This window comes from Micromonospora sp. NBRC 101691 (assembly GCF_030269285.1).
Taxonomy (GTDB): Bacteria; Actinomycetota; Actinomycetes; order Mycobacteriales; family Micromonosporaceae; genus Micromonospora; species Micromonospora echinospora.
Window position 1 is genome coordinate 56750 of record NZ_BSTB01000004.1, and the last position, 55768, is coordinate 112517.

At 73.2% G+C, this 55768-nt stretch carries 55 protein-coding genes and 1 riboswitch (2 of these 56 cut by a window edge); of the genes, 27 read left to right on the forward strand and 28 right to left on the reverse strand.

The genetic code is table 11. The features are described 5' to 3' along the window. On the reverse strand, positions 1-522 hold the 5' portion of the coding sequence (locus QSK20_RS09030) for an aldo/keto reductase (protein WP_285788124.1). It extends 318 nt beyond the left edge of the window; only the first 522 of its 840 coding nucleotides appear in the window; its start codon is at positions 520-522; the stop codon falls past the left edge of the window. Positions 523-691: 169 nt separating this feature from the next. On the opposite strand from QSK20_RS09030, the gene QSK20_RS09035 reads away from it, so the two are divergent. The 7 genes from QSK20_RS09035 to QSK20_RS09065 all read left to right on the forward strand — a co-directional run bounded on the left by QSK20_RS09035 (position 692) and on the right by QSK20_RS09065 (position 6256). Next, positions 692-1093, forward strand: coding sequence for an ArsR/SmtB family transcription factor (locus QSK20_RS09035; RefSeq protein WP_285788125.1), 402 nt, complete (start codon positions 692-694; stop codon positions 1091-1093). Beyond that, positions 1090-1734, forward strand: coding sequence for an SRPBCC domain-containing protein (locus QSK20_RS09040; protein ID WP_285788126.1), 645 nt, complete (start codon positions 1090-1092; stop codon positions 1732-1734). Before QSK20_RS09035 ends, QSK20_RS09040 begins: the two co-directional genes overlap by 4 nt. Positions 1735-1813: 79 nt before the next feature. Next, entirely contained in the window at positions 1814-2305 is a 492-nt protein-coding gene (locus QSK20_RS09045; protein ID WP_285788127.1) for an SRPBCC family protein, read from the forward strand. Positions 2306-2369: 64 nt separating this feature from the next. Then, positions 2370-2492: a hypothetical protein gene (locus QSK20_RS09050; RefSeq protein WP_285788128.1), complete on the forward strand. Its 123-nt coding sequence runs from the start codon at positions 2370-2372 to the stop codon at positions 2490-2492. Then, positions 2489-4132 (forward strand): hypothetical protein, encoded by a 1644-nt coding sequence (locus QSK20_RS09055; RefSeq protein WP_285788129.1) that lies wholly within the window; start codon positions 2489-2491, stop codon positions 4130-4132. The genes QSK20_RS09050 and QSK20_RS09055 overlap by 4 nt, the downstream gene beginning before the upstream one ends. 251 nt (positions 4133-4383) lie before the next feature. Further along, the gene (locus QSK20_RS09060) at positions 4384-4965 is read left to right on the forward strand and encodes a TetR/AcrR family transcriptional regulator (RefSeq protein ID WP_285788130.1); all 582 of its coding nucleotides are present in this window, start codon (positions 4384-4386) and stop codon (positions 4963-4965) included. A 49-nt stretch (positions 4966-5014) separates the two neighbouring features. Next, complete coding sequence (locus QSK20_RS09065) at positions 5015-6256, forward strand: MFS transporter (RefSeq protein ID WP_285788131.1); 1242 nt, start codon at positions 5015-5017, stop codon at positions 6254-6256. 94 nt (positions 6257-6350) lie between these two features. Here the strand turns inward: QSK20_RS09065 and QSK20_RS09070 are convergent, their stop codons facing one another. The 7 genes from QSK20_RS09070 to QSK20_RS09100 all read right to left on the reverse strand — a co-directional run bounded on the left by QSK20_RS09070 (position 6351) and on the right by QSK20_RS09100 (position 12973). Then, entirely contained in the window at positions 6351-6938 is a 588-nt protein-coding gene (locus QSK20_RS09070) for a TMEM165/GDT1 family protein (protein WP_285788132.1), read from the reverse strand. Positions 6939-7164: 226 nt separating this feature from the next. Beyond that, complete coding sequence (egtD, locus tag QSK20_RS09075) at positions 7165-8130, reverse strand: L-histidine N(alpha)-methyltransferase (RefSeq protein ID WP_285788133.1); 966 nt, start codon at positions 8128-8130, stop codon at positions 7165-7167. A 40-nt stretch (positions 8131-8170) separates the two neighbouring features. Then, entirely contained in the window at positions 8171-8917 is a 747-nt protein-coding gene (egtC, locus tag QSK20_RS09080) for an ergothioneine biosynthesis protein EgtC (protein ID WP_285788134.1), read from the reverse strand. Between the two features lie 40 nt (positions 8918-8957). Beyond that, positions 8958-10280 (reverse strand): ergothioneine biosynthesis protein EgtB, encoded by a 1323-nt coding sequence (gene egtB, locus QSK20_RS09085; protein WP_285788135.1) that lies wholly within the window; start codon positions 10278-10280, stop codon positions 8958-8960. Beyond that, on the reverse strand, positions 10277-11512 hold the full coding sequence (egtA, locus tag QSK20_RS09090) for an ergothioneine biosynthesis glutamate--cysteine ligase EgtA (RefSeq protein ID WP_285788136.1): 1236 nt from the start codon (positions 11510-11512) through the stop codon (positions 10277-10279). The genes egtB and egtA overlap by 4 nt, the downstream gene beginning before the upstream one ends. A gap of 119 nt (positions 11513-11631) precedes the next feature. Further along, complete coding sequence (locus QSK20_RS09095; RefSeq protein ID WP_285788137.1) at positions 11632-12336, reverse strand: hypothetical protein; 705 nt, start codon at positions 12334-12336, stop codon at positions 11632-11634. A gap of 16 nt (positions 12337-12352) precedes the next feature. Then, positions 12353-12973 (reverse strand): RNA polymerase sigma factor, encoded by a 621-nt coding sequence (locus QSK20_RS09100; protein WP_285788138.1) that lies wholly within the window; start codon positions 12971-12973, stop codon positions 12353-12355. A 528-nt stretch (positions 12974-13501) separates the two neighbouring features. On the opposite strand from QSK20_RS09100, the gene QSK20_RS09105 reads away from it, so the two are divergent. Then, positions 13502-14884, forward strand: a complete 1383-nt coding sequence (locus tag QSK20_RS09105) for a serine/threonine-protein kinase (RefSeq protein ID WP_285788139.1) — start codon at positions 13502-13504, stop codon at positions 14882-14884. Between the two features lie 33 nt (positions 14885-14917). Here QSK20_RS09105 and QSK20_RS09110 read toward each other — a convergent pair whose 3' ends face one another. After that, positions 14918-15607, reverse strand: a complete 690-nt coding sequence (locus QSK20_RS09110) for a DUF305 domain-containing protein (protein ID WP_285788140.1) — start codon at positions 15605-15607, stop codon at positions 14918-14920. A 128-nt stretch (positions 15608-15735) separates the two neighbouring features. Between QSK20_RS09110 and QSK20_RS09115 the strand changes: the two genes are divergently transcribed. Continuing rightward, entirely contained in the window at positions 15736-17187 is a 1452-nt protein-coding gene (locus tag QSK20_RS09115) for an LVIVD repeat-containing protein (RefSeq protein ID WP_285788141.1), read from the forward strand. 57 nt (positions 17188-17244) lie between these two features. Here the strand turns inward: QSK20_RS09115 and QSK20_RS09120 are convergent, their stop codons facing one another. Beyond that, complete coding sequence (locus tag QSK20_RS09120) at positions 17245-18249, reverse strand: linear amide C-N hydrolase (RefSeq protein ID WP_285788142.1); 1005 nt, start codon at positions 18247-18249, stop codon at positions 17245-17247. A gap of 110 nt (positions 18250-18359) precedes the next feature. Here QSK20_RS09120 and QSK20_RS09125 point away from each other — a divergent pair, with 110 nt between their 5' ends. Next, a complete protein-coding gene (locus tag QSK20_RS09125; RefSeq protein ID WP_157749024.1) occupies positions 18360-18581 on the forward strand; it encodes a DUF2188 domain-containing protein in 222 nt (73 codons plus the stop codon). Between the two features lie 146 nt (positions 18582-18727). On the opposite strand, the gene QSK20_RS09130 is transcribed toward QSK20_RS09125, so the two are convergent. Beyond that, positions 18728-19222 carry a GNAT family N-acetyltransferase gene (locus tag QSK20_RS09130; RefSeq protein WP_285788143.1) on the reverse strand — a complete coding sequence of 165 codons (495 nt, stop codon included), beginning with the start codon at positions 19220-19222 and terminating at the stop codon, positions 18728-18730. A gap of 101 nt (positions 19223-19323) precedes the next feature. Here QSK20_RS09130 and QSK20_RS09135 point away from each other — a divergent pair, with 101 nt between their 5' ends. Beyond that, positions 19324-19494 carry a DUF7003 family protein gene (locus tag QSK20_RS09135; protein WP_285788144.1) on the forward strand — a complete coding sequence of 57 codons (171 nt, stop codon included), beginning with the start codon at positions 19324-19326 and terminating at the stop codon, positions 19492-19494. Positions 19495-19711: 217 nt separating this feature from the next. Here the strand turns inward: QSK20_RS09135 and QSK20_RS09140 are convergent, their stop codons facing one another. After that, a complete protein-coding gene (locus QSK20_RS09140) occupies positions 19712-20044 on the reverse strand; it encodes a glyoxalase superfamily protein (RefSeq protein WP_285788145.1) in 333 nt (110 codons plus the stop codon). A gap of 170 nt (positions 20045-20214) precedes the next feature. Here QSK20_RS09140 and QSK20_RS09145 point away from each other — a divergent pair, with 170 nt between their 5' ends. After that, positions 20215-20343: a hypothetical protein gene (locus QSK20_RS09145; RefSeq protein WP_285788146.1), complete on the forward strand. Its 129-nt coding sequence runs from the start codon at positions 20215-20217 to the stop codon at positions 20341-20343. 112 nt (positions 20344-20455) lie between these two features. On the opposite strand, the gene QSK20_RS09150 is transcribed toward QSK20_RS09145, so the two are convergent. Next, positions 20456-21427 carry a PfkB family carbohydrate kinase gene (locus QSK20_RS09150; RefSeq protein WP_285788147.1) on the reverse strand — a complete coding sequence of 324 codons (972 nt, stop codon included), beginning with the start codon at positions 21425-21427 and terminating at the stop codon, positions 20456-20458. Positions 21428-21611: 184 nt separating this feature from the next. Between QSK20_RS09150 and QSK20_RS09155 the strand changes: the two genes are divergently transcribed. Next, complete coding sequence (locus tag QSK20_RS09155; RefSeq protein ID WP_285788148.1) at positions 21612-24596, forward strand: carbohydrate binding domain-containing protein; 2985 nt, start codon at positions 21612-21614, stop codon at positions 24594-24596. A 112-nt stretch (positions 24597-24708) separates the two neighbouring features. Here QSK20_RS09155 and QSK20_RS09160 read toward each other — a convergent pair whose 3' ends face one another. Continuing rightward, positions 24709-25656, reverse strand: coding sequence for a DUF5715 family protein (locus QSK20_RS09160; protein WP_285788149.1), 948 nt, complete (start codon positions 25654-25656; stop codon positions 24709-24711). A 320-nt stretch (positions 25657-25976) separates the two neighbouring features. Here QSK20_RS09160 and QSK20_RS09165 point away from each other — a divergent pair, with 320 nt between their 5' ends. After that, positions 25977-28202 carry a glycoside hydrolase family 43 protein gene (locus tag QSK20_RS09165; protein ID WP_285788150.1) on the forward strand — a complete coding sequence of 742 codons (2226 nt, stop codon included), beginning with the start codon at positions 25977-25979 and terminating at the stop codon, positions 28200-28202. A gap of 97 nt (positions 28203-28299) precedes the next feature. Here the strand turns inward: QSK20_RS09165 and QSK20_RS09170 are convergent, their stop codons facing one another. The 3 genes from QSK20_RS09170 to QSK20_RS09180 all read right to left on the reverse strand — a co-directional run bounded on the left by QSK20_RS09170 (position 28300) and on the right by QSK20_RS09180 (position 30833). Beyond that, positions 28300-28872, reverse strand: a complete 573-nt coding sequence (locus QSK20_RS09170) for a 2'-5' RNA ligase family protein (RefSeq protein ID WP_285788151.1) — start codon at positions 28870-28872, stop codon at positions 28300-28302. Between the two features lie 183 nt (positions 28873-29055). Then, positions 29056-29661 carry a response regulator transcription factor gene (locus QSK20_RS09175; RefSeq protein WP_285788152.1) on the reverse strand — a complete coding sequence of 202 codons (606 nt, stop codon included), beginning with the start codon at positions 29659-29661 and terminating at the stop codon, positions 29056-29058. Further along, entirely contained in the window at positions 29658-30833 is a 1176-nt protein-coding gene (locus QSK20_RS09180; RefSeq protein ID WP_285788153.1) for a sensor histidine kinase, read from the reverse strand. Before QSK20_RS09180 ends, QSK20_RS09175 begins: the two co-directional genes overlap by 4 nt. A 131-nt stretch (positions 30834-30964) precedes the next feature. On the opposite strand from QSK20_RS09180, the gene QSK20_RS09185 reads away from it, so the two are divergent. Then, on the forward strand, positions 30965-31837 hold the full coding sequence (locus QSK20_RS09185) for a hypothetical protein (protein ID WP_285788154.1): 873 nt from the start codon (positions 30965-30967) through the stop codon (positions 31835-31837). A gap of 215 nt (positions 31838-32052) precedes the next feature. Further along, positions 32053-33771: a DEAD/DEAH box helicase gene (locus QSK20_RS09190; protein ID WP_285788155.1), complete on the forward strand. Its 1719-nt coding sequence runs from the start codon at positions 32053-32055 to the stop codon at positions 33769-33771. Positions 33772-33889: 118 nt separating this feature from the next. On the opposite strand, the gene lon is transcribed toward QSK20_RS09190, so the two are convergent. Further along, positions 33890-36226, reverse strand: coding sequence for an endopeptidase La (lon, locus tag QSK20_RS09195; RefSeq protein ID WP_285788156.1), 2337 nt, complete (start codon positions 36224-36226; stop codon positions 33890-33892). 493 nt (positions 36227-36719) lie between these two features. Here lon and QSK20_RS09200 point away from each other — a divergent pair, with 493 nt between their 5' ends. Further along, positions 36720-37067 carry a histone-like nucleoid-structuring protein Lsr2 gene (locus QSK20_RS09200; RefSeq protein ID WP_088984189.1) on the forward strand — a complete coding sequence of 116 codons (348 nt, stop codon included), beginning with the start codon at positions 36720-36722 and terminating at the stop codon, positions 37065-37067. 495 nt (positions 37068-37562) lie between these two features. Here the strand turns inward: QSK20_RS09200 and QSK20_RS09205 are convergent, their stop codons facing one another. Next, positions 37563-38432: a hypothetical protein gene (locus tag QSK20_RS09205; protein WP_285788157.1), complete on the reverse strand. Its 870-nt coding sequence runs from the start codon at positions 38430-38432 to the stop codon at positions 37563-37565. A gap of 234 nt (positions 38433-38666) precedes the next feature. Between QSK20_RS09205 and QSK20_RS09210 the strand changes: the two genes are divergently transcribed. After that, positions 38667-39395: a helical backbone metal receptor gene (locus QSK20_RS09210; RefSeq protein WP_285788158.1), complete on the forward strand. Its 729-nt coding sequence runs from the start codon at positions 38667-38669 to the stop codon at positions 39393-39395. Positions 39396-39407: 12 nt separating this feature from the next. Here the strand turns inward: QSK20_RS09210 and QSK20_RS09215 are convergent, their stop codons facing one another. Continuing rightward, positions 39408-40103, reverse strand: coding sequence for a CBS domain-containing protein (locus tag QSK20_RS09215; protein ID WP_285788159.1), 696 nt, complete (start codon positions 40101-40103; stop codon positions 39408-39410). Positions 40104-40329: 226 nt separating this feature from the next. On the opposite strand from QSK20_RS09215, the gene QSK20_RS09220 reads away from it, so the two are divergent. Then, entirely contained in the window at positions 40330-40923 is a 594-nt protein-coding gene (locus tag QSK20_RS09220; protein WP_502888876.1) for a hypothetical protein, read from the forward strand. Between the two features lie 179 nt (positions 40924-41102). Continuing rightward, positions 41103-41471 carry an FKBP-type peptidyl-prolyl cis-trans isomerase gene (locus QSK20_RS09225; protein ID WP_285788161.1) on the forward strand — a complete coding sequence of 123 codons (369 nt, stop codon included), beginning with the start codon at positions 41103-41105 and terminating at the stop codon, positions 41469-41471. A gap of 55 nt (positions 41472-41526) precedes the next feature. Here the strand turns inward: QSK20_RS09225 and QSK20_RS09230 are convergent, their stop codons facing one another. The 6 genes from QSK20_RS09230 to pdhA all read right to left on the reverse strand — a co-directional run bounded on the left by QSK20_RS09230 (position 41527) and on the right by pdhA (position 48011). Beyond that, positions 41527-42093, reverse strand: coding sequence for an STAS domain-containing protein (locus QSK20_RS09230; RefSeq protein WP_285788162.1), 567 nt, complete (start codon positions 42091-42093; stop codon positions 41527-41529). Between the two features lie 180 nt (positions 42094-42273). Then, a complete protein-coding gene (locus QSK20_RS09235; protein ID WP_285788163.1) occupies positions 42274-42672 on the reverse strand; it encodes a DUF3224 domain-containing protein in 399 nt (132 codons plus the stop codon). A 167-nt stretch (positions 42673-42839) separates the two neighbouring features. Next, positions 42840-44102: a L,D-transpeptidase gene (locus QSK20_RS09240; protein WP_285788164.1), complete on the reverse strand. Its 1263-nt coding sequence runs from the start codon at positions 44100-44102 to the stop codon at positions 42840-42842. A gap of 350 nt (positions 44103-44452) precedes the next feature. After that, on the reverse strand, positions 44453-45832 hold the full coding sequence (locus QSK20_RS09245) for a dihydrolipoamide acetyltransferase family protein (RefSeq protein WP_285788165.1): 1380 nt from the start codon (positions 45830-45832) through the stop codon (positions 44453-44455). Then, positions 45829-46851: an alpha-ketoacid dehydrogenase subunit beta gene (locus QSK20_RS09250; RefSeq protein WP_145832599.1), complete on the reverse strand. Its 1023-nt coding sequence runs from the start codon at positions 46849-46851 to the stop codon at positions 45829-45831. The genes QSK20_RS09245 and QSK20_RS09250 overlap by 4 nt, the downstream gene beginning before the upstream one ends. Continuing rightward, complete coding sequence (pdhA, locus tag QSK20_RS09255; RefSeq protein WP_285788166.1) at positions 46851-48011, reverse strand: pyruvate dehydrogenase (acetyl-transferring) E1 component subunit alpha; 1161 nt, start codon at positions 48009-48011, stop codon at positions 46851-46853. The genes QSK20_RS09250 and pdhA overlap by 1 nt, the downstream gene beginning before the upstream one ends. Before the next feature lie 176 nt (positions 48012-48187). On the opposite strand from pdhA, the gene QSK20_RS09260 reads away from it, so the two are divergent. Beyond that, complete coding sequence (locus QSK20_RS09260) at positions 48188-48622, forward strand: Lrp/AsnC family transcriptional regulator (protein ID WP_285788404.1); 435 nt, start codon at positions 48188-48190, stop codon at positions 48620-48622. A 32-nt stretch (positions 48623-48654) separates the two neighbouring features. Continuing rightward, positions 48655-48942 (forward strand): DUF1905 domain-containing protein, encoded by a 288-nt coding sequence (locus QSK20_RS09265; protein ID WP_285788167.1) that lies wholly within the window; start codon positions 48655-48657, stop codon positions 48940-48942. A gap of 90 nt (positions 48943-49032) precedes the next feature. Here the strand turns inward: QSK20_RS09265 and QSK20_RS09270 are convergent, their stop codons facing one another. Beyond that, positions 49033-49263, reverse strand: coding sequence for a hypothetical protein (locus tag QSK20_RS09270; RefSeq protein WP_285788168.1), 231 nt, complete (start codon positions 49261-49263; stop codon positions 49033-49035). 162 nt (positions 49264-49425) lie between these two features. On the opposite strand from QSK20_RS09270, the gene QSK20_RS09275 reads away from it, so the two are divergent. The 4 genes from QSK20_RS09275 to QSK20_RS09290 all read left to right on the forward strand — a co-directional run bounded on the left by QSK20_RS09275 (position 49426) and on the right by QSK20_RS09290 (position 53253). Next, complete coding sequence (locus tag QSK20_RS09275) at positions 49426-50157, forward strand: histidine phosphatase family protein (protein ID WP_285788169.1); 732 nt, start codon at positions 49426-49428, stop codon at positions 50155-50157. Continuing rightward, complete coding sequence (locus tag QSK20_RS09280; protein WP_285788170.1) at positions 50141-51010, forward strand: NAD(P)H-hydrate dehydratase; 870 nt, start codon at positions 50141-50143, stop codon at positions 51008-51010. Before QSK20_RS09275 ends, QSK20_RS09280 begins: the two co-directional genes overlap by 17 nt. Before the next feature lie 145 nt (positions 51011-51155). Next, positions 51156-52625: a S8 family peptidase gene (locus QSK20_RS09285; RefSeq protein WP_285788171.1), complete on the forward strand. Its 1470-nt coding sequence runs from the start codon at positions 51156-51158 to the stop codon at positions 52623-52625. Between the two features lie 127 nt (positions 52626-52752). Further along, the gene (locus QSK20_RS09290) at positions 52753-53253 is read left to right on the forward strand and encodes a hemerythrin domain-containing protein (RefSeq protein WP_285788172.1); all 501 of its coding nucleotides are present in this window, start codon (positions 52753-52755) and stop codon (positions 53251-53253) included. An 18-nt stretch (positions 53254-53271) separates the two neighbouring features. Here the strand turns inward: QSK20_RS09290 and QSK20_RS09295 are convergent, their stop codons facing one another. After that, positions 53272-54147, reverse strand: coding sequence for a metallophosphoesterase family protein (locus tag QSK20_RS09295; protein ID WP_285788173.1), 876 nt, complete (start codon positions 54145-54147; stop codon positions 53272-53274). Positions 54148-54277: 130 nt separating this feature from the next. Next, a riboswitch (ZMP/ZTP riboswitch) is annotated at positions 54278-54367 on the forward strand. 17 nt (positions 54368-54384) lie between these two features. Between QSK20_RS09295 and QSK20_RS09300 the strand changes: the two genes are divergently transcribed. Next, a protein-coding gene (locus QSK20_RS09300; RefSeq protein WP_285788174.1) for a glycine hydroxymethyltransferase crosses the window boundary here: on the forward strand, positions 54385-55768 show its 5' portion. It continues 59 nt past the right edge of the window; 1384 of the gene's 1443 nt are visible here — the first part of the coding sequence; the start codon lies at positions 54385-54387; its stop codon lies beyond the right edge, outside the window.

A 55768-nucleotide genomic window follows, 5' to 3' on the forward strand; every position in this document is an offset into this window, starting at 1 on the left:
CTGCACGCTTGCCACATCGACGAACTGGCGCGCCTGGTCGAGTTCGGAGACCGTGACCTCTGACAGGCCGATCCGGCCGACCTTGCCTTCGACCCTCAGGTCCCGCAGCGTGCCGAGCTGGTCGGCGAGCGGCGTCTCCGGATCGATCCGATGCAGTTGAAGCAGCTCGATCCGCTCGACACGCAGTCGGTGCAGCGCATGCTCGACCTGCGCGCGGAGGACGGCCGGCCGCCCGTCCACTTTCCACTCGCGCCGAGGGCCCGACGGCGCGACGCCGACCTTGGTCGTGATGACCAGCCCATCCGGATAGGGATACAGAGCCTCGGCGAGGAGTTCCTCGTTGGCTCCCCCGCCGTACAGGTGAGCGGTGTCGATCAGCGTGACACCCAGTTCGACGGCTCGCCGGGCCACCGTCAGAGCGGACTCGCGGGCCGGGCCGACCTCGGTCGGCAGGTGCATGGCACCGAAGCCGAGCCGCCGTACCTCCAGGTCTCCTCCGATACGGAACACGGTCGACGTCATTCTGGTCGTTCCTCCCCGCTGAAGCGGTCGACGCCAACAGCCGGGCCTCCACCCACGGTCCGACATCCTGTCACCGCAGCGTCCGCGCACGAAGTCGAGTTCCGAGCCGAGCGTGGCGCCAGCGCATCAGGCTTGCCTTATATAAGTGAGAACCGGTATCTTCCGGTTCGTGCACGCGTTCGACATCCTCGGCGACCCGGTACGTCGGCGCATTCTGGAGCTGCTCGCCGACGGCGAGCAGACCTCTGGCGTGATCACGGACGTGATCAGGGCCGAGTTCGGACTCTCCCAGCCGGGCGTCTCCCAGCATCTTCGCGTGCTGCGTGACAGCGGGTTCGCGTCGGTGCGGGCTGAGGGCGCTCGCCGGTTCTACGCCGTCGAGCCCGCGCCGCTGAGCGAGGTTGACGCATGGTTGGACCGGTTTCGCCGGTTCTGGGATCAACGCCTCGACGCTCTGGGCACCGAGCTTGCCCGGGGTAGGCGTGCAGCTCGGACTCCGGCTGTTGGGAAGTCCACCCGACCGTCCGGCTCCGGGCAAGACAGATCCATCAGCGAAGGGAATGTGACATGAAGGACGTCCTGGATGAACTGGCCGCTGCGCACCGGGCGATGGGTAGGGGCAGCGTGCCCGCCGGCGAGGCGTACACCATCGAGTTGCGGCGTCGATACGAGGCGCCGATCGACGATGTCTGGGACGCGATCACCAGCCCCGAGCGGTTGGGTCGCTGGTTGAGGCCGGTCACCGGGGATCTGCGGCTTGGTGGGAAGTTCGAGTTCGACGGTGGTGAGCACGGCGAGATCCTCCGGTGCGAGCCGCCGCGTCTGCTGAAGGTGTCCTGGCTCTACGGGGCGGACGCCGACGCTTGGCCCGGCACGAGCGAGGTGGAAGTGCGTCTGGTGTCGGCCCCGACCGGCGACACCGAATTCGAGCTGATCCACTCAGCGGTCGTCGAGGAGCCCCTCTTCCCGACCTACGGCCCCGGTGCGGGTGGCGTTGGCTGGGACCTGGCTCTTCTCGCCCTGGCCCGGCTGTTGACCGGTGGCGGGACCGGTGACCAGGAGGCGGTCCAGAAGTCGCCCGAAGGGCGCGAGTTCATCCGGCGCAGCGCCGCGGCCTGGGGCGAGGCTCACCTGGCCGCCGGTGGCGAACCGGAGCACGTCGCGGCCGCAGTCGAGGCCACCACCACGTTCTACGCACCCGACCCGACCTGACGTCCCCGCTGCGACGGGCGGACCGAGCAGGACCAGCAGCCCTGGGGCATGGTGTCCCACACGGGAAGGAATGCACGCCATGAAGTACACCAACTCGATCGAGATCGCACTGCCCCGGGAGAAGGTGGCCCAACTGCTCGCCGATCCGGCACACATACCGAAGTGGCTGCGGGGCCTGGTGCTGCACGAGCCGGTGAACGGAATACACGGGCAGCTCGGCACCACGTCGCGGGTCGTGCTGCAGTCGGGGCAGCGGAAGTTCGAGTTGACCGAAACGATCATCCGCCGGGATCCGGCAGACCTGCACGGGATCCCGAAGGAGAGCGTCGTTCACTTCGACCGCGAAACCGTCGGCCCGGGCATCTGGAGCGTCGTGCGCGATCGGCTGACCGAAGCCAATCCGGACACGACGTTCTGGGAGAGCGAGAGCGAATACCGGTTCAGCAGCCTGCCGATGCGGCTGGTGGGGCTTCTCATGCCAGGCTCGTTCCACAGGCAGTCGCAGCAGCACATGCAGGACTTCAAGGCGTTCGCCGAGCAGGGGAAGGACGTCCGCGAAGGAAAGGACTGACGGGATCCGCGCAGATCTGCCTGCACGGGCCACGCCTGTCACCGACCCGGCTGAACGTCAGGCCGTGCTGGCGGAGATCGTCGCGGATCTCAACCAGCCCCACGACCCCGGCACCATCCGGCCGACTCGGCTCGAAGACTGGGCTGACAGTCGGCTGATGCGCATCAGCTTCCGCCATCGGCCGTGATCGCGGATCCCTCGACAGAGCACGACCCGAAAACCCGCCGCCTCCCATTGCTCGACAAGTTTAAGATCATCGCATCTTCCCGTACGTTGCTTGGAGGCTTCATGTCGATTCGGCACCGGGGCTCGGCGCGCCAGGCGGCCATAACGGCCGGCGCTCTCCTACTGGCCACGGGCAGCCTGGTGGCCGCGACCGGGCAACCGGCGGCAGCCGTGATCGACTACGTCACCCCGACCAGCGTGACGTGGACCGACTCCCGGCAGCCGTCCGGTTCCTTCTCCCCCTCGGAGGGCACCGTCCCTGTGGGCACGTGGGAAGTCGACGGGGACAAGCACACTGCCCGGGCATACTTCACCTTCGACCTGACGCCCTACCGGGGGCAGCGGATCGTCTCGGCCCGCGCCATCACCGGGGAGACGACGGTCAACGACTGCGACCGGCCCCGCGAGATCGAGCTGTGGCGGACCGACCCGCCCGTAAGCGCCCCGACCTGGAACACTGCCCCGGCAGTACGGGAGAAGGTCGCAGACGTCGCCTTTCCCAACCTGCCCTGTGGCAGCAGCTTCATCGGCGTGATGATCAGTGAAGCGGTCCGCCAAGCGGTGGCTGACGGGCAGGACCAGCTCACCCTGATGGCCCGGATCGCCGGCGACCACGAGGAGAACAAGCACTACGGCCGATGGATCAAGAACGTCGGCATCTCGCTTGACCACAACACGCCACCGAATGTTCCGGACCAGCTCACCGTCGAAGGCGCGGCGTGCGGCACGTCGCTGATGATCCGTAGCACCGGGCCAACACTCCGGGCCAGAGTCTCCGACCCGGACGTCAACGAGACCGGAGGCCACGACGCTGTGGCGGCGACCTTCGCTTTCTGGCCGATCGACCGGCCGGCTGAGCGAACGGAGGCGACCCTCAACGGTCAGTCCAGCGGGAGCCAGTACGTCTACCGGCTCCCGCAGGGCAGGCTCGCCCACGGCACCACCTACGCCTTCTCGGTACGGGCGTCTGACCAGTACGACAGCTCGAACTGGTCACCGGAGTGCCGATTCACCATCGACACGGCGGCACCGGCTGCCCCGGCCGTCTCCTCCGTCGACTACCCGGCCGGCTGGGACGGTCCGGCCACCGGCGGACCCGGCATCCCGGGTAGCTTCACCTTCACCGCCGACTCCGACGACCTGGCCGGCTTCAGCTACGGCGAACATGGCTTGAGTTCGCGCTTCGTCCCGGTCGACGCATCGGGCCGGTCGGCTACCGTCAGCTACGCGCCGGTACTGGCCGGGCCGCGCACGCTTTCCGTGTACAGCGTCGACCGGGCCGGGAACTTCTCCGAGGCAACCAGCTACCGGTTCTCCGTCCGCCACACCGCGCCGGCGATCACCGACTCCGACCCCGAGGCGCCAGCCGGTGCGCCACGTCGGTTCACCTTCGCTCCGAACATGGAGAACGTCGTCGAGTACACCTACCGACTCAACTACGGCGAGGAGATCACCGTCGCCGCCGACGCGGTCGGTACCGCACAGGTGACCATCACGCCGGAGGTCTCCGACGTGTACGTCCTGTCCGTCCGCAGCAGGACCGTGGACGGATTGACCTCGGACGAGGCCTCGATCTTGTTCTGGGTGCCGGAAGCGAGTTGACGACGGAGAAGGGGCGCGCCGGACAGTGGAGTCCGGCGCGCCCCTTCGGCCTGCGCGCACCTGGTTCGGGCACCGACAGCCGGGCCGTTCGCAAGCCCTCGCTCGCCACGACGTTGCCGGGCGGACCTCGACGCACTATGTACGCTCGTACACATCATGTGTACGGTCGTACCCATGACGGTTGGCGGTGATGGGCTCGTCACGATGGGCGGTCCGGCCGGCGTGGTACGCGCCATCGGGGCCGGTGCCGCATGAGCGGGACTTCCCCGACCAGTGGGGCGTCGACACCACGCCGACCCCGCCGGCACGACCCGAACCGCCGGGACCGGCTGATCGACGCGGCGCTGACCGTGATCGCCGAGCGTGGCGTGGTCGGCACCACGCACCGGGAGATCGCCCGCGTCGCGGACGTGCCGTTGGGGTCGATGACCTACCACTTCGCCAGCCTCGAGGAGATCCTCGTGGCGGCGTTCACCCGACATGCCACCGCAGCTGCCGCCGTGTTCGACCAGCGGATGGCGTCCGCCGCCGACCGGGACGCCGCGATCGAGGCGGTGGTCGCGTTGGTGTGCGACGACCTGATCGGCGGACCCCAGGACGACCTCGTGCTGGCCGTGGAGCTGTACACGGCGGCGGCGCGTAACCAGGCGCTGCGCACCGTCACGCAGGCCTGGATGCAGCGCAGCCGCCAGGCCCTGGAGCGTCACTTCGACCCGACCACCGCCCGGGAGCTCGACGCCCTGATCGAAGGCCTGACCCTGCACAGCGCGCTGTCGACCGACCCCATGACGCCGGCGCAGGTCCGCCACGCCATCGAGCGGTACCTGCGCTGACCCGTCGGCGCAGGCCCCGTCCCATCGCCGCACCCACCGGGAGACCACCTTGTCCGCCTCCACCCTGGCCCCGCCGACCCGCCAGGTGCGCCGGGCCCGCGCCGCCGTCGCCGCGCTGTTCCTCACCAACGGCGCCGTGTTCTTCAACGTCGTGCCGCGTTATCCGCAGATCAAGGCCGACCTCGGGCTGAGCAACGCCGTGCTCGGCACCGCCCTGGCCGGCTACTCGATCGGCGCGCTGCTGGCCGGGCTGCTCGCCGGCGCCGCCATCCGCCGCTTCCGCTCCGCCCGGCTGGCGGCGTTCGGAATCGTCGTCACCACCGTCGCGACGCTTGCCATCCCCGCCGCGCCGAACTGGTTCGCGCTCGGCGCCGTGCTGTTCGTCGTCGGCGCCCTCGACTCGGTCGTCGACGTGGCGCAGAACGCCCACGGGCTGCGCGTGCAGCGCCGCTACCGGCGTTCGATCCTCAACTCGCTGCACGGGGTGTGGAGCATCGGCGCGGTGCTCGGCGGCCTGATGGGCTCGGCCGCCGCCGGTCTCGACGTTCCGCTCACCGTCCACCTGGGGATCTCGGCCGTGACGTTCAGCCTCGTCGCCCTGGTCGCCTACCGGTTCCTGCTGCCCGGACCGGAGGACGCCGAGCGGGCCACCGAGGCGGCGGACCTCGCCGCCGCCGACGGACATCCCGGCGCGCCGCCCACGCCCCATCACCCGGTCCGGCGGCGCGTGTTCGCCGGCCCCGCCGTGCGGATGCTCGCCGCGCTGAGCGCGCTGGCCGCCTGCGGGGCCCTGGTGGAGGACGCCGGCGCGTCCTGGGGCGCCATCTACCTGAGCGACGACCTGCACACCGGGGCCGCCGTCGCCGGTCTGGCGGTCGTGGTGTTCCAGGGGGCCATGACCGTCGGACGCCTGGCCGGCGACCGCGTCGTGGACCGCTTCGGCCAGCGCGCGGTCGCCCAGGCCGGCGCGGCGCTCGCCGCCGTCGGTATGGGCGCCGCCCTGGCCGTGCCCACCGTTGGCACCACGTTGGGTGGGTTCGCCTTCGCCGGGCTGGGCTTCGCCACCCTCGTGCCCGCCGCCATGCACACCGCCGACGAGCTGCCCGGCCTGTCGCCGGGCACCGGCCTGACCATCGTGAGCTGGCTGCTGCGCGCCGGTTTCCTGCTGTCCCCGCCGCTGGTCGGCTTCGTCGCCGACCTGACCAGCCTGCGCGTCGGCCTGCTCACCGTCGTCGGGGCCGGTGTCGTCACGCTGGTCCTCGCCCGGGTGCTCGGCCGGAGGACCGCCTGAGCCCGCCGCCGCCCTCACCGGGAGGGCCACCTCCCGGTAGCGGGAGGTGGCCCTCGCGCCGGACGCAGCGAGCCGGCAGAACGCCCCGGGCCGGTCAGGTGAGCTGGTTGACCCCGTCGAGGATCAGCCAGAGGCCGCAGATCGCGAAGAGGATCGCGGCGCCGTACTTGATGGTCTTCTCCGGCAGCTTACGGCCGAGCATCCGGCCGACCACGATGGCGAGGGCGTCGGCCGCCACCATGCCGACGGTCGAGCCGATCCAGGTGCCGAACCAGCCGTACTGGGTGGCCAGGGTGATGGTGGCGAGCATGGTCTTGTCGCCCAGCTCGGCGAGGAAGAACGCGACGCCCACGGCGAAGACCGCCGACTTGGTGCTCCGTTCGGCCTTGCGCTTCTCCTCCTCGGTGAGGCTGTCCCCGCGCAGCGTCCACGCGCCGAACCCGAGGAAGGCCAGACCGGCGATCAGGGCGATCCACCCGGTCGGCAGGGTCGCGCCGAGTCCGTAACCGATGGCGACCGAGACCAGGTGGACCACGGCGGTGGCGATGGTGATGCCGATCAGCACCGGGACCGTTCTGAACCGCGTGGCGAAGGTCAACGCCATGAGCTGGGACTTGTCCCCCAGCTCGGCGACGAAGATCACGCCGAAACTCACCGCCAGCGCGACGAGAAAGCCCTCCATGGGCATCCTTCCGGATCAGGCCGGGAGGAGGAACAGGGGCGCCCTCGACCCGGCTGTCAACAGCCTGAGTCGAAGGTCTCGCCCGCCCCGGTGCGGGGCCGCGTGGCCGGATGCGGAACGCATCAGTGTGTCGACCACGACATTGGGGGCTACTCCCCTTCGCGGTCCCCACCCTACCCGAACCCGGGCCGCCGCCCTCGGTGGGGGCGGCCCGGGCAGCGGAAACTCAGATCGCCCGGGCGAGGGTCAGCCCGAACAGGCCGTCCGGGTCGGTCCACAGCTCCTCGGCGGTGAAGCCGGCGGCGGCCAGCTCGGTGGCGACCCCCTCGGGGCGGAACTTCGCCGACACCTCGGTCCTCAGCTCCTCCCCCTCGGCGAAGTCGACGGTGAGGTCGAGCACCCGGACCCGCATCGGCCGCTGCGCCCGTAGCCGCATCTCGATCCATTCCCGTTCGGCGTCCCAGACGGCCACGTGCCGGAAGTCGTCGGGCACGAAGTCGGCGCCCAGCTCCCGGTTGATCACCCGGAGCACGTTGCGGTTGAACTCGGCGGTCACCCCGGCGGCGTCGTCGTAGGCGGGCACGATGATCGCCGGGTCCTTCACGAGGTCGGTGCCGAGCAGCAGCCAGTCCCCGGTCTCCAGGGCGGCCCGCGTCGCGGCCAGGAAGGTGGCCCGCTCCGCCGGGAGCAGGTTGCCGATGGTGCCGCCGAGGAAGGCCACCAGTCGCCGCCCACCGGCCGGCAGCCGGTCCAGATGGCGGGTGAAGTCTCCGACGATGCCCCGTACCCGCAGGTGGGGATAGTCGGCGGCGATGGCGGCGGTGGACTGGCGCAGCGCGCTCACCGACACGTCCAGCGGGACGAAGGTGCCCAGGGTGCCCTGGCCGCTGAGCGCGTCGAGCAGCAGCCGGGTCTTCTCCGACGAGCCGGAGCCCAGCTCGATGAGGGTCTTCGCCCCGGTCACCGCCGCGATCCGGGAGGCGTGCCGCCCGAGCGCGGCGCGTTCCGCCCGGGTCGGGTAGTACTCCGGCAGCCGGGTGATCTCCTCGAACAGCTCACTGCCCCGGGCGTCGTAGAACCACTTCGGCGGCAGCCATTTCGGGTCGGCGGTGAGCCCGGCCCGGACGTCGTCGCGCAGGCTCCGGTCGAGGTCACGCTCCTCCAGGTGGATCTCCAGCGGTTCGGCGGTCATGGACTTCCCTTTCGTTGGTGAACGTCGCGTCCGGCCGGCGCTACCCGCGGTCGAGCGGGGTCGTGCGCAGCCCGGCCGTGGTGGCCACCACCAGGTGGCCGTCGGGCACCGGCCGCCAGGCCGGGTGGTCGTCGTGGGGTTCGGAGGCGAGCAGCACCGCGTCACCGTCCGCGCGGACCGACAGGGCGTGCCCGGCGGCGGTCGCCACGGCGGTACGGCCGTCGGTGAGCAGCAGGTTCAGCCGGGATCCGGGGGCGGCCACGGTGACCGCCCGGACGGTGTCGGCGACGGCGTCGGCCGGGTCCGCGCCGGCCCGTAGCCGGTCGTGGACCAGCGCCCAGAGCAGCGCCGCGTCGGTCGGGGCGTCCAGCGTGAGCAGGTCGGTCACCGGGAGGTCGGCGGCGAGCCCGGCCACCGACTCCGGCCAGCCGCGCACCACGCCGTTGTGGCTGAACAGCCACGGCCCCGCACCGAACGGGGCGGCGGCTCCGGCGTGCACCGGCATGCCGACCGTGGCGGAACGGACGGCGGCCAGCGCCGCCCCGGTGACCGTGGCGGCGGCCAGGCCGGGCAGCGCCGGGTCGCTCCAGATCGGTTGCGCGCCGCGGTAGCGCACCGGGGCACCGCCGTCCGGGTACCAGCCGACACCGAAGCCGTCGGCGTTGACCGTGCCGCCGCCGCGCATGTCCGCCGGCGCCCAGGACTGCCGTACCAGCGAGTGCGGCGGGTCGAACAGCAGCGCCCGCAGCGACACCGGCGGCCCCAGGTACGCCAGGTGCCGGCACATCAGGCGGCACCGGCCGGGATCGGCCCGGCGGCGCGTCGGATCACCGCTCCTCCGGCCGGGCGTCCCGGGCGCAGCGGAAGCCGCTGAAGATCTGCCGGCGGATCGGGTAGTCCCAGTTGCGGAAGGTGCCCCGGCAGGCCGCCCGGTCGGTGCCGAACGAACCGCCCCGCAGCACCCGGTGGTCGTCGCCGAAGAAGACCTCGGAGTACTCCCGGTAGGGGAAGGCGGTGAAGCCCGGGTGGCCCCGGAAGGTGGTCGAGGTCCACTCCCACACGTCCCCGATGAGCTGGTGCACGCCGAGCGGGGAAGCCCCGCCCGGGTACGCGCCGACGGGTGCCGGCCACAGGTGCCGCTGGTCGAGGTTGGCGTGCGCGGCGGTGGGCTCGTCGTCACCCCAGGGGTAGCGGCGGGACCGGCCGGTCGCCGGGTCCCAGCGGGCGGCCTTCTCCCACTCCGCCTCGGTGGGCAGCCGCTTCCCGGCCCAGGTGGCGAACGCCTCCGCCTCGTGGAAGCAGACGTGCACCACCGGCTCGTCGTCGCGGACCGGATCCCAGCGGCCGAACCGGCGGTACGCCCAGCCGTCGCCGTCGCGTCGCCAGTGCATCGGCGCGGTCAGCGCCTCGGCCTGCCGGTGCGCCCATCCGGCCGGGCTCCACCAGCGGGGGTCGTCGTAGCCGCCGTCGGCGATGAACTCCCGGTACCGACCGTTGGTGACCGGCGCGGCGTCGATGAGGTAGGCGGGCAGGTCGACGGTGTGGGCGGGACGTTCGTTGTCCAGCGCCCACGGGTCGGTGGAGGTGCCCATGGTGAACGGTCCCGCCGGCACCAGCACCTCCCCGCCGACGCGGACGGTCGGCTCGGGTGGCGGCGGCGCGGCGAGCACCGGCGGGCCGGAGCGCAGCTGGTGGGTGGCGAGCATGGTCTCGTCGTGCTGCTGCTCGTGCTGGACGATCATGCCGAAGGCGAACCCGTCGGCGACCAGCGGCCGGTCGGTGAACCGGACCTGGTCGAGCAGGTCGTGCACCTTGTCCCGGACGGTCGCCACGTAGGCGCGGGCCTCCCGGGGCGGCAGCAGCGGCAGGGCCGGCCGGTCCCGGCGGGGCTGCTTGAACGCGTCGTAGAGGTCGTCGATGTCCCGACGGACCGGCTCCCGGCCGCCGACGTCACGGACCAACCAGAGCTCCTCCTGGTTGCCGACGTGCGCCAGGTCCCACACCAGCGGCGACATCAGCGGGGAGTGCTGGCGGGTGAGGTCGTCGTCGTCGACCGCGTCGGTCAGTCCGGCGGTCCGGGCCCGGGTACGGGCCAGCTCGGCCGCGATCCGGTCGCGGAGCGTCTCCGCGTCCGACTGGGTTGATGTCACCGTGCGTTCCTCTCCGCGACGGCCCGACGCCGTCGTACGCCTCGAACGATCTCCTCGTACGTCCCGGCCGGCAGGTCGAACCGGGGCAGGGCCGCCAGCGCCAGGTCGAGCAGCTCCCGCGCGGCCCGGGCTACCGGTGGGTCGGCGAGCCCGTACCGGGCCGCCTGGTACCAGCGGTCGGCCACCGACGCGCCGCACGCCGCCGCCGCGGCGGTCGTCGCCGGATCGCCGAACAGGGCGGCCAGTACCGCCACCGGCACCGTCCACTCCCGGCCCGGCTGGGCGTCCAGGTAGCGGATCTCCAGGTATCCCCGGGGGCGGACCGGCGGGAAGAGGGTGCTCAGGTGGTAGTCGAGGTCGTCGGTGGTGGGTGGCCGGGGCAGGGCGCCGTCGATCCAGTCCGCGAAGGTGATGCCCGGCGGTACGGTCCAGTCCGGCCCGTCGGCACGGACGCAGAGCAGCGGCGCGGCGAGCGCGTACCCGGTCCAGGCCGTCACCGGGTCCCGGTGCCCGTCGCCGGGCTGCCAGACCGGCCGGGTACGGGTCGGGTCGATGGTGAGCCAGGCGGCCATCCGGGCCGACGCCCAGCCGGTGAGCCGGCCGGCGTGCCGGTCGGCGGTGGCGAAGGCCGCCAGCAGCGGCGGGCCGACGGCGTGCGCCGCCGTCCAGCGCGCCGCCAGCTCGGTCCGCTCCCCCGCGTCCAGGCAGACCTGGACGCCGGCGGTGCTGAACATCATCGTCCGCCCGGCCGGGCCGCGCCGGTCGAAGGCACGGCGCATGGCGTGGTAGCGGGGGGTGTCCACGACGGGACGGGGCGGCCGGTGCGGGTCGATGCCGCTGCGCCCCAGGGTCAGGCCGGCGGCGGCCAACAGCCGGGTCAGCTCGCCGACGTCCGCGTCGGTGTCGGTGAGCAGGGCCGCGAGCGAGGGGCGCGGCGCGGTGGAGAGTTCCACCTGCCCGCCGGGCTCCACGGTGACCGTACCGCCGTGGTGGAGCCGCTCGGCCGGGCTCTCGCTGTCCAGAGTGGTGGGGCTGTGCCGCCCCAGTGCCGCGCGCAGCCGGTCCCGGTCGACGGGACGGGCCGGGTCCGCGGCGTCGTGCACGGTCCATTCCAGCTCGACACCCGTGAGGAGCGGAGGGCCGGTCTTGAAGCAGATCCGGGCGATGTGGCCGGCGGCGGTGCCGGCCTCCCGCAGGATCGCCGAGCGATCCAGCTCCGGCGACGTCACCATGGGTGGTCCCTCCCCGAACCGTTCGTCGACACCGGGCCCACCGTCGCGAACCGTCGCGTCGGCGGCCCTTCCGTGTCATGTCTAGCAGACGAACGACCGGTGTCGCTCGCCGTACGGGTTCACCGGGGCGTCGACGGTCGGGCCGTCGGCGACCCGGTGCGCGTGTCGTGTCCGGGTCGGTCGGTCCGGGAGGGGTGGCGGCCCGGCGGGACGTCGAGCTGCTCCCGGCAGTACTCCTCGACCTGCTCGGGACCGCCGGCCGCCTCGACGAGCGCCTGGAAGGCGGGCGTCCTCAGCGCCTTGGCACGCTGCCCGGCGGACTTGGTCAGGTAGGCGTTGCAGAGGCCACGATGCCCGGCGGGGCGGGGACTGGTGGACCGGCGCGGTTGTTCCCCGGACGGGGGCGCCGTGGTGCCGGTGGCGGCGGACGGTGTCCGGGTCGGCGTCGGCACGGTCTCCGGCGGGGCCGGGGCGGGGGTCGTCGGCGCGGGTGGCGCCGGCGGCGGGTCGGACCGGTGCAGGTCGACGGTGGCCACGGCCACCCCGGCGGTCGCGGCGACGGTCAGGCCGGCCAGCCAGGCCACGGCCCGGGCGGTGCGGCGTGGAGGGGGCGGCGGCACCGGCGCGGGACGCTGCGTCCGGGCGGCCCGGAACGCGGCCAGCGCCGCCTCCTCGCCGGCCAGTTCGCCGGGGCGGGCCGACGCGGCGGCGGCGGCCAGCAGCCGGGCGACGGGCTCGTCGGGCGGGTCGACGCCTGCGGTCGCGGCGGTGTCGAGCAGTCGCTCGGCCGTCTCGTCCGGTCGGCGGGATCGACGGAAAGGCATCCAGGCTCCCCTCACGTCAACCGTCCGCCGGTTCGACGTGCGGCGGGGCCGGTATCTGCCGGCCCCGACCGGGGCGGGGGCGGGGTGGGGTGACCGGGGTCGACTCGCCGTCGCCGAGGAGCGCCGCGAGCCGGCGCAGGCCCCGGTGGGCGGCGGTGCGGACCGCGCCGGGCCGCTTGCCCAGCACCCGGGCGGCGGACTCGGCGTCCAGCCCGATCACCGCCCGGAGCAGGACCGCTTCCGCCTCGCTGGGCGGGAGCGTGGCGATCAGCGCGATCGCCGACTCGGTGCCGAGGGTCTCCCCGGCGTGTTCGGCGGTGTCGCTGTCGCCGGGCAGTTCGCTGAGGGACTGCACGGGCACCGGCACGGACGGCCGGCGGCGCTGCCGACGGAGGTGGTCCATGGCCCGGTTACGGGCGATGGTGACCGCCCAGGCCCGGAACTCGCCGCCGGTGAAGGCAGTGAGGTCCCGGGCGACCTGGAGCCAGGTCTCCGAGGCGACGTCCTCGGCGTCCGCGCCGACCAGGGCGGTGAGGTAGCGCAGCAGGCCCGGTTGCAGCGTGCGGTAGAGGAGACGGAACGCCCCCTCGTCACCACTCTGTGCAGCGGTCACCACCGCGTTCAGGTCGCCGGTCATCGGGGCGATGATCCTGCCACGTGCCCGTCCGGGGCGGACCGTCCGGGGTCGGTGCCGTCGACGCCCGATCGGAGTTCCAGCCGCACCATCAGCCCCCCGCTGGCCTCGACTCGCGTCCGATGCCGAGGCGGCACGGCACGGACCGGGGCGGAGCCGCCCGTCCGGGCAGGTCCCGCGCCCCGGTCGGGGCCGACCCGAGTCGGTAACGGTAGGGGGCACGTCACGGACCGACAAGGCAGCACCCGAACCCAAACAAGTGACATAAATCAAGGACAAGCCACGGCGAGTCGCCGTAACGCCTGTCGACCATCGGACGCTCCCGAGGGCCGAAGCGGCGAACCGCGGTGTTCGCGCAGCTTACGGGCACATCCGTAGCCCCACCCCCGGTTCGCCGGTGGGCTCGTCGCAGGGCCACACGCCACCCCGACGACACGATCGTCACGCACAGTGATCCACCCGGTGCGCGCCGCTCGCCCTACCCGGGATCGCGCCCGGATAGCCTCACGCGCCGGTGGGTACGGTATTGCCGTGTTGTCTTCGGGAGTCGTGCTCAGCGGTCGGTACCGCCTGGACGAACGTGTCGCCACCGGCGGCATGGGCGATGTCTGGCGCGGGTCCGACGTGGTGCTGGGGCGGCAGGTCGCGGTCAAGGTGCTGCTGCCCGCGTTGGTCTCCGACCCCGACTTCATCGCCCGGTTCCGCGCCGAGGCGCGGATGATGGCGGCACTGCGCCATCCCGGGATCGTGCAGGTCTACGACTGCGGCCAGGACGAGCTTCCCGAGGGCGGCACCGCCGACTACCTGGTGATGGAGTTCGTCCAGGGCAAACCGCTCTCCCGGCGCATCGAGGCCGACGGCACGCTGGGCGTCGCCGAGACCATGTCCGTGGTGGCCCAGGCCGCCGAGGCGCTGCACGCGGCGCACACCGGCGGCATCGTGCACCGGGACGTCAAACCCAGCAACCTGATGGTCCAGGAGAGCGGCGCGGTCGTCCTCGTCGATTTCGGCGTGGCCCGCTCGACGAACGTCACCAGCATCACCAGCACCAACGCCGTACCGGGCACCGCCCTCTACATGGCCCCGGAGCAGGCCGCCGGCCGCCCGGTCTCGGCCGCCACCGACATCTACGCCCTCGGCGCGGTCGCGTACTGCTGCCTCACCGGCGGCCCGCCGTTCACCGGCGACAACCCGCTCCAGGTGGCCGTGCGGCACCTGGACGACGAACCGCCGCCGCTGCCGGACGAGATCCCCGCAGCGGTGCGGGACCTCGTCTTCCGGGCGCTGGCCAAGGACCCGGCCGAACGCTACGCCTCCGGCGCCGAGATGGCCGTCGCCGCCCGGGCGGCGGGCGGCATGGCGACCGCCACCACCGCCGGCGGCACACCCACCGTGCCGGTCCCCGGTCCGCTGCGGCTCTCCGGCCCGGACACCCGCACCGACCTGCCCGCCGTGCCGCCCACCGGTGCCCGCAACCGACGACGCGGTCCGCTGGTCGGCGCGGTCGCGGCGGTGCTGGTGGCGATCATCGGTCTGGTCACGGCGATGAGCCTGACCAGCGGTGACTCTCCACCGGCCACCAACCTGCCGACGACCCCGCCGGCCACGGCCCCGAGCGTCGACGCCGAGGAGTCGGGCGGGGTCGAGGAGACGACACCGGGACCGAACCGGCCGAACCGGCCCGGCGCGCCCACCGGCCGCCCGTCGGTCGACCCGACGGTGACCCCGAGCCCCGGGGCGAGCGGCTCGACCGAACCGGTCCCGTCGACCGACCCGACCGGCGCGCCGACCACCACGCCGCCGGTGGCGCCCACCACGACCGCACCGGCCGAGCCGACCGATCCGGTGCCCACGGTCGGGCAGACCACGACCGACCCGGCCGCCGGAGGCGGAGGCGCGGAGGGCACCGGCTGACGCCCGCCCGGGGGCGGCGGTGACGCGCCCCGGTCAGCGGTCGAGCAGCGTACGCATCCGGTCGATCTCCACGTTCTGCTCGACCGCGACCGCGTTGGCGAACTCCGACAGGGTCAGGTCCGCGCCGACCCGGAGCAGATCGGTGGCCATCGCGATGGCGCCCCGGTGGTGGTCGGTCATCATGCTGACGAAGAGACGGTCGAACTCCGCTCCCCGGGCGGCGGCGAGTTGCCGCATCGCCTCCGGGGACTGCATGCCCTGTATGGTGCCGGTGCTGTGCCCGTGGCCGGTCTCCTCGGCGGGCAGTCCCCGAGTGGCGAGCCAGCCCCGCAGCATCCCGACCTCCGGCCCCTGGCTGGCCCTGATCCGGTCGGCGACCGCCCGCACCGCCGGGTCACCGGCCCGCTGCGGGGCGAGCGCGGCCATCTCCAGCGCCTGGTTGTGGTGCGGGATCATCGCCCGGACGAACCGGACGTCCGCGTCGTTGTGGCCGGGTGAGGCGTCCCGGCGTACCTCGTTGCCGGCACGGGTCACCGCAGGCTCACCGGGACGCCCCGGGACGATCACCGGTGGACCGTCCGGCGCGGGTGTGGCCGTGGGTCGGGCGGCGGGCGGTGGGGGTGGCGCGGGCCGGTCCGCGGTGACGCGCAGCAGCAGCGCGGCCGCCCCCACCACCAGCAGCACCATGGCGACCGCCAGCAGCCGTCCATGTCGGACCGTCATCGGCACCCCTCCCCTTTTCGGCTGGCACCGGAGGGCGGAACAACTCCCGCCTCCCGGTCACATCGACTGCTATCGTCAGGTTGCAAGGCGCCCTCGTACCATAGCCTTTCCGTCGAAGGATGCCGCCGATGAGCAGAGCGCTCCCGCCCCCACGTCACCTGCGGACCCTGGGCCTGGCCGCCACCGGCCTGCTCCTGATCGGTCTCGCTCCCGCCGCGCCCAGCGCCGCGAAGACCGCCCCCGCCGCGGATCCCGCGTCGGCGAGCGCCCAGAGCCCGGCGACCATACCCGGGGTCGACGAGATCGTCAGCAGCCCCAACATGCGGCTGGTCGCGAACACGCCGATCGGCGAGCCGCTGAACACGAGCGTCAACAGCGACCTGGCCTTCCAGGGCCGGTACGTCTTCGTGGGCAACTACAACGGCTTCCAGATCCACGACATCGCCCGCCCGGAGCGGCCGAAGCTGGTCTCCCAGGTGCTCTGCCCGGGGTCGCAGAACGACATCTCGGTCCACGGTGACCTGCTGTTCCTGTCGACCGACTCCCCCCGCAGCGACGACTCCTGCGCCAGCGACCGGGTCAACCCGGACCAGACCGCGTGGGAGGGCATCAAGATCTTCGACATCAGCGACAAGACCGCCCCGCGCTACGTCAAGTCCGTCCAGACCGCCTGCGGCTCGCACACGCACACCCTGGTGCCGTCGCGCGCCCGGAACACCGTCTACCTGTACGTCTCCTCGTACGGCCCGTCCGACACCTACGTCGGCTGTTCCCGGCCGCACGACTCCATCTCCATCGTCAAGGTGCCGGTGAAGAACCCGACGGCGTCGAGCGTGGTCGCCGTGCCGAACCTCTTCCCCGACGGCGGGTACGAGGGACGTCCGGGCGGCTCCGCCACCAGCGGCTGCCACGACATCACCGTCTACCCGGACAAGGACCTGGCCGCCGGCGCGTGCATGGGTGACGGCATCCTGCTGGACATCGCCGACCGGGAGGCGCCCCGGGTGATCAACCGGGTACGGGACACGGAGAACTTCGCCTTCTGGCACTCGGCCACGTTCAACAACGCCGGCACGAAGGTGGTGTTCGTCGACGAGCTGGGTGGCGGCGGCGCGGCCACCTGCAACGCCGTCGTGGGACCGAACCGGGGCGCGAACGCCGTCTACGACCTCTCCGGAAAGGGAGACGCCCGCAAGCTGACCTTCCGCAGCTACTTCAAGATCCCCCGGGCCAACGCCGACACCGAGAACTGCGTGGCGCACAACGGCGCGCTGCTGCCGGTGAAGGGTCGGGACATCATGGTCCAGTCCTGGTACCAGGGCGGGATCTCGGTCTGGGACTTCACCGACTCGACGAAGCCGAAGGAGATCGGCTACTGGGAGCGGGGGCCGCTGTCGGACAGCGAACTCACCTTCGGTGGCACCTGGTCGGCGTACTACTACAACGGGTACATCTACTCCAGTGACACGATCAAGGGCCTGGACATCCTGGAGATCAACGACCCGCGTACCGCGTCGGCGAAGCTGACCCGGTTCCGGGAGTTCAACCCGCAGACCCAGCCCAGCTACCGCAGCCGGTAGTCGATACGCGTCCTCGGCCCGGCCCCGCACGGGGCCGGGCCGAGGTGTGTCCGCCGGTCAGGCGGTCGGCAGCCGGTACTCGTGCCGGCCACCGGCCGCGGTGACCACCCGCACCTCGCCGTCACGCAGGCCGTACGTCACCGACCAGCGGGTGTGCCCCTGCCGGACGTCGTCGAGCAGGTCCAGCGCCGCCGGGGCGGCCAGCCGGCCGTCGGCGGCGGTCAGCGCCTCGGCGAGCACCCGGTAGCGGTGGTCGGCACGTCGTCGCTGCTCCGGCACGTCGATCACGGGCACGTTGGTCAGCGCCTGCCACTTCCCGTCCCCCGGCTGAACGCGCATCCGGCCGTCGACGAACTCCACCACCGCCGACGCGCCGGTCGCGTCGGCGAGCAGGTAGTGCAGCGGCGGCCCGCCCTCGAAGTCGAGGTTGTACCGCCCGAACACCTTCACCGCCTCGGCGACCGTGGCCGCCTCGTCGAGCACCAGCCGCAGGATCCGGACACTGCCCACCTTGGGCAGACCGGGCACCGGTTCGGCGCGGGCGTTGTCGTCGGCGGCCAGCCCCACCGCCAGGCCCCGCTCGTTCATCCCGTCGAAGGGCAGCAACGGGGCGTCGAGCAGCCGACGGTCACCGGTCGGGTCGGCCCCCACCCCCAGGTAGGAGATGTCCACCACGGAGATCGAGGCGTACCCGTCGGGCGGGTCGGTGCGCAGCACCATCGCCGGGTTGGGGTCCCAGTCGAAGTTGCGGGCGAACAGCGGCCGGGCCGGGTCGCCGAGCGCGGCGAACAGCGAGCAGCCGACCGGACTGGGGGTGGGCCGGTCCAGACCGGGGTGGGCGTCGTAGTCGCCGACGTAGGTCATCTCGTACAGGGGCAGGTCGTCGACGCGACGCAGGCTGGCCAGCGTCCGCTCGGCCTCGGCCGGGGTCTGCCGGGAGGCGACCGGGGTCGCCGGCGCGCCGGTCGGCCCGGCCGGCGCGCCGGTCACCGGTTCCGCCCCCGAGCAGCCGGTCGCCGCCAGCAGCACCGCCAGACCGAGCACGAGCGCATGTCTCCGCATAGCTGGAAGACGCTAGGGCAGCAGCGGTGGGTTGTCCACGGTGGTGGATGTCCCGGTTTCCGGTCGCGAGTGGTGGGTACCACGAACGTCGAAGGGACGGTGAGGTGACGATGAAGCGCAACGAGTACCACGTGGTGCCGGACGGTCAGGGCTGGAAGGTCGAACAGGGCGGCAAGCAGGTCGGCCGGTACGACACGAAGCAGGTCGCGGTCGAGGCGGGCCGGAAGGTCGCGCACGACAACGAGCCCAGCCAGCTCGTCGTCCACACCGCCGACGGCCGGATCGAGACCGAGTACACCTACCGGGACGACCCGTACCCGCCGGCGGGCTGACGCCCCGCCCCCGACACCACCGACGGCCCGCCGGAGCCACCAGCGTCGCTGGACCCGGCGGGCCGTCGTCGTGTCCGACGCGACGCCCTCACGACACGACCCCGGACGCCGCCGCTCCGCAGCGCCCTGACTCCGGAGGCCGGCCGCTAATCCACGAGGCTCTTGGCCATGACGTGCTCGCGGCGCACCCCGTCGGGCATGAGGTCACCGAGTTCACCCGTGTCACGGAAGCCGCTTCGCTGGTAGAGCGCCCAGGCGTGCTCGTTGCCCTCTGCCACGGCCAGCCGCAGCGTCCGCGCGCCCACCAGCCGGGCCCACTGTTCGACCGCCCGCACGAGATGGTCGCCCACGCCTCGGCCACGTCCGGCAGGCGCCACGTACATCGAGATCAGCTCGACGACCCCGTCGTGGTGGGTCGGCACACCGCTGGCCATCCCGACGGGTTTCCCGTCGAGCACCGCCACGATGTTGTAGGAGCCGGGAATGGCCAGCCGACCGCGCCAGCGTTCCTCGCGGTCACCGTCGCCCTGCCAGTCCGCCAACTGGGCACCGAAGGCGTACCCGGCCTCCGCCAGCGCCGCGAGCCGCAGTTCCCGCCACATCTCCCAGTCGCCTGCACCGAGCACACGTGTATCGAGCATGCGGAAAGGGTTCCCCATGGAGCGCGGCGCATCAACCGTGCAGCACACACGTCCTGACACCCGACACGCAGCTACCGGCGTTATCCTCCGTCGACTGATGCGTGACAGTCGTCCGCCACCAGGAACGGATACCGTTCGAGACCTGCCCCAGCGACATTGAGACCTACCAGCAGATCGGTGAGGTGCTGGCCACCGCTGACCCTTCCCGCTACCAACCGACCCTTCCAGGGAACACGCACTGGAGCAACTGGCCGTGGTCGGGGGCACTGTGACACCGTGCGCCGCACCACGGGCAGGGGACGCGCGTCCGATCGTGCCGCTGCCGCTGCAAACCCGGCCGCGCCCGGCGGCCCCGTCGACGGGCACGACGTTGACGAGCACCAGGCCGTCGCGCACGACGTTGCCGGATGGTTCGCGGATTCGGTGTACCGCAGTGATGGTGTGGCCGGCTGCCGAATTGGCCGGTCCTCCGCGCGATGCGAGCGAGTGTTACTCCGGCGGCGTGCCGATCCGGAGCCGGTTGCCGTCAGGGTCGCGCAGCTCAACCTCATGCCCCCACGGAGCATCCTTCGCCTGCACACCGAACTCGGCGGCGATGGCCTCGACATTGCGAACGCGGAGGTAGACCAACGTGTCGGGACGGGCGTCGCCCTTGTGCTCCGACAAGAACAACCGCATCCCGCTCCGGGCTACCTCCACGAACGCGGGCAGTCTTGGTTCGAAGCGGTGTTCCCATTGCTTGGCGAAGCCCAGTCGCTCGTACCACGCGACCGCCGCCGCAGCGTCCTCGACGTGAAGAATGGGAATGACTTCCTCCTCCATGAAGCCATGGTCGCAGCGGTTGCCGAATTGGCCTCCACGGGGGGCAATGGGCGCGGCAAGCCGCCTTGTCCCGGCCTCCGACCAGCCTGAGCGGTCAAGTCGACGCGGACCCTGTTTACGGTGCTGTACGACCGCCATACGGCTGCCCTGTACCGATACGCCCATGGCGGGTGGGCGCAGAGTTCGTCGAGTTCCTCGGCTGGCAGGTCGTACCGGTTACCGCGAACGGTGGCCAGCAGTCGCGACGTGAGGTGGTCCTGGACGTGCCCGTCGTCGATGGCGCGGGACAGACCCCGTAGCGCCGCACTTCGCGCAACGACAGCGAGCAGGGGTGGCCGCCAGGCACGGGGGCACTCATGCTCAGGTCGAAGGGCTACGGCCAGCACTGGAACGGGCTGCTGCCGCCCCCGATCACCGAGCCGCCCGAGTTGAAGGTGGCGACGAGGGTGCAGGCGTACCCGCCGGGATCCTCGCCAGTTGGGCGGCGATGGCCGCGTCGGTCAGCGCCGGCCGCCCACCGGGGCTGCCGACGGTGGCCCCGGCCGCCGCCACCGCGAGCCGGGCCAACCGGTCGCGTGGTTCGTCGCGGAGCAGGCTGGCGGTGAGCGCGGCGACGAAGGCGTCCCCCGCCCCGGTGGTGTCCACGGTCGTGGTGTCACTCAACGGCACGAACATCTCGTCGTCCGGCCAGGCGAAGGCGTTGCCCGCCCCGTCGACCTCCACCGCCACCAGCGAGGGGCCACGGGCGAGCAGATCCCGGGCGGCCCGCAGCCCACCGGCCGCGTCGGTGGGTTCCCGACCGGTGAGCAGGGCGGTCTCCTGGCCGTCGGCACGCAGCACGGTGGCGGTGGCGAGCAGGTCGTCGGCGGCCTCGGGGGCGGGCGCGCCGTCGAGCACCACCAGTCGGCCGGCGCCGTGGGCCAGGCGGGCGGCGGCCAGGGCCGCCGCCGGGGGCTGTTGCAGTTGGACGACCACCGCCCGCGCCGTGGTCAACGCGTCGGCGGCGGCGGTCACGTCCTCCTCGGTGAGCAGCACCGGTTCGGGCAGGTCCTCCAGGTAGCGCCAGTGGGCCCCGGCGTCGACCACGTCCACGATCAGCCCGGTGGACGTGCCGTCGCGTCGGATCACCGAGGCGACGTCGATCCCGTCGGCGTGGGCCTGCGCGAGCAGCGTCCGGCCCACCTCGTCCTCACCGACCACGCCGAGCAGTCCCACCCGGACGCCCAGTTGGGCGAGTCCGACGGCCTGGTTGGCGCCCTTGCCGCCGAGCAGTTCGCGCCGCCGCCGGACCGGGGCGGTCCCGCCGGCGTCCGGCACCTCGTCGACCTGGAGCACCAGGTCCCGGGCGACCTGTCCGACCACCATCACGTCCACGTTCGTCATGACCTGTTCCTCACCCGTTCGCCAGTTGGGCGACATCTGGTCTCAGGAGAGTGATGGTGGTAACTTCCCGGCAAGACTTTCATGTTCTTGCAGAAACATTACTCACCGCAGAGTCAAGGATTGCAAGAACATCCAGCTGCCCCCGTCGGGACCACGCCGGGAGCCCTCCGTACGAGGAGAGTCGATGAGCAGCACCCGAACCCGGCGGCGATGGGCGGCACTGGCCGTGACCGTCGGCCTCGCAGCGGGCCTCAGCCCGCTCACCGGAGCCTCGGCCGCGCAGACCGTCACCGTCTACTACCAGCCACCCGCCGCCTGGGGCAGCACCGTCAACGTCCACTACGCACCGACCGGAGGCACCTGGACCACTGTGCCCGGCGTGCCGATGGAGACCGCCTGCACGGGCTGGCGGAAGCGGACCATCGACCTCGGCGCGGCCACCGGCGCCCAGGTGGTCTTCACCAACACCACCGGCACCTGGGACAACAACAACGGCGCGAACTACCGGATCGGCACCGGAACGGTGACCGTCTCCGGCGGGGTGATCGGCACCGGCGACCCGTGCACCGGCGGTGGAACGCCCGTACCGGGCCCCGCCGAGGTCTGGTACCACACCGGCAGCCGGGGCTGGTCCAGCGCGAACATCCACTACCAGGTCACCGGCGGCAGTTGGACCGCCGTGCCCGGCGTACCGATGCAGACCGTCTGTGACGGCTGGGCGCGGAAGGTGGTCGACCTCGGCGCCGCCACCGGCCTGCGCGCGGCGTTCAACAACAACGCCGGTCAGTGGGACAACAACAACGGCGCGGACTACCGCATCGGGGCGGGTGTCACCACAGTCCGGGCCGGCGTGGTCACGCCGAACGCGACCGCACCCTGCACGGCACCGACCCCGGACACCACGCCCCCGTCGACGCCGACCGGGCTGACCGCGACCGCCGACGGCGTGCGGATCAGCCTCGCATGGACCGCCTCGACCGACGACCGGGGCGTCACCGGCTACCGGATCACCCGCACCGGCGGACCGCAGGGCACGGTCACCCTGACCACCACCGGCACCGGCCTCGTCGACGGCAACCTCACCGCCAGCACCCGCTACGAGTACACCGTCCGGGCGCACGACGCGGCCGGCAACGCCTCGCCCGCCAGCACCCCGGCCGCGGCCACCACCGGCACCGCTCCCCCGGACCCGCCCGGCGGCACCCCGCTCGGCGGCGACCCCCGCGAGGACACCATCTACTTCGTGATGACCGCCCGGTTCGCCGACGGTGACAGCGCCAACAACCGGGGCGGCAGCCAGCACGTGAAGTCCGGCAACGCGGCCAACGACGACCCGATGTTCCGGGGCGACTTCCAGGGCCTGATCGACAAGCTGGACTACATCAAGGGCCTGGGCTTCTCCGCCATCTGGATCACGCCGGTGGTGCTCAACCGCTCCGACTACGACTTCCACGGCTACCACGGGTGGGACTTCTACCGGGTCGATCCCCGCCTGGAGAGCCCCGGGGCGAGCTACCAGGAGCTGATCAACGCCGCACACGGCAAGGGCATCAAGATCTTCCAGGACGTGGTCTACAACCACAGCTCCCGCTGGGGCGCGAAGGGCCTGTTCACCCCGACCGTCTACGGCGTGCGCGACGAGCAGTGGAAGTGGATGTACAGCAAGCAGGAGCCGGGACGGTCGTACGACCCGATGGTCGAGCACGCCGGGAACGACCCGGAGCTGACCCCGGCCCAGAACGCGCTCGCCAAGGGGCGGCCGTACAACGGCGACGTCTGGTCGACCGCCGTGCCCGCCGGCAACCAGTGCCTGCGCTGGGGCACACCGAACGGCCGCAGCCCGGAGGGCTACACGCTCTACGACTGCCAGTGGCCGTCGCCGACGAACAAGCTCTTCCCCGCCGACCTCTACCACCAGTGCTGGATCGGGAACTGGGAGGGCGAGGACTCCCGTAGCTGCTGGCTGCACGAGGACCTCGCCGACTTCAACACCGAGAACCCGAGGGTCCAGCAGTACCTCATCGACGTGTACAACAAGTACATCGACATGGGGGTGGACGGTTTCCGGGTCGACACCGCCGTACACATTCCCCGGGTCACCTGGAACCGTCGCTTCCTGCCGGCCATCCAGGCGCACGCGGTGGCGAAGCACGGGGCCAAGGGCAAGGACTTCTACGTCTTCGGCGAGGTCGCCGCGTTCGTCAACGACAAGTGGAACCGGGGCTCGGTGAACCACTCCGCGCAGTTCTTCACCTGGAAGGAACGCAAGGAGTACAGCCCGGACGACGTCCGTGCCGCGATCGAGCAGTACGACTACGAGCAACTGCTCGGCACCGGCAACCAGCCGACCAGTGACAACGCTTTCCTGCGTGGCAACAGCTACCACACCCCGGACCACTCGAAGTTCTCCGGCATGAACGTCATCGACATGCGGATGCACATGAACTTCGGGGACGCCTCCAACGCGTTCCACAACGGGAAGGACTCCGACGACAGCTACAACGACGCCACGTACAACGTCGTCTACGTCGACAGCCACGACTACGGGCCGAACAAGTCGAACACCCGGTACACCGGCGGCACCGACGCCTGGGCGGAGAACATGAGCCTGATGTGGACGTTCCGGGGCATCCCGACGCTCTACTACGGCTCGGAGATCGAGTTCCAGAAGGGCGCCCGGATCGACTGCGGGCCCACCTGCCCGCTCGCCACCACCGGACGGGCCTACTACGGCGGCCACCTGGAGGGCAGCGTCACCGCCACCGACTTCGGTGTCGTCGGCTCCGCCAGCGGCCCGGTGGCCACCACCCTGAGCAAGCCGCTGGTCAAGCACGTGCAGCGGCTCAACCAGATCCGGCGGGCGGTGCCGGCCCTGCAGAAGGGGCAGTACTCCACCGAGGGCGTCACCGGCAACATGGCCTTCAAGCGTCGGTACACCGCCGGCGGGGTGGACAGCTTCGCCCTGGTCACCGTCTCCTCCGGCGCGACCTTCACCGGCATTCCGAACGGCCGCTACACCGACGTGGTCACCGGTGACGTGAAGACCGTCGGCAACGGCACGCTGACCGCCAGCGTCAGCGACGCCGGCAACCTGCGGGTCTACGTGCTCGACCTGCCGGGCAACCCGGCACCGGGCAAGGTCGGCGCCACCGGCCCGTACCTGCGCTGACGGCTGGGTTGGTAGGAGGGGTCCCCTGTTACCGCTTTCTGCGGTGCAGGGGGCCCCTCCTACCACCCGGACGCGGCCTTCGGGCCGACGCCGAGCACGCCTGCCGCACGTCTCAGCACTCCCCCAGCTCGCCCCGGTACGCCCCGCGCAGCCGGGACACGGCCTCGGGGGCGACGCAGAGGTGCCACGCCTGTCCCTCGTCGACGACGTTGACCTCGCCGGCGTCCTGGCGGCCGAGCAGCACGTTGGCCAGCGCCTCGGCGGCACCGAACCGGCGGAACCAGTGCATCTCCACGTCGACGGCCCAGCCGAGGCAGTGCGAGCTGGGCAGCATGGCCGCGTAGCCGAGCCGGCGCAGCCGGTACTGGTGCTCCAGGCTGCGGGTGAGGCTGGTGACCCAGAGCGGGGGCGTGCCGGCCGGCGCGGCGAGGGCGAACTCGGCGGCGATCTGGTTGAGCAGCGCCACCGGTTCGGGGCGGGCATGGAGGACCCGCAGTCCGGCGGTCCGCGGCACCTGGTGCGGGACGATCCGCCGTTGCGCGACGCGGACGGCCCGGCCGAGGAGGGTGCCGGGTTGCCTCCGGTAGCGGAACCGCAGCAGCCCCCGGCGGCGCAGCCGGTCCAGGTCGACCAGGTTCGGGTCCCGCTGGATCTGGTCGTCCGTGAGGTAGGTGGACGCCGTCGCCCACCACATCACGTCGATCCGGGAGAGCAGGTAGATCCGGACCAGGGCGGTGAGGTCGGCGGCGGAGCTGCGGGCGTTGGGCCGGTAGCGGGCCATCTCCAGCAGCAGGGTCTCCCGGGCACCGATCACCCCCTGCGGAGTGGCCCGGAGGACGTCGGCCAGCGCCGGCTCGCCGAGCCGGTCGGTGAGCAGGGACTGCCGGGCGGCGGCGGAGTGCTCGTCGGCCAACGCCCGGACCTCCACCAGCAGTTCGGTCACGGCGGCGCGGTAGGCGTCCAGGTCGGGTCGGGTCGCCGTGCTCCGGGCCGCCCGGACCGGTCCCTCGGCCGTCGCGGACGAGCCGGGCCGCCCCGGACGTCGGCTGGGCACTCGCATGGCACGGTCCTCTCTCCCGGTGAACGGCAGGATGAGCCTCGACACGACGGTATCCACCACTACCGCCGCAAGTACGAGGATTGCTCTTATCTGGCATGAAAGCTCCCCATCCGGGGGAAGCCTGCCGCAGGTGCCACCCGAGGGCGGCGTCCACCGGCGCCGGCACGCGCCGCACCGCGTCCGAGCCGAACGCGCCCGAGCACCGCCGATCTGGTGTGGACCGGCGAGAGAGATCTTTACATCGTTGTATCCAACGTTGTAGAAAGGCACGACACCGCAGCGACGACGGTCGACACCACCGACGACCCAAGGCAGGTCTGATGGGACACCTCCGCCGCGGCGGCGCGTGCAGCGCCGTACTCGGACTCGTTCTCGCGGCCACCGCGTCCGCGCCGGCACTCGCCGGCCCGGACCGTCCGCCCCGCTACGACAATCCACTCTCCGCCTCCTTCGCCGACACCTTCGCCGACCCGGTCGTCGTCCGGGGACCCGACGGGCTCTGGTACGCCTACGGCACCACCGACCCCCTCCGGGAGGGCGAGAAGCAGTTCCACGGCATCCCCATGGCGCGCTCGTCCGACCTGGTCCGGTGGACCTACGTCGGGGACGCGTTCACCCCCGGCCAGCGCCCCTCGTACGCCGCCGAGGGGGCCGGCTTCTGGGCCCCCGACGTGCGCTGGGTCGACGGCCGCTGGGTCATGTACGTGACCGTCACCGACACCACCGTCTCCCCCGACGGGGGCGACTTCGCCGTCGGCGCGGCGACCGCCCCCACCCCGACCGGCCCGTGGACCTTCGTCGACGAGCCGGTCGTCGCCCCCCGGCCCGGTGGTGGCGGCGGCTGGCTGTGGACCATCGACCCGAGCCAGTTCACCGACGTCGACGGGACCCCCTACCTCTACTACGGCAGCTACTACGGCGGCGTCTCGGTCACCGAACTCTCCCCCGACGGGCTGCGCGCGGTCGGCGAAGCGACGCTGGTGGCGATCGACAACAAGTTCGAGGGCAGCTACGTGCTGCGGCACGACGCCTGGTACTACCTCTTCGCCTCCACCGCCAACTGCTGCGCCGGGCCGGCCACCGGCTACTCCGTCCACGTCGGCCGGTCCAGGAGTCCGCGCGGGCCGTTCGTCGACCGCGACGGGCTCGCGTTGACCGCCTCCCGGGCCGGCGGCACGCCCGTGCTGACCCAGAACGGCAACCGCTGGATCGGCGTCGGCCACAACGGATTCCTCACCGACCTGTCCGGTCAGGACTGGATCGTCTACCACGGCATCGACCGGGCCGACCCGTACCTGGACGAGCCGTTCGGCATCAACGAGCGACCGATGCTGATCGACCGCCTCGACTGGGTCGACGGCTGGCCGGTGGTGAACGCGGGCGCGGGGCCGTCCGACGGCGAACGACCCGCCCCGGTCACCACCGGGCGGGTCGACGAACGCTTCCACGACGCCGCCCTCGCCGGCTGGCGGCGCGACGGCGACTGGCGGGTCACCGACGGGCGGCTGCGCGGCACCGGCACGCTGACCAGCCGTACGACCACCGGCGGGGACGTCCGCGCCGAGGTGGACCTGCGTCCGTACGCGGCCCGCGCCGCCGGCGTCGACCTCGGTGACCGGCTCGACGTCCGCGTCGACACCGCCGCCGGGCGGCTGGTGGTCCGCGACGGCCGGCGCACGGTGAGCACGCCGCTGCCCGCGGCCTTCGACCCCGGTCACCGGCACCACCTGGCCGTCGAGGTACGCGGCGACCGCCTGGTCGCCGAGCTGAGCCCGGTCCGACTGGGCGACCAGCTCGCGGTGGTGACCCTGCGCCTGGACCGCCCGCCGGCCGGCCGCCTCGGCCTGGTCGCCGAGGGCGGCGTGGCCGAGTTCGACAACGCCAGCGTGGCCCGCCTGCACCAGCCGGTACGGCGGACGGTGCCGGAGCCCCGGGCCGGCGGGCTGCTGCCCCGCTTCTCCGACGAGTTCGACGACGGCCTCGACGCGGACTGGCAGTGGGTCCGGCCGGACCCGGCGGTCACCGTCACCGACGGCGCGCTGCGCTGGCCGGTGCGGTCGACGGACCTCACCGGCACCGGCAACACCGCCGGAGTGCTGTTGCGCGACGCGCCGACCGGCGACTACGTCGTCGAGACGAAGGTGACCCTCGAACTGGGCGAGGAGACGGTCCGCAACTACCAGCAGGCCGGCCTGGTGGCGTACGTCGACGACGACCGGTTCGCCCGGCTGAGTCAGGTGGCGATCTGGAACACCCGGCAGGTCGAGTACGGCTACGAGCTGCCCTTCGCCGGCCAGCCGGTGTACGGCGGGAACATCGTCGGCACCCCGGCCACCACCACCTGGCTGCGGCTGGCGCACCGGGTCGACCCGGCCACCGGCGAGCACGAGTTCCGGGCCGGGTCCAGCCGGGACGGGAGTACCTGGACCTGGGGTGGCGTCTGGACCTTCCCGGCCGACACCACCCCCCGGATCGGCCTGGTCGCGCACGGCGGATCCGAGCCGGCGGTCACCGCGCAGTTCGACTACCTGCGTTTCCACCGGTAGTCACCGCGACGGACGGTCCACGGGGTGCGGCGTCGGACCGTCCAGCCGGGCCCCCCCGCCCAGCCAGGTGGGGGGCCCGGTCACGAACCGGGGCCGGTCACGAACCGGGGCCGGTCGGCGCGGCGGGCGGCCGGCCCACGCCGCGCGCCGGACGACGGGCACCGCCCAGCGGGGTGACCGTCCGGTCGGCGCCGTCGTAGCTGCGGGCGGCGACGAACGCGCCGGCGGGTCGGCCGACGGCGGCCACCGCGCGGGCCCGACGGCGGTCGGCGTCCCGGAAACGCAGCGCCAGGCTCAGGTGCGGAACCCAGCGGCCCGGCTCGTGCCAGGGCAGCCGCCCCTCGGCACCGGCGAGAGCGTCCCAGACGGCGGCGTGCAACGTGGTGAGCGCGGGTGACGGCTGGAGCAGCCAGACCAGCGGGGCGCTGCCGTCCAGGACGGTGATCCGGTCCAGCCGCACCGGCAGGGGCAGCGCGGCGTCGACCAGGTCGGCGAGACGCTCCTGGGCCCCGGGCGGGAACTCCTCGACCGAGGCCAGCGTCAGGTGCGGACGGTTGGTCGGATGGGTGTTCCGGGCCAGGCTGGGCAGGCCGGCCTCGGCGAGCCGGTGCCACGCGTCCCGGACCGCGTTCTCCAACGGTGGGGAGCAGAGCAGCTCGACGGTCCGCACGCCGCCAGGCTAGCCGCCTCCTGCCGCTTCGCTGGCGCCGGAGGTGGTTGCAGGGACCCCTCCTCATCGTTTTCGCCCGGCAAGGTGCCCCGGCAACCACGCACCACCACCGCAACCACCACGACGACGTGACGGTGGCGGGCGGTGCAGTGCGGCGACGGGGCCGGTGCGGCGCAGCGGCTCTCACAGCCAGCCGTTGTCCCGGGCCGCGCGCACCGCCTCGGCACGGCTGGTCGCCCCGAGCTTCTGCACCGCCGAGGCGAGGTAGTTGCGCACCGTGCCGCTGGACAGGTGCGCGCGACGGGCGATCACCGCGACCGGCGCGCCGTACTCGGCCAACCGCAGCGTCTCCAGCTCCCGTGGCGTCAGTGGGCACGGTGGGATGCTCAACGCGTCGGCGGCCAGCGCCGGATCGACGTACCGGCCGCCGCCGCGCACCCGTCGGATCACGTCGGCCAGCGCGCCGGCCGGCGACCCCTTGGGCAGGAAACCACGCGCCCCGGCGGCGAGCGCGCGGGACAGGTGCGCGGGCCGCCCCCGACCGGTGAGGATCACCACCGCGCAGTCGGGCAGTACCCGGGCCAGTTCGGCGGTGACGCCGAACCCGTCCAGGCCGGGCATCTCCAGGTCGACCACGGCCACGTCGGGGCGGTGCGCCAGGGCGGCGGTCACCGCGGCGGGCCCGTCGGCGGCCTGCGCCACCACCGTCAGGTCCGGTTCCAGGTCCAGCAGGGCGCCGAGGGCCGCCCGGATCAGCTCCTCGTCGTCGGCGAGCAGGACGCGGATCATGCGGCTGCCGGCTCCCGGTCGCCCACCGCCCCGGCCGGCACGGTCGCCTCGACCGTGAAGACGTCGCCGTCACGCCGGACGGCGAGCACGCCGCCGACCGCCGCCAGCCGTTCGGTCAGGCCCTCCAGGCCGTGACTGCGGTCGCCCGGGCCGGCCGCCGGGGCCCCGTCGTTGGCGACGGTCATCCGGGCCGTCCCGTCCTCCAGGCTGATCTCGATCCGGCACCAGCCGGCCCGGCTGTGCCGCAGCACGTTGGTGCTCGCCTCCCGCAGCACCGCCGCGAACTGCGCGGCCGTCCCCGCCGGCAGTTCGCCGTCGGGAAGGAGCACGGTGGACCGTACGCCACAGGAGCGGAGCACCTGCCCGACGGCGGCGACCTGGTCGGCGAGGTCGACCCGCCGGTACCCGTGCACCGCGTCGCGGACCTCGTCCAGGGCGGTGGCGGCCAGTCGGCGCACCTCGTCGGCCTCCCGCCCGGCGCGCTCGGCGTCCACCGGGGCGAGCCGGGCGGCGAGTTCGGCCTTGAGGGCGATGACGGTCAACGCGTGCCCGAGCACGTCGTGCACGTCCCGTGCGAACCGCAGGCGCTCCTCGGTGGCGGCCAGCCGGGCCCGCGCCTCCTGCCCCTCCCGGGCCTGCACCAGCAGGTCCCAGAACCAGAACTGGAGACCGTTGACGGCGGCGATCCCCAGCCCGACGCCACCGGTGACGGTCACGTGCCGGACGACGGAACCACCGCCCAGTCCGGCCACCGTCACGGCGACGAGCAGCGCGCCGGCCGTGACGGGCAGCAGGGCCCGGACCGGGCCCAGCAGCGGTGCGGTGCCGACCACCGAGGCGCCCAGCCACGCCCAGCTCGGCCAGGAGCCGGCGGCCAACGGCGCGACCAGCGGCACGCTGAGCACCGCCGCGCCGACGAAGGCGAGGCGGCGACGGCGGCGCGTCCGGTCGTCCAGCCAGGGGGTGACGGCGGCGTGCACGGCCGCGCCCTGCGTGGCGGCGAAGAGGACGATGCCGACCGCTCCCCCGGCCAGCCGGAGGCCGTCGGTCTCGCGGAACAGCCCGACCGCGGGCAGGAGCAGACCGGCCCACAGCCCGCCGGCCAACGACAGCAGGGTGACCGTCCGGGCCCGGCGCAGCCGGTGGTCCGGGTCGGCGGAAGTGGTCGGCACGGCCCCGATGCTAGAGAACGACGCTCCGGCCGTCAGGCCCGCGACGCACGGGTACGCCGGGCGTTTCGCACGGCCGACCGGTGACACCGCGCGGATGGGTTCCGGGGGCGGGCACGCCGCAGGCTCGACGCATGACCGAAACGACGACCAGAACGACCCCGGTGCCCCGGACGACGACCGGGACGCCCGCCGTGGCCGCGCCGGTGGCGGGTCGACGCCGGCTGGTCCGCCCCGTACTGGAGATGCTCGCCGCCATGGTGGCGGGGATGCTCCTGCTCGACCCGTTCTGGGCGGTGGCCGCCGACCGCCTCGGCCGGACCGGCCTGCTCGACCGTCCCGACGTGGGCGTCGCGGTGATGGCCGTGGACATGGCGATCGGGATGACGGTGTGGATGCGGTACCGGCGGCACCCGTGGTCCGGGGTGGGTGAGATGGTCGCGGCGATGCTGTTGCCGCTGGCGCTGCTGGCCGTACCGTGGTGGGCCGGGCTGATCGGCGCGGACACCCTGATGCTCGGCGCGCACCTGCTGATGGTACCGGCGACGGTCGCGGTGGTGTGGCGTCGCCGGGACGAGCACCTCCACCCGGGCGGTCCGGCCCCGGCGGCGGGTCCGCTCGGCGGTCTGCTGCGTCGCCGCTGGCCGACCCTGCTGGCCCTGCTGATGACGGTCGACATGTGGTTCACGTCGAACGTGCCCTCGGCATGGTTGCTGCTGGTGCTGCCGACGGGCTACCTGGTGGTCGGCGCGTACCGGCGGCGGCTGGGCGACGGTCGGGCGCTCGCCGTGCAGGTGGCCGGGGCGCTCGTCTGGGGCGGGGTGGCGGTGGTGGCGGCGACCGCCGCCGAGCCGCTCGCCACCTGGCTGCTGGCGGCCGGCTGGCTCGCCCACTCGGCGTGGGATGTCGTGCACCACCGCCTGGATCGGGTGGTCCCACGCGGGTACGCCGAATGGTGCGCCGTCCTCGACGCCGCCGTGGGAGTCGCGATCCTGCTGACGCTCTGAGTCGTCCGTCCCGACTGTCGATCGGGGGTGCCCGGACCCGCCTGGTGGTCCGGACGGCAGCGGGACGACGTGGCCCGTCGACGGGGCCCGGCGGTGCGGACGGCGCCCGGTCGGGTGCCGTCCGCACCGGCGTACCGGACGGGCTTCGGAGCCCGCGCCGTCGATGTGGCCCGGTCGCCGCAACGTGACCACGGGGGTAATGGAAGGCTTGGCACATGAGTTCCGCACCTGTACGGCCCGAACCAGCGTCCGTCTCCACCGGTCCGGGCGACCCCGATCCGGCGAGCCCCTTCTCCGACCTCGGGCTGCGGCCCGAGTTGCTGGGCGCGTTGGCGTCCCTCGGCTACGAGGAGCCCACCCCGATCCAGCGGGAGGCGATCCCTCCCCTGCTGGCCGGTCGTGACCTGCTGGGTCAGGCGGCGACCGGCACCGGCAAGACCGCCGCCTTCGCGCTGCCCCTGCTGCACCGGCTGCCGGCCGAGCGGGAGTCGGGTGACCCGATGGCACTGGTGCTGACCCCGACCCGGGAGCTGGCCGTGCAGGTCTCCGAGGCGCTGCACCGGTACGGGCGGGAGCTGGGCGTGCGGGTGCTGCCGATCTACGGCGGGCAGCCCATCGGGCGGCAGCTGCGGGCGCTGGACGCCGGGGTGGACGTGGTGGTCGCCACGCCCGGCCGGGCGCTGGACCACATCGCCCGGGGCACGCTCCGGCTCGGGGGCCTCGCCACGGTGGTGCTCGACGAGGCCGACGAGATGCTCGACATGGGTTTCGCCGAGGACATCGAGGCGATCCTGGAGCACGCGCCCGCGCAGCGGCAGACGGTGCTCTTCTCAGCCACGATGCCGGCGCGCATCGACGGGATGGCCCGGCAGCACCTGACCGACCCGGTGCGCATCCTCATCGCCCGGGAGCCGGCCGTCGCCGGGGAGACGCCCCGGGTGCGGCAGCGCGCGTACATCGTGGCGCGGGCGCACAAGCCGGCCGCGCTGGGCCGGGTCCTGGACGTGGAGTCCCCCACCGCGGCGATCGTCTTCTGCCGCAGCCGGGAGGAGGTCGACCGGCTCACCGAGACGATGAACGGTCGGGGCTACCGGGCCGAGGCGCTGCACGGCGGGATGAGCCAGGAGCAGCGGGACCGGGTGATGGGACGACTGCGGGCCGGCACCGCCGACCTGCTGGTGGCCACCGACGTCGCCGCCCGGGGGCTGGACGTCGAACAGCTCACCCACGTGGTCAACTACGACGTCCCGTCGGCCCCTGAGTCGTACGTGCACCGGATCGGCCGGGTCGGCCGGGCGGGACGCGAGGGCGTGGCGATCACCCTCGCCGAACCCCGCGAGCACCGGATGCTCAAGACCATCGAACGGGTGACCGGCCAGCGGATCGTCATCGACAAGATCCCCACGGTGGCCGACCTGCGGACCCGACGGCTGGAGCTGACCCAGGCGGCGCTGCGGGAGAGCCTGCTGGAGGACGACCTGGAGCCGTTCCGGGTGATCGTCGAGTCGCTGTCCGACGAGTTCGACCTGATGGAGGTCGCGCTCGCCGCGGTGAAACTCGCGCACGAGGCCGCCGGGCCGGGCGCCGACGACGAGGAGGAGATCCCGCAGGCGCCGGTCCGTGCTCCCCGCGAGACCCGGCCCGGGTTCGAGAGCCGGGGCGAGCGCCGTCCGTCCCGGTCCCGCGCGGGCGGGACGACCCAGGTCTTCATCGGGCTGGGCCGGCGGGCCGGGGTCCGTCCCCAGGACCTGGTCGGGGCGATCACCGGGGAGACCCGGCTCAGCGGCCGGGACATCGGCTCGATCGAGATCGCCGACCGGTTCTCCCTGGTGGAGGTACCCCAGGCGGTGGCCGACGAGGTGATCGCCGGGCTGCGCGACAGCACCATCAAGGGCCGCAAGGCGACCGTACGCCGCGACCGCGACCAGCGCTGACCCTCCTCGCGTGTGAGCAGGGTGGTAGCAGGGGCCCCCTGTTACCGCTTTTTGCCGAGCAGGGGTCCCTTGCAGTGCCCGGGGCACTGCAAGGGACCCCTGCTACCAACCAACCCGGTCAGGCAGCGGCGAGCGCGGGACCGGTGCGGGTGTCGGCGTCGGCGTCGGCGGGACGCAGCGCCACGGCGAGCACGTCCGCCACGTCGGCGAGGGTGTGGATGGTGAGCGCCTCGCGGACCTCGGTCGGCAGGTCGTCGAGGTCCGGCGCGTTCCGGGCCGGGACGACCACCTCGGTCAGGCCGGCCCGGTGCGCGGCGAGCAGTTTCTGCTTCACCCCGCCGATGGGCAGCACCCGGCCGGAGAGGGTCACCTCACCGGTCATCCCGACCTCCGGGCGGACCGGTCGACCGCTGACCAGCGAGGCGAGCGCGGTGACCATGGTGATGCCGGCGCTCGGACCGTCCTTGGGCACCGCCCCGGCCGGTACGTGCAGGTGGATCCGCCGCCCGGCGAGGGCGTTCGGGTCCAGGCCGAGCTGGCGACCGTGTGAGCGCAGGTACGACAGCGCGATGTGCCCGGACTCCTTCATCACGTCGCCGAGCTGCCCGGTGAGGGTCAGCCCCGGCTCGCCGTCCATGCCGGTCGCCTCGACGAAGAGCACGTCGCCACCGGCGCCGGTGACGGCCAGGCCGGTCGCCACCCCCGGGACGGCGGTCCGCTCCGCCGACTCGGGCGTGAACCTCGGGCGGCCCAGGTAGCGGGCCAGGTCGTCGACGTCGACGTGGAGCGGTCCCGGCTCGGTCGCCAGCGTCACGGCGACCTTGCGCAGGATCCGCGCCAGGGCCCGGTCGAGCTGCCGTACGCCCGCCTCGCGGGTGTGCTCGGCAGCGATCCGGGCCAGCGCGGCGTCGGTGATCGTCACCTCCTCGGCGGTCAGCCCGGCCCGGTCCCGCTGCCGGGGCAGCAGGTGGTCCCGGGCGATGGCCACCTTCTCCTCCTCGGTGTAGCCGTCCAGGTTGACCAGCTCCATCCGGTCCAGCAGCGGGCCGGGGATGTTCTCCACCACGTTCGCGGTGGCGAGGAAGAGCACGTCGGACAGGTCGAGGTCGACTTCGAGGTAGTGGTCGCGGAAGGTGTGGTTCTGCGCCGGGTCGAGCACCTCCAGCAGGGCGGCGGCGGGGTCGCCGGCGTACCCGGCGGCGAGCTTGTCGACCTCGTCGAGAAGCACGACCGGGTTCATCGAGCCCGCCTCGCGCAGCGCCCGGACGATCCGGCCGGGCAGCGCGCCGACGTAGGTGCGCCGGTGGCCACGGATCTCGGCCTCGTCGCGGACGCCGCCCAGGGAGACCCGGACGAACTTCCGGCCGAGGGCGCGGGCCACCGACTCGCCGAGGCTGGTCTTGCCGACGCCGGGCGGGCCGGCGAGGGCGAGCACCGCGCCGGAACCGCGTCCGCCGACCACACCGAGGTTCCGCTCGGCGCGCCGGTTGCGCACCGCGAGGTACTCCAGGATGCGGTCCTTGACGTCGGCCAGGCCGGCGTGGTCGGCGTCGAGCACGGCGCGGGCCGCGGCCAGGTCGGTGTCGTCCTCGGTACGGGTGGTCCAGGGCATCTCCAGGACGGTGTCCAGCCAGGTACGGATCCAGCCGGCCTCCGGGGAGGCGTCACTGGCCCGCTCCAGCCGGCCGACCTCGCGCAGCGCCGCCTCGCGGACCTTCTCCGGCAGGTCGGCGGCCTCGACCCGGGCCCGGTAGTCGGCGGAGCCGTCCGGCTCGTCCTCGCCGAGTTCCTTGCGGATGGCGGCGAGCTGCTGGCGGAGCAGGAACTCCCGCTGGGACTTCTCCAGGCCCTCCCGGACGTCGTTGTTGATCCGCTCGCTGACCTCCTGCTCGGCGAGGTGGTCCCGGACCCAGTTCACGAGGAGTTCGAGCCGGGCCGTGACGTCCGGGGCGGCGAGCAGCTGGGTCTTCTGGCCGAGGGTCAGCCAGGAGACGTAGCCCGCGGAGTCGGCGAGCTCCGACAGGTCGGTCATCCGCTCGATCGCGTCGATTACCTGCCATGCGCCGCGTTGCTGGAGCACCGAGGTCATCAGCGCGCGGTACTCGCGGGCGAGTTCCCGGGCCCGGCCGGCGGGAGCGGGCTCGGGCAGTTCGGTGGCCTCGACCCAGAGGGCGGCGCCGGGTCCGGGGACGCCGGAGCCGATCCGGGCCCGGGTCAGGCCACGGACGACGGCGGCCGGTTCGCCGCTGGGCAGCCGGCCGACCTTCTCGATGGTGGCGACCGCGCCGACCGGGCCGTACTCGCCGTCGATACGGGGCACGGCGAGCAGCTTCTGGTCGCCGGTGGCACGGGCGGCGTCGACCGCGGCCTGGGTGGTCGGGTCGAGGGTCACCGGGATGACCATGCCGGGCAGCAGGACGGTGTCGGTCAGGGGCAGTACGGGAAGAGTTGCCATCGAACACCTGCCATCGCGTTGACTTGAGCGTGCCTGACTCAAGTCGGCGCACGGTCACCTTGTTCCGACGTGTGACCCACGCCACGGCCCGAGTGGGCGGGACGGGCGGTGCCCCGACGGACCGGACAAGCACCGTGGAGATCGGCGGTGAGCTGCACGTCCCGGAACGGACCGGGAAGCGGATGTCCGCTTCGCCGCTGCGTAAACTCCGGGTGGCCGACCGGACGGAGGCAGCCGCGCTCGCGGGCCGAGTGGGACTACTCGGCGCCGGAACGGTATTCGCCATCGCGGCGCGGGTTCCCCGACGCCCGCCCGGTGAGCTTCGGAGACGGTCGGCGGCGAGACCCGCCGACTGGCAATTTCCATGCCGGGGCGGGTTTTCACCCGCCTGGTGCGCACCATGGAATGCCGAAGGCCGCGCATTGTTGCGGATTTGCCGTGCGATACGTCAAACTCTTAGCCACACCCCGCCACGCGCAAGGAGTAATGGACGATGGCCAGGAAAGTAATCACAGTTCTCACGGACGACCTCGACGGCGGAAAGGCCGACCGGACGGTCGAGTTCGGGCTCGACGGCGTCATGTACACCATCGATGTGTCGGACGAAAACGCGGGGGTCCTGCGTAAGGCTCTGGACCCGTACATCGCCGCTGGCCGTCGCATCGGCCGGGGCGTCGTGGAGAGCAACCGGGGAGCCCGCCGTCCGGGGCGTCCGGCGACGTCCGGAATGGATCGTGAGCAGAACCGCGCGATCCGCGAATGGGCCACGAAGAACGGCTACGAGATTTCCGAGCGTGGCCGCATCCCCGTGTCGGTCGTCGAGGCGTACAAGAACCGCTGATCAACCGGCCGACATAACCATCCGGAGCCCGGACGTCACGCTGGGAAATCCCAGGCGTCGGCCGGGCCACCCTTTCCACCGGTCCCGCCAAGGGCTCCGCTGCCCGCTTTCCGCGCCGCACGGCCTCCGCCGGCCAGGGCCGATGGCACGCGGTCACCACCGTCCCGGTGCCGCGTCGACCGGTCCGGCCGGCCGGCGGCCGGCCCTCGCGGGTCGCGGTCGACACGGTCGCGCAGAACCGTGGCCGGGCTTCACGCCGAGCATCGGACGTCCGCCGGCCGGAGCACCGACCGGCCGGCCCGCGTGACCGCCGGAGGCAGCGGGACCGCCCGCGGGTCCCGTTTCCCACCGGGGGGGTGGGCGAGCGGTATTCGTGGACCCGGAACGCGTCGACTGCCGACGATGTCCTTTCACGTTCGCCCGCCCGACGGACCGGGGTCGCCGGGCGACGTCCACCGGTTCGGGCACGGCCCGGCCGGTGGGCCCCGCGCGGAGTCAGTCGAAGGTGAGATGGTCGAAGTCGAACCGGTGCGCCATCTCGCCACGACGGGACCGCAGCGCCTCGAAGTCCCGTCCGAGGTCACTGCGCGGCACCAGGTCCGGTTCGCCGGCGTCGATCCGACGCAGGTGCTCACCGATCGCGGTGACGGCCAGGTCCCCGGCCAGCCGCGCGGCGTCGACCCCGCAGGAGAAGCGGTGCTCCCAGAGCAGGACCCGCTCGACCAGACAGCGGCCGGGACGTACCTCGGCCCAGGCCCAGCCCTCGACGGAGCCGTTCGTCCAACGCACGTGCAGACCGCGCACGATGGGGTCGACGAGCTGCCGTGCGACGTACGCCTCGACCGCGGCGGCACGGGCGATCGCGCCCAGGTCGTTGACGTGGCCGCTGCGCCCGTCGGGCAGTCGGCCGACGATGTCCCGGAAACCCACCGGCTGCTCGGCCTCCGGGTCGCCCGGTTCCGGCATGCCGGCGGTGTAGCCACGGGCGTCCACCAGGTACTCCGCCACCCGACGCGCGTGCGGACCGGGCCGCAGGGTGGCGGACTGGATCCGGAGCACCGCCAGGCCGACCGCCGTGTAGACCGCGTCACGCATCCGGATCTCGCGCTGCGCCTCCGGCGCCGGGGTGGTGAACTCCACGGCGAACACCGGTCGTCCGGTACCGCCGTCACACACCACGACGTCGAGGGTGGCCCGACCGGCGGTGCTCCACTGGTGGCCGGTGATCCCCGGCGGACGGCCCGACACGAGCTCACCGAGGCGGCGGGCGGTGTGCACGACATGGCCACCACGCTCCAGGAGGGGGCCACGTCCGGCGGCGAGCGGACGCAGCCGGGAGCCGTCGTCGGGTCCGGTGCTCGTCATCTGTCCCACGTTCCATCCCTCGGTGCCGGGCCAGAGTGCCGGGCCAGAGTGTAGGACGGAGTCGGCGGTCACCCGCCGGGCGGCCCACCCCGGCCTCCCCGCGCCTCCGGCGGGACGTGCCGTGCCGGTGTCGCGCGCGGTTCCGGGCGGCACCGGGACCGCCACCACGTCGTGGGACCCCCGGATCGGGCATCATCGACATCGGCCGACCGGCCGGGACGGGGAGGTGCGGAGATGCGGGTGGTGTCCCTGGTGCCGTCGCTCACCGAGGCGGTGGCGGTCACCCTGCCCGGTGTGCTGGTCGGCGCGACCGACTGGTGCACCCACCCCGCCGGTCTGACCGTCACCCGGGTCGGCGGCAGCAAGTACCCGGACCTCGACCGGGTGCTCGCGCTCCGCCCGGACGTCGTGCTGCTCAACGTCGAGGAGAACCGCCGCGAGGACGCCGACGCCCTGGCCGCCGCCGGCGTACCGGTGCGCGTCACCTATCCCCGCACCGTGCCGCAGGCCCTCACCGAACTGGGCGAGCTGCTCGCCGCGCTCGGCGCGTCCGGCGAACCGGAGTGGCTGGCCGCCGCCCGGCGTGCCTGGGCGACCCCGCCGGCCCCGGCCGGGCCCCGGCGCGCGGTCGTGCCGGTCTGGCGCCGGCCGTGGGTGGTGCTCGGCGGCGACACCTTCGCCGGGGACGTGCTGCACCGGCTCGGCGTGCACAACCTCTACGCCGACCATCCGGAACGCTACCCCCGCCCCGGCCTCGACGAGCTGCGCGACCACCGGCCGGAGCTGGTGGTGCTGCCGGACGAGCCGTACCGGTTCACCGCCGAGGACGGCCCGGACGCCTTTCCCGGCGTGCCCTGCGCGCTCCTCTCCGGCCGGCACCTGACCTGGTACGGCCCGTCGCTGGCCGAGGCGCCCACGGTGCTCGCGGAGCAACTCGCCCGGCGGCTCACGCACCCCGGTTGAACGACCTCCCGGTCACGCCACCGGGGTGACTCCGGGCGCCCACTCCAGGGTGACCGTGTCGTCCACCTCGTAGCCGAGGGTGCTGACCACCTGGGTCACGCCGCTGACCTGCCCGGCGAGGCGGACCGCCAGCTCGGCGGAGCTGCGTCGGTCGACCCGGCCGTCCAGGGCCACCTCGCCGTGCCGCACCCGGACGGTGACCAGCCCGTCCCGGACGGCGAGCACCCGGCGCAGCACCTCCTGCACCACGTCCTCGCGGATCTCCGAGTCCCGACGCAGGTGCACCCGTAACAGGTCCGCGCGGGTGACGATGCCGACCAGCCGGCCAAGGTCGTCCAGCACGGGCAGACGCTTGACCTGTTCCCGGTCCATCAACCGGGCCGCCGCCGGCAGGGACGCCCCGGGGTGGGTGGTGACCGCCGGCGCGGTCATCAGCTCCTCGGCCACCATCGCATCGGCCTTGACGCGCGCGTCGCGGCGACGCCGACCCTCGAAGATCCGACGCTCGTCCGGGCGGCCGGCCCGCTCGACCTTGTGCAGCAGGTCCGCCTCGGAGACCACCCCGCGCACCCGGCGGAAGCCGTCCACCACCGGGACCGCGCTGATCCCCCGCCGGACCAGCAGGTCCACGACCTCCCGGTACGGGGTCTGTCCGTCGACCGTCGCGACGTCCACGGTCATCACGTCGCCCACCTGCCACGTTCTCATGCCGACCTCCCTGTCGTCCCGTGCACACCGGACGCTATGGCCGGCGCCGTCGGGCGAGGCAGAGGCGAAGGCACCGGAAGACCCCGGGACCTCCGGCCCGCGAAGGACCCCCGGGAAGGGGGCGAAGGTCCCGCCGGACGCGGGACCGGACGGCCCTGCTCCCGGCGACCGCGAGGGGATGGAATGGATTCGTCACCGGGAAGCGGTGCGAGGCACGAGGAAGGACGTGGACACCATGACCGCCACGATCGAGCGGGCCACCACCCGCACCACCACTCCGGCGGCACCGACCGGCACCCACCGCAACGGAACCCCGACCGTCGGGACCACCCGGACCCGGGCCGCCCGGTACGTCTTCGCCGGCATCCGGATCGCGCTGGGGTGGACCTTCCTCTGGGCCTTCCTCGACAAGACCTTCGGCCTCGGCTTCGCCACCGAGGCCCAGAACGCCTGGATCGACGGGGGCAGCCCGACCAAGGGCTTCCTGGCCTTCGGCGCCGAGGGACCGTTCCAGGGCCTCTACCACGACATCGCCGGCGCGGTCTGGGCCGACTGGCTGTTCATGGCGGGCCTGCTCGGCATCGGCCTGGCCCTGCTGCTCGGCATCGGCATGCGGATCGCGGCCGTCGCCGGTGGCCTGCTCTACGTGATGATGTGGACGGTGGTCCTGCCTCCCGAGAACAACCCCGTCATGGACGAGCACCTGATCAACGCGGCCCTGCTGGCCGGTCTCGCGCTGGTCGCCGCCGGGGACACCCTCGGCCTCGGCCGGGCCTGGGCGAAGCTCCCCCTCGTCCAGCGGTTCCCCTGGCTGCGCTGACCACGCACCGGCACCACGGCGGACGTCACCACCCGGTGGCGTCCGCCGCGTCGTGTCCGCCCCGGCGGAAGGCCCGGCCGTCCGGGGAGCCGAGCGCGTGGACGTCCTGCCGGGCATCGGCAGCTGACGATCCGGCAGGATCGACCGGGACAGTGATCCCGCGAGGCAGGAGAACCAGGATGAACAAGCCCGAGGTGGGTCCGATCGAGGGCGCCCCGCCCGCCGATCTGGTCGTCGAGGACATCACGGTCGGCGATGGCCCCGAGGCGGAGCGGGGGCAGCTGGTCACCGTGCACTACGTCGGGGTGTCCCACTCCACCGGACGGGAGTTCGACGCCTCCTGGAACCGGGGCGAGACCTTCCAGTTCGGGCTCGGCGCCGGCCAGGTCATCGCCGGCTGGGACCAGGGCGTGGTGGGGATGCGGGTCGGCGGCCGACGCCGGCTCACCATCCCGCCGCACCTGGGCTACGGCAACCGGGGCGCCGGGGGCGTCATAAAGCCGGGCGAGACGCTGGTCTTCGTGGTCGACCTGCTCGGCGTCCGCTGACCCGCGAGTGTCGGGGTCGTCGGTGCGCCGGCGGCCCCGACCGGCGGGTCGCCGGTCAGACCGCCGCGAGAGGCCGGTAGGGCAGCCCCGGGCGGGTCCGGCCCTGCGGCGCCGGACGCCGGTCGGCCGGCACCCGGGAACGGGACGCGTCGGTGACCGCCCACGACCGCCGCACCGGAGCGGCGGCGAAGGGCGCCGCGTCGCCCGGCGGGGTCGGCACCGGCACGTCGGCGCGTTGGTCCTCCCGGGACGCGCGCGGGGTCTCCGCCGGGGGCCGCCCGGCCGGCAGCGTGAGCCGCGGCGCGTCCTCCACCGGGATGACCCGGTGCAGGCCGGTGCCGTGGAGCACCCGCAGGATCATCGGGTGCGGGTCGACCAGCACCAGCTCCCCGCCCCGGGCCCGGACGCCCAGGTGCGCGGCGACCAGGGTGCGGATCGCGGCGGCCGAGAAGACCGGCACGGCGGAGAGGTCGAGTCGCAGCAGGGGCCGGGGCGGCTGGGCCCAGAGCACCGACCGGAACTGGGCCACCGTCGCGATGTCGATCTCGCCGGACACCCGCACGTCGACCACCCGGTCACCGACGCTGACCTCGACCTCGAGCCGGTCGCTGCGCTGCCTCATGACCTCGAATCTAGGCGGTAGCACCGACACTTTCCTCCTGCCGCGGACCGATCCCCGGGTACGCCCCGGGTCGGGTCCGGGAAAACCCCTCACCCTCCCGGAGGAGGACCCGCTCCACCCGCCGCCGCCAGCGCCGCCGCGACGTCAGCTCTCGACGGCGCCGCCAGAGGCGAGCCCGGGTCAGCTCTCGACGGTGTAGTCGAAGGTGAACCCGCGCTCGCCGTCGACCAGCAGGATCTCCATGGTGCCGGTCAGCCCGGCCAGTTCCCCGGTGCCGGTGTCCGGGACCACCTGGATGGTCAGCGAGCCCGCGCCCCGCTCCATCACTCCGCAGTGCTGGAGGACGAAGCTGCCCGGCCGGCCGTGCAGCGTGCCCACCACCCGTTCGAGGCCGACGTAGCCGCCCGAGCCCGGCCGGGCCGACTCGGCCTTGAGTAGGTGGGCGACGCTGGAGGCCTGGAGATCCCCCTGGAACTCCTTGGTCACGACGACCCGGGCCAGCCGGCCGCCCGCGCGGTCGTCGTAGGGCGGTTGCTCGTCCCAGATGAGGTCGACGGCGCCGACGGCACGGACACGCATGACTGACTCCCCCCGGGTGCCACCCGATGGGATCATGATGCCGCACCGGGGGCGTCGTCGCAGGTCCGCCACCCGGTCGGACCTGCCGCGACGCCCGGCCGGGCCCGACACCGTACGCCGGGCCCGGCGGAGGTCCGGCACCGGCCGACCGCCCGGTGCCGGACGGGTCAGCCGCCGCTGCCGGTGGAGGCGGGACCGGGCGTCGCCCCGGCGGCCGGCGCCGCGGGACTACCGGTCGGCGCGGGCCGCAGGTTTCCCGGCACCGGCAGCGCGCTGCCCTTCACGAACTCCTCCCAACCGACGTTCCAGGCGGTCCAGCCGTTGCCCGGCTGCAACGGCACCTCGGTGCCCTTCACCGTGATCAGGTCCCCGACCTGGGTGATGCCCATCAACCAGTCGGCGGCGCTGGCGGAGACGTTGGCGCAGCCGTGCGAGACGTTGGTGTTGCCCTGGTCTCCCTCCGACCACGGGGCGGAGTGGATGAACTCACCGCCCCAGGTGTAGCGCTGGGCGTCGTCCACGTCGACCACGTAGCCGCCGTTCGGTTCACCCCGGGTGTCGAAGGTGGTCCGCTCGTGCTTCTCCATGATCACCATCCGGCCGCTGGAACTGGGCGTGCTCGGCTTGCCGAGACTCACCGGGATCCGGCGCAGGAGCCGACCGTCCTGGAACACCGACATCTGCTTGGTGGCGTTGTCGATCTCCAGCGCCACCTGGCGGCCGATCTGCGAGGTGGCCCGCCGGTCGGCGTCCCCGACGCGGTTCCGACCGATCGGCAGTCCCTCCAGCGCCGAACGGACGCTGATGCTGGTGCCCGGTCGCCAGAAGTCCGGTGCCCGGTAGTAGACCTGGCTGCCGTCCTCCAGCCACGACCAGGCGCCCGGCTGCGGCGGGTCGGTCCGGACGAACAACCGACGCTGAACCTCGTCCCTGGCGTCTTTCGGAATCGGCGGGTCGAACGCCACGGTTACCGGCATCGCGGTTCCGTACGTCCGGTTCCCGGCGAAGTAGAGCGTGCTGGTAATTGCCGAAGCGTTCGATTTCGCGGCGGTGGTGAAGGTCGTGCTGCGCGTGGCGGTCTCGCCCGCGTCGTTGCCCGCGGTCACCTCGGCGGTGTACGTCCGGCGGTGCGCCAGGGGCGCGGCCGGCACCCAGGCCGTACCGTCCTCGCGGGGCTCGGCGCGGACCTGCGTCCCCTTGTCGTCCCGGATCCGGACCTCCTTGACCTTGCCGCCACGGACCGCGATGCCGACCTCGGCGCTGATCGGCACGTCCCGGGTCCGGTCGGCGGGCGTCACGGTCAGGTCCAACGGCACCCGGGCCGCCGCCTCCTTCTTCTCCGGCGTCCGCTCCGCCGTGCACCCGCCGAGCGCCAGAGCGGTCGCCGTCATGGTCACCGCGGACAGTCTGATCCGCCGCCTCCACTCCATGGTTCTCCCCCCGTTCCCGTTTTCCCTCCGGCACATTGTCACCACTGCCGCTCGACGGTCGGCGCAATTTCCGCAGAATCGTCCGCGCAATTACCTGCCATCATTGGCGAGAATTGACCGGATGTGGGGGAACGGCCCGGTCGGTCCGGCGGGAGCCCGCTGCGTGGCGGTGTCCCGTCCCTGCCGTGACGGTCGTCGACGGGCGGTTCGGGCGGCACCGGCCCCGGCGGCCGGGCGGGAACGTCCCTGACCGACCCGGACGGCCACGGCCGGGTGGGACGGCATCCGCCCGGCCGACCCGGGAGGTGAACCGGGCCGACCGGGCGGACGGGGTGAGCGGGGGGACGCGGTCAGACGTTGGCGATCAGCACGGCGGGCCGTTCGACGCAGTCGGCGACGTGCCGCAGGAAGCCGCCGGCAACGCCCCCGTCGCAGACCCGGTGGTCGAAGGTCAGGCTGAGCTGGGTGACCTTGCGGACCGCGAGCTGCCCGTCGACCACCCAGGGCTTGTCCACGATCCGGCCGATCCCGAGCAGCGCCGCCTCCGGGTGGTTGATGATCGGGGTGGAGCCGTCGACGCCGAACACCCCGTAGTTGTTCAGGGTGAAGGTGCCTCCGGTGAGCCGGGCCGGCGGAAGGGTACCGGCGCGGGCCGCGGCGGTGGTCTCGGTCAGCGCGGCGGCGAGTTCGGCGGTGGTGAGCCGCTGGGCGTCCCGCAGCACCGGGACGACGAGCCCCCGGTCGGTCTGCGCGGCGATCCCCAGGTGCACCCCGGCCGACTGGACGATGCGTTGTGCCTCGCCGTCCACGCGGGCGTTGAGCTGCGGGAACCGACGCAGCCCGGACAGGCAGATCCGGGCCATCAGGGCCAGGATGCTGACCGGCCGGTCCGGGTTGGCGGCGTTGATCGCCGTCCGGGTCTCCAGCAGCCCGGTGGCATCGACGTCGACCCAGATGGTGACCTCGGGGATCTCCCGCCGGCTGCGGGAGAGCTTGTCGGCGATGACCTTGCGGACCCCGGTCAGCGGGATGACCAGGTCCTCGGCGGTGGGAGCCGGGGACGGGTGGGACCCCGTCGCCGCAGCCGTCTGCGGGGTGGCCGCCGCAGCGAGCGCGGCCTCCACGTCGGCCCGCCGGACCACGCCTCCGGGACCGGTGCCGCGCAGGGTGGTGGCGTCGATGCCGTGGTCCCGGGCCAACCGCCGGACGATCGGCGAGATGACCGGAGAGCCGGTGCCCGTGCCGGTCCCGCCCAGGTCACTGCCACCGGCGCCGTTCGCGACCGCCGGGGCGGCGGCCGGTGCCGGGGCCACGGTCGGTCGGGTGGTCGACGGCTCCGGGGCCACCGTCGGTCGGGGGCGGCGACGCCGCCGACCGGGGCCGTGCCCGGTGCCGTACCCGATCAGCACGTTGCCCGACCCGGCGCGTTCCTCCTCCCGGTAGGTGGCGTGGCCGGCCGGTTCGGCCGGGCCCGCGTCCAGCGGCGCCACGGTGACCAGCGGCTGGCCGACCGGACGGACCTCCCCCGCCGCGCCGTGCAGGGCGACCACCCGACCGGCGTACGGGCAGGGCACATCCACGACCGCCTTGGCGGTCTCCACCTCGACCACGGTCTGGTCCACGGTCACCTCGTCGCCGACGGCGACCCGCCACTGCACGATCTCCGCCTCGGTGAGTCCCTCCCCCAGGTCGGGCAGGAGGAACACCCGGGTGCCGTCCACGGTGGTCACGCCGCGCTGCCTTCCAGGCGGGGCAGCCAGCGGCTGTCGGGCTGGTCGTCCCACTGCAACCGGGCGACGGTGTCGAGGATGCGGTCCACCGACGGCAGGTGGGTGTGCTCCAGCATCGGGGCCGGGTAGGGGATGTCCAGGCCGGTGACCCGCAGCACCGGGGCGTGCAGGGCGTGGAAGCAGCGTTCCTGCACCCGGGCGGCGATCTCCGCGCCGACCCCGGCGAAGCCCTGCGCCTCCTGGATCACCACGCACCGGCCGGTGCGGCGTACCGATGCGGTGACCGTCTCGTCGTCGAACGGGACGATGCTGCGGCAGTCGACCACCTCGAGGTCCCAGCCCTCGTCGCGGGCGGCCTCGGCGGCCTCCAGGGCGACCGGCAGCGCCGGCCCGTACGCGATCAGGGTGGCGTCGCGGCCCGCCCGCCGGACGACGGCCCGGCCGATCGGCGGGGCGGTCGCCGGCAGCGCCGCCTCGGCGCTGGAGAAGTAGAGCTTCTTCGGCTCCAGGAACACCACCGGGTCGGGGTCGTCGATCGCCGCGCGCAGCAGCGCGTACGCGTCGTCCACGGTGGCCGGGGTGACCACCTTCAGCCCGGGGGTGTGCGCGTAGTACGCCTCGCTGGAGTCACAGTGGTGCTCCACCCCGCCGATACCGCCCGCGTACGGCACCCGGATGACCATGGGGACGCTGAGCGCGCCCCGGGTGCGGTTGCGGATCTTCGCCACGTGCGAGGCGATCTGCTCGAACGCCGGGTACGCGAACGCGTCGAACTGCATCTCCACCACCGGTCGCAGCCCGGACATGGCCAGGCCGACGGCGAAGCCGACGATGCCGGCCTCGGCCAGCGGGGTGTCGAAGCAGCGCTTGTCGCCGAAGCGGGCCAGCAGCCCGTCGGTGATCCGGAAGACGCCGCCGAGCTGGCCGACGTCCTCGCCGAAGACGAGCACCCGGTCGTCGTCGGCCATCGCGTCGGCGAGCGCGGCGTTGAGCGCCTTCGCCATCGTGGTGGCGGCCATCAGTTCTCCCCCTCCCGGTCGGCGTCGGCGGCCAGCTCGGCCCGGACCTGCTCGCGCTGCTCCCGCAACTGGGGTGTGGGCTCGGCGTAGACGTGGTCGAAGAGGCTGAGCGGGTCGACGGCCGGCTTGTCGTGCATGCGCTCGCGGAGGTCGGCGGCGTACGCCTCGGCCTCGGCGGTGACCGCCGCGACCGCCTCGTCGTCGAGGACCCCCCGGGCGCGCAGGTACGCCTCCAGGCGCACGATCGGGTCCCGGTCGCGCCACACCTCGACCTCGGCGCCGTCGCGGTAGCGGGTGGCGTCGTCGGCGTTGGTGTGCGGCTCCATCCGGTAGGTGTGCGCCTCGACGAGGTAGGGGCCCTTGCCGGCGCGGGCGTGCGCGACCGCGCGGGTCAGCACGGCGAGCACGGCGACCGGGTCGTTGCCGTCGACCTGCTCGGCGGGGACGCCGTACCCGACGCCCTTGTAGGCCAGGGACGGCGCGGCGGTCTGCCGGGACAGCGGGACGCTGATCGCGTACTTGTTGTTCTGGACGAAGAAGACCACCGGGGCCTTGAAGACGGCGGCGAAGTTGACCCCCTCGTGGAAGTCGCCCTCGCTGGTCGCGCCGTCGCCGATGAAGGCCAGCGCGACGGTGTCCCGCCCCTGGTACGCCTCGCCGTAGGCGAGACCGGCGGCGTGCACGCACTGGGTGGCCAGCGGGGTGCACTGCGGCGCGGTGCGCCGGGCGGCCGGGTCGTAGCCGCAGTGCCAGTCGCCCCGCAGCAGGGTGAGCACCTCGACCGGGTCGATACCCCGGGAGACCAGCGCCGTCGACTCGCGGTAGGTCGGGAAGACCCAGTCGTCCTCGCGCAGGGCGAGCACCGCGCCGACCTGGCAGGCCTCCTGCCCCCGCGAGGAGGGGTAGACGGCGAGCTTGCCCTGCTTGGTCAGGGCGGTGGACTGGGCGTCGAAGCGGCGGCCGACGACCATGCGCCGGTGCATCTCGCGCAACTGGTCGAGGTCGGGTTCGGTGAGGGTGCTCGGCAGCGGCGTGCCGCTGGGGTCGAGCATGCGGACCGGCTCCGCGCTGGGCAGCAGCTCGCGCGCCGGGTCGGGCGGGGTGGCCGCGCGACGGGAGGGCGACGGTGCCCGGCGGACCGCCCGAGATGTGGTCGTCACGGCGGAACCTCCTGGACGTGTGGTGGCCCTATGCTCGACGGTGCGGATGGTTGACTCAAGATCAACGCAAAAGCCGGGACGTTTGGCCGTCAGGAGGTGGAGCATTGAGCCAGAATGACCAACCGGACGTCGAGTTGCCCGCCGGGGCGGGACGAACGGCCCACCCGCTCGACGAGGTGGACCGGCAGATCGTCGCTGAACTGGTCGGCGACGGCCGGATGTCGATCCGGACGCTCGCCGAGCGGGTGCACGTGTCGCGCACCAACGCCTACGCCCGGGTCGAGCGGTTGCTGCGGGACGGGGTGATCACCGGATTCGCCGCCCAGGTCGCCCCGGAGCAGGCCGGGCTGGGCACCTCCGCGTACGTCGCGTTGACGATCGAGCAGAACACCTGGCGGGAGGTGTCGGCGCAGCTGGCCCGGGTGCGTCACATCGTGCACGCGGCGCTGCTCGGGGGTGACCACGACGTGCTGGCGCTGGTCCGCGCCCCGGACAACGCGGCGCTGCGGGACGTGGTGCTGGGGCAGGTGCAGAGCATCCCGGGGGTGAAGTCCACCCGCACCTGGCTGGTCTTCGAGGAGTTCGACGGCACCCACAGCCCGTGGGCCTGAGCCGTGTCGCACCCGGTCCCTATCCTGGCCGGATGGAGCTGGAGTTCAGCGGCGAGGTGCGGTACTGGCGGGGCCCGGCGCCGTACCACTTCGTCGGAGTGCCGGCGCCGGAGAGCGCCGCGCTGAAGGCCGCCTCGGCGGCGGTGACCTACGGCTGGGGCATGATCCCGGTGGCCGCGCGGGTCGGCGCCACCCGGTGGACGACCTCGCTGTTCCCGAAGGACGGCCGCTACCTCGTGCCGCTGCGGGACGCGGTGCGCCGCGCGGAGGGGATCGCGCCGGGCGAGGTGGTCACCGTTCACCTCACCGTCGGCGGCTGACCGCCGGCGCGACCACGGCACGTATCCGGAGCCCGCCCGACGCGCGCGGCGGCGCGGGCCGGGGATCGCCCGACCCGCGCCGGCCCGGCGTTACCCCTTTTCCTGCTGCAACCGCTGCATGAGCATCTGTTTGCCCTGTTCGCCCGCCTTGCGGTTGTTCTCCTGGATCTTGCGGAACCAGGAGGCGAGTTCCTTGTCGCCCCGCTCCTCGGCGTCGGCGATGTAGTTCTCCATCCGCCAGATGTGTTCGAGCGAGATCTGGAGCGCGTGGATCAGGTCGTAGTTCTTGTCCTTGACCGGGCTCATCGGTTCTTTGACCATGGTCGCCACGTGGCACCTCCCCTGGTTCGCCGCTGTCGGTCGGCCCGCGCTTACCCGCCGGTCCGCCGTTCACGCGTGCGGCCCGCCCGCCCTGAACCGCCCTGCGCCGGCCACGGACACCGCCCGGTTACCGGAACCGGGCCGCCGGGTACGGATGGGCGCATGGCGGAGCTGGAACGGCTGTGGATCATCAGGCACGGGGAGAGCACCGGGAACGTCGCGGCGAGCCGGGCCGAGGCGTCCGGAGCCGACCTGGTCGACGTCGCCGAACGGGACGCGGACGTGCCGCTGTCGGCCACCGGGCGGGAACAGGCCGAGGCCACCGGACGCTGGCTGGCCGCCCGACCCGACGGCGAGCGCCCCGACCTCGTGGTGGTCTCGCCGTACCGGCGGGCCGCGCAGACCGCCGAGCTGGCCCTGGCCGGACTCGACGTGCCGGTGCACCGGGACGAGCGGCTGCGCGACCGGGAGCTGGGCGTGCTCGACCTGCTCACCTCGCACGGGGTGGCCAGCCGGTTCCCCGAGGAGGCGGAGCGCCGGGCCCGGCTGGGCAAGTTCTACTACCGTCCGCCCGGCGGCGAGTCCTGGGCCGACGTGGCGCTACGGCTACGCGCCCTCCTCGGCGACCTGCGCCGCGACCACGCCGACCGACGGGTGGCCCTCTTCGGCCACGAGGCGCTGGTCTTCCTGCTCCGCTACCTGCTGGAACCGATCGCCGAGCCGGAGCTGGTCGAGCTGACCCGGCGGCACCGGCTGGGCAACTGCTCGGTCACCGGATGGCGGCGCGGCCCGGACGGACGCCTCGGGCTGACCGTCTTCAACGACGTCACGCACCTGCGGGAGCAGGGCACCGAACCGACCCGGGAGGAGGGCGTCGATGCCGAACCCGTCTGAGCCGAAGGTGATCACACCGGCGCTGCTGCGGAACTGGGCACTGCCCGTGCCGACCGGCGGCAAGGAGGCCCGGGGCACGGTCCTGGTGGTCGGTGGCTCCCGGGTGACCCCCGGGGCGGTCCTGCTGGCCGGGGTCGCGGCCCTGCGGGCCGGAGCCGGGGTGCTGCAACTGGCCGCCGCCGAGTCCACCGCGACGGCACTGAGCATCCAGGTGCCGGAGGCGCTGGTGGTGGGGTTGCCGGAGACCGGCGACGGCGCGGTCGCCGGAGGCCGCGCCGAGCGGCTGGACGAGCTGGTCGCCGAGGCCGACGTGGTCGCCGTCGGGCCCGGCCTGCAGGACATCGACGAGACCCGGGCCGTGCTGCACCGGGTGCTCGACGCGGCGGGACCCCGGACGGCCCTCGTGCTCGATGCGTACGCCCTGGGCGCGCTCAGCCACGAACCGGACCTGCTCACCGGGACGGGCCGGACCGCGGTGCTCACCCCGAACCTCACCGAGGCCCGTCACCTGCTGGGGCGCGACCCCGGCGACGACCTCGACGCCGAGGCTGCCGAGCTGGCCGGACGCTACCGGGCGGTGGTGTCGCTGTACGGGCACGTGGCCAGCCCGGACGGCCGGCGGTGGCGGGAGGAGAGCGGCGACGCCGGTCTGGGCACCTCCGGCAGCGGCGACGTCCGGGCGGGGCTGCTGGCCGGGCTGCTCTCCCGGGGCGCCGGCCCCGAGCAGGCCGCCTGCTGGGCGGCGTTCGCCCACGCGGTCAGCGGACAGCGGCTGGTTCCCCGCTACGGTCGGATCGGCTTCCTGGCCCGGGAACTGCTCGACGAGATACCCCAGGTGCTGGCCACCGTCTGACAGGTCGCGCCTGACCGAACGGATGTGTGTAACGCCACATCCGCTCCCTACGCTGGTCAACCGAGGGCGGGCACCCCGCCCGCCCCCGCCGGACGCGTCCGGAAACGGATCCGCGACCGGCGGGAACAGCCCCCTGGGAGTGTGTGTGAAGTTCATCCGTCGCAAGACACTTGCCGCGGCCTCGACCGTGGCGCTCGGTGTCGGCCTCGCCGTCACCGGTGGGCTGGCTCCGGCGGCGGCCGCGGCCGGTCCCGAGACGACGTTCCTGGTGCTCGCACCGCAGGGCGCGTCGACGGACCGGGCGGTGGCCCGCGCGAAGGCCGCGCAGGGCACCGTGGTCGCCACGTACGACCAGATCGGCGTGCTGGTGGTCCGCTCGACCAACCCCGACTTCGCCCGGCAGGTCGCCGGCGCCGGGGTCGACTCGGTCGCCTCCACCGCCGGACTGGGCACCGCGCTGGACGAGGGCGAGACGGTGGAGCTGACCGGTCTCACCTCGACCAGCGCCGACCCGACCGGCGAGCCGCTCTTCGGCCAGCAGTGGGACATGCCGATGATCAACGTGCCGCAGGCGCACGCGGTCACCACCGGCAGCCCGAACGTGGTGGTCGGGGTGCTGGACAGCGGCATCTCCAGCAGCCACCCGGACCTGGCCAGCCAGATCGCCAAGGACAAGAGCGCAAGCTGCATCGGCGGCGTCCCGGACACCACCGAGGCGTCCTGGAACCCGACCACCTCCGACCACGGCACGCACGTGGCCGGGACCATCGCCGCCGCGATCAACGGGGTGGGCGTCACCGGCGTCGCCCCGGGCGTCAAGGTGGCGGCCGTCAAGGTCGTCAACGACGACGGCTACATCTTCCCCGAGGCGGCGGTCTGCGGGTTCCTCTGGGCCGCCGAGCACGGCATGCAGCTGACCAACAACAGCTACTACATCGACCCGTGGCAGCTGAACTGCCGCAACGACGCCCGCCAGCGTCCGGTGTGGCAGGCCGTGCAGCGGGCCCTCCGGTACTCGCAGGGCAAGGGCGTGCTGCACGTGGCGTCCGCCGGCAACTCCAACTACGACCTGGCGCACAAGAACGTCGACACGGGCAGCCCGAACAACGGCACGCCCGAGGTGCGTGAGGTCAACAGCGCCTGCCTCGTCCTGCCGGGCGAGGCGCCGGGCGTGGTGACCGTCTCGGCGGTCGGCCCGACCGGGGCGAAGAGCTACTACTCCTCGTACGGGCAGGGTGTGGTCGACGTGACCGCGCCCGGCGGCGACAGCCGGTTCCGCACCGAGGGGGCCCGGTCCACCAGCACCGACGCGATCCTGTCCACCACGTTCAACGTGGTGACCCGGACCAACGGCTGGGGTTACAAGCAGGGCACCTCGATGTCCGCCCCGCACGCGACCGGTGTGGCCGCCCTGGCCGCCTCGGCCCGCCCGGGGATGAACCCGGGTCAGCTCGCGGCGTTCCTGGAGCGCACCGCCGAGCCGGTGTCCTGCCCGGCCGGGGTGTACAACCCGGTGCCGCTGCTGGGTGACGCCTACGACGCAACCTGCTCCGGCGGGGCCCGCAACGGGTTCTACGGCGCGGGCATGGTCGACGCCCACGCGGTCGTCCGGTAACGACGGCACGGCAGCACGGTGAGGGGTCCGGCGCGTGCCGGGCCCCTCACCCGTCCGGGTGAGGTCTGTTTGCCCGGCCCGACCGGGGGTAGCAGGGCGATCACCAGCCAATCCGAGGAGGTCAACGGTGTCCACCGACGCGATCGTGCTGCTCAAAGAGGACCACAAGGAGATGCGCCGACTGTTCCGGGAGTTCCAGGACGCCCAGGACGGGCCGCCGAAGCGGCGGCAGGAGCTGGTCAACCAGATCCTGGAGGCGCTGACCGTGCACACCTACCTCGAGAACGAGGTGATGTACCCGGAGGTCCGTCGGCTCCTCCCCGACATCGAGGACGACATCCTCGAGTCGTACGAGGAACACCACGTCGCCGACGTGCTCTGCGCCGAGCTGGCCACCATGGACGCCGACGACGAACGCTTCGTCGCCAAGACCACGGTGCTGATCGAGAACGTGACGCACCACGTCGAGGAGGAGGAGCAGGAGTGGTTCCCCAAGGTGCGCGAGGCGCTCGGCCGCAAGCAGTTGCAGGAGATCGGTGAGCGGATGCTCGCGCTGCGCCCGGACGCGCCGCGCACCCCGACCGCGCCGAAGGCGCTGAAGAAGGCGCTCGACGCGGTGACGGCCTGAGCCCGACCCCCGGCCCGGCTACCGGAGCGGCTGGATCGCCGGCCACTCCGGCAGCTCACCGGGCGGCGTCGGCAGGATCCGGCGCAGCCGTGGTGGGTTCGGCCGGCGCTTCCACTCGCGCGGGTAGCCCACCGAGACCTCCTCGAACCGCACCCCGTCGTGCACGCTGGTGCGCGGAATGTGCAGGTGACCGTAGACGACCACGGCGGCCCGGTAACGCAGGTGCCAGTCGGCGGTGGCGGTCGTGCCGCACCACTGGGCGAAGATCGGGTACCGCAGGATCCGGGTCGGCTCCCGCACCAGCGGATAGTGGTTGACCAGCACGGTCGGCATCTCGTCGAGCGCGTCGAGGCGGGCCCGGGTCTGCGCCAGCCGCGCCGCGCACCACGCCTGCCGGCTCGGATGCGGGTCGGGGTGGAGCAGGTACTCGTCGGTGCAGACGATCCCGGTACGGTGCGCCTCGGCCAGCGCCTCCTCCCGGTCCATGCCGTCGGGGAGGAAGGTGTAGTCGTACCCGAGGAACAGCGGCACGATCCGCACCGGCCCGTCCGGGCCGCGCCAGATCTCGTACGGGTCCTCCGGGGTGACCACGTCGAGCCGGCGGCACAGGTCGACCACGTGCCGGTAGCGCTCCTCGCCCCGCAACGTCACCGGATCGGTGGCCGGGGTCCAGAGCTCGTGGTTCCCGGGCACCCAGACCACCTTGGCGAACCGCTCGCGCAGCTGGCCGAGCGTCCGTTCGATGTGCGACACCGTCTCGCCGACGTCCCCGGCGACCAGGAGCCAGTCCTCCGGCGACTCCGGCCGCAGCTCGTCGACGATCCGGCGGTTGTCCGCGTATCCGACGTGCAGATCACTGATCGCGACCAGGCTGCCGCCGCCCTCCCCCACCATGACGACGATCTTACGGACACCTCCGCCGGGCCAGCGCCCCCGCGCACGGCCACGGCGGCTGCGCGCTCGCGCCCCGCTCCAGCCCCGGCGGAGGCTCACCGGAGGCCGGCCACCCGACCCGGTAGGATCGCCGGTGGGCCGTGACTGGCGCGTGGGGATGGAGCACCATCGGGAAGCGGCCCCGTCATGAGGACGCACGCCGAGCGCCTGGGCCTTCCGCACCGTACTGGAGGTCGCATGCCGTCGTCGCCGAACGCCGAGTCCACCGCTTTCCGCAGCGCCCTTGAGGCGATCCGCGCCGTCGAGCCCCGGGTCGCCGACGCCATCGGAGCCGAGCTGGCCGACCAGCGGGAGTCGCTGAAGCTCATCGCCAGCGAGAACTACGCCTCCCCGGCCACCCTCCTGGCGATGGGCAACTGGTTCAGCGACAAGTACGCCGAGGGCACCGTGGGCCGCCGGTTCTACGCCGGCTGCCAGAACGTCGACACCGTCGAGGCGCTCGCCGCCGAGCACGCCCGGGAGCTGTTCGGGGCCGCGCACGCGTACGTGCAGCCGCACTCCGGCATCGACGCCAACCTGGTCGCCTTCTGGGCGGTCCTGGCCGACCGGGTCGAGGCCCCGGCGCTGAAGCGGGCGCAGGCCCGGCACGTCAACGACCTGACCGAGGCCGACTGGTTCGCGCTCCGCCGCGAGCTGGGCAACCAGCGGATGCTCGGCATGTCGCTGGACGCCGGCGGTCACCTCACCCACGGGTTCCGACCGAACATCTCCGGCAAGATGTTCGACCAGCGCAGCTACGGCACCGACCCGACCACCGGGCTGGTCGACTACGACAAGGTCGCCGAGGCGGCCCGGGAGTTCAAGCCGCTGATCCTGGTCGGCGGTTACTCCGCGTACCCCCGGAAGGTCAACTTCCGGATCCTGCGGGAGATCGCCGACGAGGTGGGCGCCACCTTCATGGTGGACATGGCGCACTTCGCCGGGCTGGTCGCCGGCAAGGTCTTCACCGGCGACTTCGACCCGGTGCCGCACGCGCACATCGTCACCACCACCACCCACAAGTCGCTGCGCGGACCGCGTGGCGGCATGGTGCTCTGCGGCCCGGAGCTGGCCGACCAGGTGGACCGGGGCTGCCCGATGGTGCTCGGTGGCCCGCTGCCGCACGTGATGGCCGCCAAGGCGGTCGCCCTGGCCGAGGCCCGCCGCCCCGACTTCGCCGACTACGCGCAGCGCATCGTCGCCAACGCCCACGCCCTCGCCGAGGGGTTGCTGCGACGCGGGGCCACCCTGGTCACCGGGGGCACCGACAACCACCTGGTGCTCATCGACGTGACCGGCTACGGGCTGACCGGCCGGCAGGCCGAGCAGGCCCTGCTGGACTCCGGCATCGTGACCAACCGCAACGCCGTCCCGCAGGACCCGAACGGGGCGTGGTACACGTCCGGCATCCGGATCGGCACCCCGGCGCTGACCACGCGGGGCCTCGGCACCGACCAGATGGACGAGACCGCCGAGCTGATCCACACCGTGCTCAGCCAGACCCGCCCGGGGGCGAACGCCGACGGCACGCCGTCGAAGGCGAAGTACGTCCTCGACCCGACGGTCTCCGAGCGGATCGCCA

Excerpts from the sequence above, each read along its gene's own strand:
- QSK20_RS09040 (WP_285788126.1), top strand. The coding sequence starts at position 1,090 with ATGAAGGACGTCCTGGATGAACTGGCCGCTGCGCACCGGGCGATGGGT.
- QSK20_RS09045 (WP_285788127.1), top strand. The coding sequence starts at position 1,814 with ATGAAGTACACCAACTCGATCGAGATCGCACTGCCCCGGGAGAAGGTG.
- QSK20_RS09060 (WP_285788130.1), top strand. The coding sequence starts at position 4,384 with ATGAGCGGGACTTCCCCGACCAGTGGGGCGTCGACACCACGCCGACCC.
- QSK20_RS09070 (WP_285788132.1), bottom strand. The coding sequence starts at position 6,938 with ATGGAGGGCTTTCTCGTCGCGCTGGCGGTGAGTTTCGGCGTGATCTTC.
- egtD (WP_285788133.1), bottom strand. The coding sequence starts at position 8,130 with ATGACCGCCGAACCGCTGGAGATCCACCTGGAGGAGCGTGACCTCGAC.
- egtC (WP_285788134.1), bottom strand. The coding sequence starts at position 8,917 with ATGTGCCGGCACCTGGCGTACCTGGGGCCGCCGGTGTCGCTGCGGGCG.
- egtA (WP_285788136.1), bottom strand. The coding sequence starts at position 11,512 with ATGGTGACGTCGCCGGAGCTGGATCGCTCGGCGATCCTGCGGGAGGCC.
- QSK20_RS09095 (WP_285788137.1), bottom strand. The coding sequence starts at position 12,336 with ATGCCTTTCCGTCGATCCCGCCGACCGGACGAGACGGCCGAGCGACTG.
- QSK20_RS09100 (WP_285788138.1), bottom strand. The coding sequence starts at position 12,973 with ATGACCGGCGACCTGAACGCGGTGGTGACCGCTGCACAGAGTGGTGAC.
- QSK20_RS09110 (WP_285788140.1), bottom strand. The coding sequence starts at position 15,607 with ATGACGGTCCGACATGGACGGCTGCTGGCGGTCGCCATGGTGCTGCTG.
- QSK20_RS09115 (WP_285788141.1), top strand. The coding sequence starts at position 15,736 with ATGAGCAGAGCGCTCCCGCCCCCACGTCACCTGCGGACCCTGGGCCTG.
- QSK20_RS09120 (WP_285788142.1), bottom strand. The coding sequence starts at position 18,249 with ATGCGGAGACATGCGCTCGTGCTCGGTCTGGCGGTGCTGCTGGCGGCG.
- QSK20_RS09125 (WP_157749024.1), top strand. The coding sequence starts at position 18,360 with ATGAAGCGCAACGAGTACCACGTGGTGCCGGACGGTCAGGGCTGGAAG.
- QSK20_RS09130 (WP_285788143.1), bottom strand. The coding sequence starts at position 19,222 with ATGCTCGATACACGTGTGCTCGGTGCAGGCGACTGGGAGATGTGGCGG.
- QSK20_RS09140 (WP_285788145.1), bottom strand. The coding sequence starts at position 20,044 with ATGGAGGAGGAAGTCATTCCCATTCTTCACGTCGAGGACGCTGCGGCG.
- QSK20_RS09150 (WP_285788147.1), bottom strand. The coding sequence starts at position 21,427 with ATGACGAACGTGGACGTGATGGTGGTCGGACAGGTCGCCCGGGACCTG.
- QSK20_RS09155 (WP_285788148.1), top strand. The coding sequence starts at position 21,612 with ATGAGCAGCACCCGAACCCGGCGGCGATGGGCGGCACTGGCCGTGACC.
- QSK20_RS09160 (WP_285788149.1), bottom strand. The coding sequence starts at position 25,656 with ATGCGAGTGCCCAGCCGACGTCCGGGGCGGCCCGGCTCGTCCGCGACG.
- QSK20_RS09165 (WP_285788150.1), top strand. The coding sequence starts at position 25,977 with ATGGGACACCTCCGCCGCGGCGGCGCGTGCAGCGCCGTACTCGGACTC.
- QSK20_RS09175 (WP_285788152.1), bottom strand. The coding sequence starts at position 29,661 with ATGATCCGCGTCCTGCTCGCCGACGACGAGGAGCTGATCCGGGCGGCC.
- QSK20_RS09185 (WP_285788154.1), top strand. The coding sequence starts at position 30,965 with ATGACCGAAACGACGACCAGAACGACCCCGGTGCCCCGGACGACGACC.
- QSK20_RS09190 (WP_285788155.1), top strand. The coding sequence starts at position 32,053 with ATGAGTTCCGCACCTGTACGGCCCGAACCAGCGTCCGTCTCCACCGGT.
- lon (WP_285788156.1), bottom strand. The coding sequence starts at position 36,226 with ATGGCAACTCTTCCCGTACTGCCCCTGACCGACACCGTCCTGCTGCCC.
- QSK20_RS09200 (WP_088984189.1), top strand. The coding sequence starts at position 36,720 with ATGGCCAGGAAAGTAATCACAGTTCTCACGGACGACCTCGACGGCGGA.
- QSK20_RS09205 (WP_285788157.1), bottom strand. The coding sequence starts at position 38,432 with ATGACGAGCACCGGACCCGACGACGGCTCCCGGCTGCGTCCGCTCGCC.
- QSK20_RS09210 (WP_285788158.1), top strand. The coding sequence starts at position 38,667 with ATGCGGGTGGTGTCCCTGGTGCCGTCGCTCACCGAGGCGGTGGCGGTC.
- QSK20_RS09215 (WP_285788159.1), bottom strand. The coding sequence starts at position 40,103 with ATGAGAACGTGGCAGGTGGGCGACGTGATGACCGTGGACGTCGCGACG.
- QSK20_RS09225 (WP_285788161.1), top strand. The coding sequence starts at position 41,103 with ATGAACAAGCCCGAGGTGGGTCCGATCGAGGGCGCCCCGCCCGCCGAT.
- QSK20_RS09230 (WP_285788162.1), bottom strand. The coding sequence starts at position 42,093 with ATGAGGCAGCGCAGCGACCGGCTCGAGGTCGAGGTCAGCGTCGGTGAC.
- QSK20_RS09235 (WP_285788163.1), bottom strand. The coding sequence starts at position 42,672 with ATGCGTGTCCGTGCCGTCGGCGCCGTCGACCTCATCTGGGACGAGCAA.
- QSK20_RS09240 (WP_285788164.1), bottom strand. The coding sequence starts at position 44,102 with ATGGAGTGGAGGCGGCGGATCAGACTGTCCGCGGTGACCATGACGGCG.
- QSK20_RS09250 (WP_145832599.1), bottom strand. The coding sequence starts at position 46,851 with ATGGCCGCCACCACGATGGCGAAGGCGCTCAACGCCGCGCTCGCCGAC.
- QSK20_RS09265 (WP_285788167.1), top strand. The coding sequence starts at position 48,655 with ATGGAGCTGGAGTTCAGCGGCGAGGTGCGGTACTGGCGGGGCCCGGCG.
- QSK20_RS09270 (WP_285788168.1), bottom strand. The coding sequence starts at position 49,263 with ATGGTCAAAGAACCGATGAGCCCGGTCAAGGACAAGAACTACGACCTG.
- QSK20_RS09275 (WP_285788169.1), top strand. The coding sequence starts at position 49,426 with ATGGCGGAGCTGGAACGGCTGTGGATCATCAGGCACGGGGAGAGCACC.
- QSK20_RS09280 (WP_285788170.1), top strand. The coding sequence starts at position 50,141 with ATGCCGAACCCGTCTGAGCCGAAGGTGATCACACCGGCGCTGCTGCGG.
- QSK20_RS09295 (WP_285788173.1), bottom strand. The coding sequence starts at position 54,147 with ATGGTGGGGGAGGGCGGCGGCAGCCTGGTCGCGATCAGTGATCTGCAC.